Annotated in this window: 49 protein-coding genes and 1 pseudogene; 20 read left to right on the top strand and 30 right to left on the bottom strand. The window is 62.6% G+C overall.

The window, feature by feature from the left end; all coding sequences use genetic code 11:
- Positions 1-203: 203 nt before the first annotated feature.
- A complete protein-coding gene (locus P0D68_RS30610) occupies positions 204-1,082 on the bottom strand; it encodes a lipid A biosynthesis lauroyl acyltransferase (RefSeq protein ID WP_408298229.1) in 879 nt (292 codons plus the stop codon).
- Positions 1,083-1,487: 405 nt separating this feature from the next.
- Positions 1,488-3,989, bottom strand: coding sequence for a penicillin-binding protein 1A (locus P0D68_RS30605; RefSeq protein ID WP_408298231.1), 2,502 nt, complete (start codon positions 3,987-3,989; stop codon positions 1,488-1,490).
- 491 nt (positions 3,990-4,480) lie between these two features.
- Between P0D68_RS30605 and P0D68_RS30600 the strand changes: the two genes are divergently transcribed.
- The 3 genes from P0D68_RS30600 (at position 4,481) to P0D68_RS30590 (ending at position 7,500) form a co-directional block, all read left to right on the top strand.
- The gene (locus P0D68_RS30600) at positions 4,481-5,107 is read left to right on the top strand and encodes a hypothetical protein (protein ID WP_408298233.1); all 627 of its coding nucleotides are present in this window, start codon (positions 4,481-4,483) and stop codon (positions 5,105-5,107) included.
- Between the two features lie 433 nt (positions 5,108-5,540).
- On the top strand, positions 5,541-6,221 hold the full coding sequence (locus P0D68_RS30595; RefSeq protein ID WP_011488613.1) for a PspA/IM30 family protein: 681 nt from the start codon (positions 5,541-5,543) through the stop codon (positions 6,219-6,221).
- An 88-nt stretch (positions 6,222-6,309) separates the two neighbouring features.
- Positions 6,310-7,500, top strand: coding sequence for a tetratricopeptide repeat protein (locus P0D68_RS30590; RefSeq protein WP_408298235.1), 1,191 nt, complete (start codon positions 6,310-6,312; stop codon positions 7,498-7,500).
- A 129-nt stretch (positions 7,501-7,629) separates the two neighbouring features.
- Here the strand turns inward: P0D68_RS30590 and P0D68_RS30585 are convergent, their stop codons facing one another.
- On the bottom strand, positions 7,630-8,319 hold the full coding sequence (locus P0D68_RS30585) for a TetR family transcriptional regulator (protein WP_408187579.1): 690 nt from the start codon (positions 8,317-8,319) through the stop codon (positions 7,630-7,632).
- A gap of 145 nt (positions 8,320-8,464) precedes the next feature.
- Here P0D68_RS30585 and P0D68_RS30580 point away from each other — a divergent pair, with 145 nt between their 5' ends.
- The 3 genes from P0D68_RS30580 to P0D68_RS30570 all read left to right on the top strand — a co-directional run bounded on the left by P0D68_RS30580 (position 8,465) and on the right by P0D68_RS30570 (position 12,886).
- Positions 8,465-9,967: a flavin-containing monooxygenase gene (locus tag P0D68_RS30580; RefSeq protein WP_408298237.1), complete on the top strand. Its 1,503-nt coding sequence runs from the start codon at positions 8,465-8,467 to the stop codon at positions 9,965-9,967.
- 92 nt (positions 9,968-10,059) lie between these two features.
- Positions 10,060-11,046, top strand: a complete 987-nt coding sequence (locus P0D68_RS30575; RefSeq protein WP_408298239.1) for an alpha/beta fold hydrolase — start codon at positions 10,060-10,062, stop codon at positions 11,044-11,046.
- 436 nt (positions 11,047-11,482) lie between these two features.
- Entirely contained in the window at positions 11,483-12,886 is a 1,404-nt protein-coding gene (locus P0D68_RS30570; RefSeq protein ID WP_408298241.1) for a methyl-accepting chemotaxis protein, read from the top strand.
- Positions 12,887-12,944: 58 nt separating this feature from the next.
- On the opposite strand, the gene P0D68_RS30565 is transcribed toward P0D68_RS30570, so the two are convergent.
- From P0D68_RS30565 to P0D68_RS30550, 4 genes are all read right to left on the bottom strand, one after another.
- Positions 12,945-13,763 (bottom strand): ABC transporter permease subunit, encoded by an 819-nt coding sequence (locus P0D68_RS30565; protein ID WP_408187587.1) that lies wholly within the window; start codon positions 13,761-13,763, stop codon positions 12,945-12,947.
- Entirely contained in the window at positions 13,763-14,692 is a 930-nt protein-coding gene (locus P0D68_RS30560; RefSeq protein ID WP_091793673.1) for an ABC transporter permease subunit, read from the bottom strand. Before P0D68_RS30560 ends, P0D68_RS30565 begins: the two co-directional genes overlap by 1 nt.
- Entirely contained in the window at positions 14,689-15,855 is a 1,167-nt protein-coding gene (locus P0D68_RS30555) for an ABC transporter ATP-binding protein (RefSeq protein ID WP_177204972.1), read from the bottom strand. The genes P0D68_RS30560 and P0D68_RS30555 overlap by 4 nt, the downstream gene beginning before the upstream one ends.
- A 92-nt stretch (positions 15,856-15,947) precedes the next feature.
- Entirely contained in the window at positions 15,948-17,048 is a 1,101-nt protein-coding gene (locus P0D68_RS30550; protein ID WP_408298244.1) for a polyamine ABC transporter substrate-binding protein, read from the bottom strand.
- 509 nt (positions 17,049-17,557) lie between these two features.
- On the opposite strand from P0D68_RS30550, the gene P0D68_RS30545 reads away from it, so the two are divergent.
- The 3 genes from P0D68_RS30545 (at position 17,558) to P0D68_RS30535 (ending at position 20,828) form a co-directional block, all read left to right on the top strand.
- Positions 17,558-18,862, top strand: coding sequence for an Nramp family divalent metal transporter (locus P0D68_RS30545; RefSeq protein WP_408298246.1), 1,305 nt, complete (start codon positions 17,558-17,560; stop codon positions 18,860-18,862).
- Positions 18,863-19,138: 276 nt separating this feature from the next.
- On the top strand, positions 19,139-20,467 hold the full coding sequence (locus P0D68_RS30540; RefSeq protein ID WP_408298248.1) for a phospholipase A: 1,329 nt from the start codon (positions 19,139-19,141) through the stop codon (positions 20,465-20,467).
- 157 nt (positions 20,468-20,624) lie between these two features.
- Positions 20,625-20,828 (top strand): DUF1289 domain-containing protein, encoded by a 204-nt coding sequence (locus P0D68_RS30535; protein WP_091793664.1) that lies wholly within the window; start codon positions 20,625-20,627, stop codon positions 20,826-20,828.
- Positions 20,829-20,967: 139 nt separating this feature from the next.
- On the opposite strand, the gene P0D68_RS30530 is transcribed toward P0D68_RS30535, so the two are convergent.
- The 3 genes from P0D68_RS30530 to P0D68_RS30520 form a co-directional block, all read right to left on the bottom strand.
- Positions 20,968-21,624 (bottom strand): OmpW/AlkL family protein, encoded by a 657-nt coding sequence (locus P0D68_RS30530; RefSeq protein ID WP_091793662.1) that lies wholly within the window; start codon positions 21,622-21,624, stop codon positions 20,968-20,970.
- A gap of 70 nt (positions 21,625-21,694) precedes the next feature.
- Positions 21,695-22,885 carry an NAD(P)H-dependent flavin oxidoreductase gene (locus tag P0D68_RS30525; RefSeq protein WP_408298250.1) on the bottom strand — a complete coding sequence of 397 codons (1,191 nt, stop codon included), beginning with the start codon at positions 22,883-22,885 and terminating at the stop codon, positions 21,695-21,697.
- A 134-nt stretch (positions 22,886-23,019) separates the two neighbouring features.
- Entirely contained in the window at positions 23,020-24,444 is a 1,425-nt protein-coding gene (locus P0D68_RS30520; RefSeq protein WP_408298252.1) for an aldehyde dehydrogenase family protein, read from the bottom strand.
- A 174-nt stretch (positions 24,445-24,618) separates the two neighbouring features.
- Here P0D68_RS30520 and P0D68_RS30515 point away from each other — a divergent pair, with 174 nt between their 5' ends.
- Entirely contained in the window at positions 24,619-25,815 is a 1,197-nt protein-coding gene (locus P0D68_RS30515; RefSeq protein ID WP_408298254.1) for an acyltransferase family protein, read from the top strand.
- Between the two features lie 476 nt (positions 25,816-26,291).
- Here P0D68_RS30515 and P0D68_RS30510 read toward each other — a convergent pair whose 3' ends face one another.
- Both P0D68_RS30510 and P0D68_RS30505 read right to left on the bottom strand, forming a co-directional pair.
- On the bottom strand, positions 26,292-27,884 hold the full coding sequence (locus tag P0D68_RS30510; protein ID WP_091793656.1) for an ABC-F family ATPase: 1,593 nt from the start codon (positions 27,882-27,884) through the stop codon (positions 26,292-26,294).
- 83 nt (positions 27,885-27,967) lie between these two features.
- Complete coding sequence (locus tag P0D68_RS30505) at positions 27,968-29,035, bottom strand: NAD(P)-dependent oxidoreductase (protein WP_408298256.1); 1,068 nt, start codon at positions 29,033-29,035, stop codon at positions 27,968-27,970.
- A 173-nt stretch (positions 29,036-29,208) separates the two neighbouring features.
- Between P0D68_RS30505 and P0D68_RS30500 the strand changes: the two genes are divergently transcribed.
- Positions 29,209-29,415 (top strand): dodecin, encoded by a 207-nt coding sequence (locus P0D68_RS30500; protein WP_091793652.1) that lies wholly within the window; start codon positions 29,209-29,211, stop codon positions 29,413-29,415.
- A 159-nt stretch (positions 29,416-29,574) separates the two neighbouring features.
- Here the strand turns inward: P0D68_RS30500 and P0D68_RS30495 are convergent, their stop codons facing one another.
- The 4 genes from P0D68_RS30495 to P0D68_RS30480 all read right to left on the bottom strand — a co-directional run bounded on the left by P0D68_RS30495 (position 29,575) and on the right by P0D68_RS30480 (position 34,497).
- On the bottom strand, positions 29,575-30,669 hold the full coding sequence (locus tag P0D68_RS30495; protein ID WP_408298258.1) for a BMP family ABC transporter substrate-binding protein: 1,095 nt from the start codon (positions 30,667-30,669) through the stop codon (positions 29,575-29,577).
- 53 nt (positions 30,670-30,722) lie between these two features.
- Positions 30,723-31,652, bottom strand: a complete 930-nt coding sequence (locus P0D68_RS30490) for an ABC transporter permease (RefSeq protein ID WP_091793648.1) — start codon at positions 31,650-31,652, stop codon at positions 30,723-30,725.
- Between the two features lie 51 nt (positions 31,653-31,703).
- The gene (locus P0D68_RS30485) at positions 31,704-32,810 is read right to left on the bottom strand and encodes an ABC transporter permease (protein WP_091793646.1); all 1,107 of its coding nucleotides are present in this window, start codon (positions 32,808-32,810) and stop codon (positions 31,704-31,706) included.
- Positions 32,811-32,895: 85 nt separating this feature from the next.
- Positions 32,896-34,497 carry an ABC transporter ATP-binding protein gene (locus tag P0D68_RS30480; protein WP_408298260.1) on the bottom strand — a complete coding sequence of 534 codons (1,602 nt, stop codon included), beginning with the start codon at positions 34,495-34,497 and terminating at the stop codon, positions 32,896-32,898.
- A gap of 251 nt (positions 34,498-34,748) precedes the next feature.
- On the opposite strand from P0D68_RS30480, the gene P0D68_RS30475 reads away from it, so the two are divergent.
- Complete coding sequence (locus tag P0D68_RS30475; RefSeq protein ID WP_074764203.1) at positions 34,749-35,681, top strand: LysR substrate-binding domain-containing protein; 933 nt, start codon at positions 34,749-34,751, stop codon at positions 35,679-35,681.
- Between the two features lie 74 nt (positions 35,682-35,755).
- On the opposite strand, the gene P0D68_RS30470 is transcribed toward P0D68_RS30475, so the two are convergent.
- On the bottom strand, positions 35,756-37,153 hold the full coding sequence (locus P0D68_RS30470; RefSeq protein ID WP_408298262.1) for an 8-oxoguanine deaminase: 1,398 nt from the start codon (positions 37,151-37,153) through the stop codon (positions 35,756-35,758).
- Positions 37,154-37,690: 537 nt separating this feature from the next.
- Between P0D68_RS30470 and uraH the strand changes: the two genes are divergently transcribed.
- Entirely contained in the window at positions 37,691-38,044 is a 354-nt protein-coding gene (uraH, locus tag P0D68_RS30465; RefSeq protein ID WP_408298264.1) for a hydroxyisourate hydrolase, read from the top strand.
- A 356-nt stretch (positions 38,045-38,400) separates the two neighbouring features.
- A complete protein-coding gene (locus P0D68_RS30460; RefSeq protein ID WP_408298266.1) occupies positions 38,401-39,594 on the top strand; it encodes a urate hydroxylase PuuD in 1,194 nt (397 codons plus the stop codon).
- Positions 39,595-40,195: 601 nt separating this feature from the next.
- Here the strand turns inward: P0D68_RS30460 and P0D68_RS30455 are convergent.
- The 12 genes from P0D68_RS30455 to P0D68_RS30400 all read right to left on the bottom strand — a co-directional run bounded on the left by P0D68_RS30455 (position 40,196) and on the right by P0D68_RS30400 (position 51,295).
- Positions 40,196-40,708, bottom strand: coding sequence for an ureidoglycolate lyase (locus tag P0D68_RS30455; protein WP_408298268.1), 513 nt, complete (start codon positions 40,706-40,708; stop codon positions 40,196-40,198).
- Positions 40,705-41,718, bottom strand: coding sequence for an allantoicase (alc, locus tag P0D68_RS30450; protein ID WP_408298270.1), 1,014 nt, complete (start codon positions 41,716-41,718; stop codon positions 40,705-40,707). Before alc ends, P0D68_RS30455 begins: the two co-directional genes overlap by 4 nt.
- 72 nt (positions 41,719-41,790) lie before the next feature.
- A complete protein-coding gene (uraD, locus tag P0D68_RS30445; protein ID WP_091793633.1) occupies positions 41,791-42,312 on the bottom strand; it encodes a 2-oxo-4-hydroxy-4-carboxy-5-ureidoimidazoline decarboxylase in 522 nt (173 codons plus the stop codon).
- Positions 42,309-43,259, bottom strand: a complete 951-nt coding sequence (gene puuE, locus P0D68_RS30440) for an allantoinase PuuE (RefSeq protein WP_091793631.1) — start codon at positions 43,257-43,259, stop codon at positions 42,309-42,311. The genes uraD and puuE overlap by 4 nt, the downstream gene beginning before the upstream one ends.
- Positions 43,260-43,457: 198 nt before the next feature.
- Positions 43,458-44,324, bottom strand: coding sequence for an aspartate/glutamate racemase family protein (locus P0D68_RS30435; protein WP_408298273.1), 867 nt, complete (start codon positions 44,322-44,324; stop codon positions 43,458-43,460).
- A gap of 38 nt (positions 44,325-44,362) precedes the next feature.
- Positions 44,363-45,844 carry an NCS1 family nucleobase:cation symporter-1 gene (locus tag P0D68_RS30430; protein WP_408298275.1) on the bottom strand — a complete coding sequence of 494 codons (1,482 nt, stop codon included), beginning with the start codon at positions 45,842-45,844 and terminating at the stop codon, positions 44,363-44,365.
- A gap of 365 nt (positions 45,845-46,209) precedes the next feature.
- Positions 46,210-46,923, bottom strand: coding sequence for a GntR family transcriptional regulator (locus P0D68_RS30425; protein WP_408298277.1), 714 nt, complete (start codon positions 46,921-46,923; stop codon positions 46,210-46,212).
- A gap of 315 nt (positions 46,924-47,238) precedes the next feature.
- Complete coding sequence (gene ldcA / locus P0D68_RS30420) at positions 47,239-48,165, bottom strand: muramoyltetrapeptide carboxypeptidase (protein WP_091793621.1); 927 nt, start codon at positions 48,163-48,165, stop codon at positions 47,239-47,241.
- Positions 48,166-48,193: 28 nt separating this feature from the next.
- The gene (gene tadA, locus P0D68_RS30415; protein WP_408298279.1) at positions 48,194-48,895 is read right to left on the bottom strand and encodes a tRNA adenosine(34) deaminase TadA; all 702 of its coding nucleotides are present in this window, start codon (positions 48,893-48,895) and stop codon (positions 48,194-48,196) included.
- 68 nt (positions 48,896-48,963) lie between these two features.
- On the bottom strand, positions 48,964-49,365 hold the full coding sequence (locus P0D68_RS30410) for a DnaJ family domain-containing protein (protein WP_091793619.1): 402 nt from the start codon (positions 49,363-49,365) through the stop codon (positions 48,964-48,966).
- Between the two features lie 541 nt (positions 49,366-49,906).
- Positions 49,907-50,512, bottom strand: coding sequence for a 2'-5' RNA ligase family protein (locus P0D68_RS30405; protein ID WP_408298281.1), 606 nt, complete (start codon positions 50,510-50,512; stop codon positions 49,907-49,909).
- 411 nt (positions 50,513-50,923) lie between these two features.
- Positions 50,924-51,295: a nickel-dependent hydrogenase large subunit gene (locus P0D68_RS30400; RefSeq protein WP_408298283.1), complete on the bottom strand. Its 372-nt coding sequence runs from the start codon at positions 51,293-51,295 to the stop codon at positions 50,924-50,926.
- Between the two features lie 298 nt (positions 51,296-51,593).
- Between P0D68_RS30400 and P0D68_RS30395 the strand changes: the two genes are divergently transcribed.
- From P0D68_RS30395 to P0D68_RS30375, 5 genes are read left to right on the top strand one after another with little or no spacing between them, the layout of a single operon-like run.
- A complete protein-coding gene (locus tag P0D68_RS30395) occupies positions 51,594-52,583 on the top strand; it encodes an HlyD family secretion protein (protein ID WP_408298285.1) in 990 nt (329 codons plus the stop codon).
- Entirely contained in the window at positions 52,580-53,524 is a 945-nt protein-coding gene (locus P0D68_RS30390) for an ABC transporter ATP-binding protein (protein ID WP_408187223.1), read from the top strand. Before P0D68_RS30395 ends, P0D68_RS30390 begins: the two co-directional genes overlap by 4 nt.
- Positions 53,521-54,471 (top strand): ABC transporter ATP-binding protein, encoded by a 951-nt coding sequence (locus tag P0D68_RS30385; protein WP_091793611.1) that lies wholly within the window; start codon positions 53,521-53,523, stop codon positions 54,469-54,471. The genes P0D68_RS30390 and P0D68_RS30385 overlap by 4 nt, the downstream gene beginning before the upstream one ends.
- Positions 54,468-55,604 (top strand): ABC transporter permease, encoded by a 1,137-nt coding sequence (locus P0D68_RS30380; RefSeq protein ID WP_408187221.1) that lies wholly within the window; start codon positions 54,468-54,470, stop codon positions 55,602-55,604. The genes P0D68_RS30385 and P0D68_RS30380 overlap by 4 nt, the downstream gene beginning before the upstream one ends.
- A gap of 6 nt (positions 55,605-55,610) precedes the next feature.
- On the top strand, positions 55,611-56,741 hold the full coding sequence (locus P0D68_RS30375) for an ABC transporter permease (protein WP_408187220.1): 1,131 nt from the start codon (positions 55,611-55,613) through the stop codon (positions 56,739-56,741).
- Between the two features lie 91 nt (positions 56,742-56,832).
- On the opposite strand, the gene P0D68_RS30370 is transcribed toward P0D68_RS30375, so the two are convergent.
- Positions 56,833-57,045 (bottom strand): hypothetical protein, encoded by a 213-nt coding sequence (locus P0D68_RS30370; RefSeq protein ID WP_091793604.1) that lies wholly within the window; start codon positions 57,043-57,045, stop codon positions 56,833-56,835.
- A 479-nt stretch (positions 57,046-57,524) separates the two neighbouring features.
- Between P0D68_RS30370 and P0D68_RS35655 the strand changes: the two are divergent.
- Positions 57,525-57,671, top strand: a pseudogene (locus P0D68_RS35655) (cytochrome oxidase putative small subunit CydP); the annotation flags it as partial.

Genomic DNA, 57,671 nt, shown 5'->3' with positions numbered 1-57,671 from the left:
CGGCCATGATCGAAGACCTTGTGCATCGCACGACACTTTATCCACAGTTTGTGTTGACAGACCTGTTGATAACATCCGGAGATACCAGCTAAGTCCTTGGCCGCGCACCACATTCTGCCGCCGACGCGTTTAGCGACGCCGCGCGCTCACCCAAGGGTGAGCGCAGCGACGCGCGCATTGCCGCAGCCCGTCACCGAACAGCATCAATAAACACTCGCCTCACCCGCCGGCCGGTTCTTGAAGCGCTTGTGCACCCAATAATATTGATCAGGAATCCGTCTAACCTGCGTCTCGAGAAACGCGGTGAGACGCCGCGCGTCGACCGCTACGTCGTCGGACGGAAAATCGCTCAGCGCTTCGAAGATATTCAGCTTATATCCGCGGTAGTCCGGCAACACCTCCGTGACGAACGGCACTACCCGCGCATTCGCCGCACGCGCCATCCGCGAGACGGAGGTCAGCGTGCAGGCCGGCACGCCGAAGAACGGCACGAACACCGAATCGCGCAAGCCGAAATCCATATCGGCGGCCAGCATTACGGGCTTGCCTTCGCGCAACGTGCGCAACGCGCGCCGCACGCTGTCGCTGCGCGGAATCATCTCGGTGCCGAAACGACCGCGCTGGCGCTTGGCCATCGCGTCGAAAAGAAGGTTCGACATCGGCGTATAGAGCGAGGCGACCGGATGCCGCGTCGAATACATCATGCAGCCCGCCTCGATGCCGACGAAATGGAAGCCGACGAAAATCGTCGGCTGACCCGTCATATCCGAGAGATCGATTGCGCTCTCCACCTCGACAAGGCGTGCGAGCGCCTGCGCATTACCGAACCACTGCGGCCCACGCTCGACATAGCTGCGGATAACGTGACAAAAGTGCGCACGCGCCAGACGTTCGCGCGCCTCGTCGCTCATATCTGGAAAACACAGCTTCAGGTTGGTATGTACGACGCGCCGGCGCGTGCTCGGAATGCGGTAGAGCAACGCGCCGATACCCGTGCCGATTCGTGCGACCACGCTATACGGCAGAAACGCAAACGCGCGCAGCAGACCTGTCATCAGACAGATCAGAATTCGATTTTTCACGAGGCGGGACCCGGTGGATGCTGGATGGCAAACACGCCGCCCGCCGCAACCTCAACATTGCCAACGGACGAAGTGACAGGCGCGCGCGTCATACCGGGTCTCGCGCGGCGCGGAGTTCGAGAATGGACGTCCCGCTCGCGGCGAGACGCAGTGGTGCTGGAGGCCGAAACCGTCTAGGGAATAGGCGTCCTTTAGGACCCTTGATAAATGCACCGCAGGCGTGATTAAAACACACTGCGCCTGCCGCGCACACAATCCGCCGGGTGGGCCACGCGGCAATCCGAGCGAAAGCCGCGCCAGGCGCCGCTTCGCTTCACTTTCAGAATCTTGCGTGCGCGGACTCCGCCGTGCTCATGCGGCCCGCACACGCCTGCTGCGCCCTACTGAACGTCCCCTTGCGGGACATCAGGGCTTGTTGGACTCGAACAAATCCATGATCTGCTTCTTCTCGTTCGACGAAACGCTAGGCGGAGGCACGACCGGCGGTGTCATGCCCGCGGGTCCCACGCCGCCGACCGCGTCGCTCACGCCCGCAGTCGGATTCGCCGAATCGAGACCGATGCTGGCCACGAAGCCATTGCCCGGCGTCATGTCCGTATAGAACAGCTCGCCGTCGACCGAAGTCACGCCGTCCGGCTGCGCCGGCTCGCTCTGCGGCACGCCACGCAACGCGCGCTGCATGTACTCCACCCAGATCGGCAAGGCCAGTTGCGCACCGAATTCACGGCTGCCGAGCGTCTTCGGCTGGTCATAACCCATCCACGCTACCGCCACGAGCGATTGCTGATAGCCGGCGAACCAGCCGTCTTTCGCGTCGTTGGTCGTACCGGTCTTGCCCTGCAAGTCCGAACGATGCAGCGCGTTGGTGCCGGCGCCCGTGCCGGCCGTCGCCACCGAATGCAGCAGGCTGTTCATGATGTACGCGTTACGCGGCTCGAGCGTACGCGGCGCATCGCGACCGGCTGTGAGCGGTTGCGCTTTGGAGAGCGGCTCGCCGCGCGCGTCCGTCACCTCGTTGATCAGATACGGATTGATCCGGTAGCCACCGTTCGCGAACACCGAATACGCACCCGCCGACTGCAACGGCGTGACGAGTCCCGCACCGAGCGCCATTGGCAGATACGGCGGGGTCTTGTCGGCGTCGAAGCCGAACCGCTGCGTGACGAAGTCTTGCGCGTACTTGGTGCCGATGAACGACAGAATGCGGATCGACACCAGGTTCTTCGACTTCTGCAACGCGAGACGCATCGGCATCGGACCGTCAGGCTGGTCGTCGTCCTTCGGCTCCCACGCGTCGCCGCCCGGCGTGCTCGACGGGAAATAGAGCGGCGCGTCGTTGATGATCGTGGCCGGTCCGAGACCCTTGTCGAGTGCCGCCGAATAGATGAACGGCTTGAAGCTCGAACCCGGCTGACGCCACGCCTGCGTGACGTGGTTGAACTTGTTCTTGTTGAAGTCGAAGCCGCCCACCAGCGCGCGAATCGCGCCGTCCTGCGGCGTGAGCGACACCAGCGCGCCCTCCACTTGCGGCAGTTGCGTGATCTGCCAGTTGCCCTTGTCGTCGGCGAGCACGCGCACGATCGAGCCGACCTTGATCTTCGTGGCGGCCGTGGCGCGCGCGCTCAACGCGCCGGCGACGAAACGCAGACCGTCGCCGCTGATCGCCAGCTGCGTGCCGTCCACCAGTTGCGCCTTGACCTGCTTCGGATTCACGTCCGTCACGACGGCGGCGATGATCTCGCCGTTATCGGGGTGATCGGTGAGCGCGTCGTCGATCGTCTGATCGCGGTCGTCACCCGGCGCGGGCAGTTGCACGAAGCCTTCCGGCCCGCGATAGCCATGGCGCCGCTCGTAATCCATCACGCCCTTGCGCACCGCGCGATAGGCGGCGTCCTGGTCGGCGGAGTCGATCGTGGTGGTGACGTTCAGGCCGCGCGTATAGGTTTCGTCCTTGTACTGCGCGTACATCATCTGCCGGACCATTTCGGCGATGTACTCGGCATGCACGCTATATTCGTTACCCGGATTCTTGGTGTGGATCTCTTCCTTCACCGCCTGGTCGTATTGCTCCTGGCTGATGTATTTCAGCTCGAGCATGCGCCGCAGAATGTACTCCTGACGGATCTTCGCGCGCTTCGGATTGACCACCGGGTTATACGCGGACGGCGCCTTCGGCAAACCGGCCAGCATCGCCGATTCCGCCAGCGTGATGTCTTTCAGGTCCTTACCGAAGTACACGCGCGCGGCAGCGGCAAAACCGTATGCGCGCTCGCCCAGATAAATCTGGTTCATGTACAGCTCGAGTATCTGATCCTTGGTCAGCGCGCGTTCGATCTTGTACGCGAGCAGCATTTCGTAGATCTTGCGCGTGTAGGTCTTCTCGCTGGAGAGGAAGAAGTTGCGCGCCACCTGCATGGTGATCGTGCTCGCGCCCTGTGAGGCGCCGCCGTGCGAAAGGTCGGACACACCCGCCCGCAGAATGCCGATGAAGTCGACGCCGCCGTGTTCGTAGAAGCGGTAGTCTTCGATCGCGAGCACCGCTTTCTTCATCTGATCGGGAATGTCCTGGAAGCGCACGAGACTGCGCCGCTCCTCGCCGAATTCGCCGATCAGCACATGGTCCGCGGTGTAGACGCGCAGCGGCACCTTCGGCCGATAGTCGGTCAGCGCGTCGAGCGACGGCAGTTGCGGCCCCATCACCACCAGCGCATAGCCGATGATCAGCGCGCCCACCACCGCGATAGTCGCGATCAGGCCGGCGAACCAGATGGCGAGGGTTGCGCCGATTGAACGGCGGCCGGCCTCGGCGTCGCGCGAAGCGGCATTGCGACCTGGCGTGCGTTGGTAGGAATCCCGGTCTTCACCAGACGGAGAATTGGATGAATGCGGTCGTTTGATGATTGGCATGACTGGAATAGTGGGCGCATGACTGAACGCCTTTCTGCACGCGCTCATGGCGCGCACATGGTTCGTGATCGAGCAGCGTAGCCTGAGGCGCAAACCACCGCGCGGCCCTTTGCCCCCGGCCGGCCGCACGGCATGCCCGGACCCTGTCCGGCGCAACGTAACAGCGCATTTTAAAAGAAATCGCGCGCGCTCCAAGTTAGTTTTTTTGTAAGAATTCCCTTCGCGCGAAAGGAGTCTGTAGTTCCGGGCAGTGACATGAGCGCTTTTGCGCCCCGCTGGAGTTATTCACAGAAAATGTTGAAAGGCCTGTGGACAAGCCGCCCGCAAACGCTACAACTCGTTGATGTCACGGGATTTTCACGTCGCGCCCGTTCCGCATCGGAGCAACTCGTCATATGATGGACTCCGCGCGCGCTAACACGTGCGCGCGCCGCGGCGTCCGCCAAATGCCCGCTTTGAACCGCCCATGCCAACAAGTATGCGAGCCGACCATGAACAAGCCCAGCGAACGCATCGTCGTATTCGTCACCACCGCGCAGAAACGCGCGATCACCTCCACCGCGGAGAATCTGGGCATCAGCGTCAGCGAGCTGATGCGGCGCGCGGTGCTGAGCTTCGGCGCGACTAGTGAACAGGTGAAGGCGGCGAGCATCGTCGACCGGCTGCGCGCGCCACGCGCGCCAGACGCGCTCGACGCCGCGCTGCAACGGGTCGCGCGCGGCACGCGGCATGCACGCGCCGCGCTGCCGCCGGCCCTGCAAACGCGCGTCGATGGCGCGACCGGCGGGTCCGCGCATAGCGAGGCAGGTTCCGCTTCGTCAAGGCCGGTCGCGAGTGAGTTGCCGCCCGCGTCAGTCGAAGGCGAACCCGTGCCTTTGCTCCCGGCGGGCGTCGCCGCCGCCCTCGCCGCAGAAATCGACGAGGAAGCCGCAGCAACCGCGGAAGCAGTCGCGCGCGTGGCAGCGGCCAAGGCGGCTTCGGTGCAAGGCTCCGCGCCTGAACCGTCCGACTCGGAAGCGCAACTGCGCAGCGTTCTCAAACGCCCTCGCCTCGACAGCGCGCACGAAGACGACGATCCGCTCGGTGATCCGAGCACGAAGGGCGGCCGCTTCGCCTGACCATCTGGTGCGATGCCTGTCGCGCCATGCCAGTCGGCACGTAACCGTTGCATATCGTTACATGTCCGTTCATTCGAATGCGCGAGCTTTCGGCAAATCCTTTCAGCAAGCCCTTTCGGCAATACACATGTGCCAAGGTTGGCGAATCTGTCATCGCTCCCTTTAAGGCGGTTTTAAGAGAGCACGTGGTGTAATATCCGCGAGCGTCGGATTGACGCGCCGCGCGATTTAACGATTGAACAGCTCGCCGCTGGATATTCGAATCGGACAAACGAATGGGACAATTTACGCCGCCGCTATTGCAATCGGTGCGTGCGCCCCGAACTCCGGTCCGAACGTTGCGCAGCTTCGCGCGCGGCGGCGTAAAGTAGCAGTTGAATGCAGTTGGGCGCGCGGGGTTATTCAGCGCCGTTTACATTCTTTGGAGGTTTTCATGTCGCTTTTTGACAGCATTTCGCGCACGCTCAAAGGTCTCCTGAACGACGCAGCCGATTCCGTGCAGGATCCGTCGCGCGACTCGCGCCAGATCGTGCGCGAACTCGACGAGAGCATCGCCAAAGCCGAGAACTCGCTGATCGAGATTCAGGCACAAGTGGCCACGCAGCAAAGTAAGCGCGATGTTGCCGCGGACAAGGCGAAGAAGTACGAAGACGGCGCCAAACGCGCGCTGCAATCCGGCGACGAAGCGCTCGCGCGTGAAGCCCTCGGCGCGCAAGCCACGGCCGAAGCCGAACGCGATGCGCTGGCGAAGGAGTTGACCACACTGGAGCCGTCGGTGGCACAACTGAAGAGTCAGATCGAAGACATGCGTACCCGTCGCAACGACCTGAACGCACGCTCGAACATTCTGCAAGCCAAGCAGCAGATCGCTCAGGCGAAAGATGTCGCGGCTACGGCGTTGGGCGGCATCGGCGGCAAGAATCTGTCCGAGGACTTCCAGAAGCTGGAAGACAAGGTTGCGCTGTCGAATGCGCGTTCGGACGCGCGCCTGAATTCGGCCGACGTGAAGAGCGGCAAGGCCCTCGACGACAAGCTCGCGGATCTGAACCGCGGTCCGTCCGTCGAAGATCGTCTCGAAGCGTTGAAGAAGCAGATCAACACGCCGGCCCAGTAATTGCGTCGGCAGCAGTACATACCGGCGGCCCTTGTGTGAGCCGCCGGAAACGACTGAAGGAGACGGGCGCAGCGCGCCCGGTCCGTAAATGAAAAAATTCCTCGCAACCGCGTTTGCCTCACTGCTGTTCGTGTCGGCTGCGGCGTTCGCCGTGCCGACGGTTCAGCAGATCGAATCGGCCATGTCGCAAGGCAACTGGCAGCAAGCCGACGCCGGCCTGAGCGAAGTGCTGCAGGCGCATCCGAACAATGCGCGCGCGCATTATCTGTACGCCCAGGTGCTCGACCGTGAAGGCCGTTCCGCCGACGCCCTCGCGCAGGTGCAACAGGCCAAGACCCTCGACCCGCAAATCCGCTTCACCGACCCGACCCGTTTCGCGCAAACCGAAGCACGCATTCGCAAGGATGCGGAACGCGCGGGCGCGGCGGCCGGCAACACCACGAGCCACGCGGCCAACCCGTTCGTGCAGCAGACCGCGCCCGCCGTGCAGCAGCAGTCGGCCATGATGTCGCAAGCGCCGCAACGGCATGGTCCAGGCATGGGCATGTGGATCGGCATTCTTGTCCTCGTCGGCGTGATCGCGCTCGTGCTGCGCTGGACCTTGCGTCGCGCCCGTACGCAGGGCGATACGCGCGCCGACGACGATCGTCGCGTGCAACTCAAGCGCGCCACTGAAATGCTCAACACCGTGCGTTCGCTCAAGCTCGACGTGAAGCTCTCCACGGTGCAAGGGCATGAGGCGCTGGAGAAGGAAGTCGAAGCGACCGAAGACCAGTTGCGCGGCCTCGTCGAATCCCTGTCGAACAGCAAGAGTCCAGTGCCGCCGTATCAGCTCGACGAACTCGAACAACGCCTCGGCAGTCTGCGCGCACGGGTGGATGGCAAGCCCGATCCGTATGCCGCGCCGGCCACCGGCACGCAACAGTCGCCGTATGCGCAGGAAGCCGAACGTTTCGGCAATCCGCCGCAAGCGCCCTATCCGCAGCAAGGACCGTATCAGCAACAACCGCAGGTCATCGTGCAGCAAGGCGGCAGCGGTTTTGGCGGCGGCATGGGCGGCCTGCTGACTGGCGTGCTGCTCGGTGAAGCGCTGAATTCCGGGCGTGAGCGCGTGGTGGAGCGTGACGTTATCGTCGACGACGAAGCGCGCCGCCGTGGCAATGACGGCGGCAATGGCGGTGGCCTCGACTTTGGCCAGGGCTCGAACGACTGGAGCGACAACAGCGGCGGCGTCGATATGGGCAGCAACGACGACTCCGGCGGCTGGAACGACACCTGAGCCCAGTCGCGGCTGAGATTCAATCAGTCGCGCAGGCATGCGTGGATGAAAACAGGCTCCTTCATGGAGCCTGTTTTCGTTATGGCGCTACGGTTCAGATTTCAGGCTTCGGGCTTCAAACCTCCGCCTTCATGCGCGCATCGAAAAAGGCGCCCTGCCCGCCTCATGTTGCGCCAGCAACACCGAACCCGCGAACAACCTCACGATAAAGCGCTCCGCATACGCGACCAGCGCATCGCGGCGTGCGCTGTCCGCATGAATGTACTCCGCCGACAAGTGGAACAGTTGCAGCACGGTCTGCGTGCAGACCTCGTCGACGGTTTCGCGCGAGAGTGTCGGCATCAGGTCCAGTTGCACGACGTCGTCGGCCATTTCCGCCGACACCTCGTGCAGGTTCGCACGCACGGCCTCGCGCAACGCCCTCGACGTGCCATGATATTCGGCCAGCGCACTTAGAAACGCCTCGCGGTTCTCCAGCGCGAACGCAAAGAACGCGACGCAGGCACGGCGCGGCACGCTATGCGGTTCGTCGTGCGCAGCGAGCCAGCGCTCGCGACGCAGCATCGGCCGCAAACGGCGGCTCACCGATTCGACGGCTTCGCGCGCCAGATCGTCGAGCGTGTTGAAATGGCGATAGAACGTGTTGGGGTTGAGCCCGGCCTCGCGCGCCAGTTCGCGCAAACCCAGGCTCGCAAAACCGCGGCCGCCCGCGGTCAGGCGCAATGCGGCTTCGATCAGTTTGCGCTTGCCTGGCGGCAATTCCTGCCCCGCGGCAATGCCATGCTCGGCGGTGGACGCCGCTTCGGGTACGGATGTCATGTGGATTCAATCGAGGCGCGTCACGCGCGTTTAATGGCAACACTCTAAACGATCTTGACGCGAGGTGCACAGTTGTCTACCCTGCGCGATAAGCTGCAGTAGACATCTGTATACGCTCGCAATTCGCCCCATGCCGGAGACCGCCGTGACGCCTGCCTCATCCGCCCCGCCTGCCGCCCCACCTGCCGCGCCACGCATCGCGATTGTCGGAAGCGGCTTTGCCGGCATCGGCATGGCGATTCGCCTGCAACGCATGGGCATCACCTCGTTCACGATTTACGAGGCTGCCGGCGATATCGGTGGTACGTGGCGCGACAACACCTATCCCGGCGCGGCCTGCGACGTGCCCTCGCATCTCTATTCGTTTTCGTTCGAGCCGAATCCGGCGTGGTCGCGTGCGTTCGGCGGCCAGGCCGAGATCTTCGCTTATCTGAAGCATTGCGCCCGCAAATACGGTGTGGACCGCTACGTGCGCTACAACGCGCGCGTGAGCGCGGCGCGTTTCGACGAAGCGCGCCAGGTCTGGTGCGTCGAGCTCGATGTGAATGGCGTGCGTGAAAGCATCGAAGCCGACGTCGTGATCGCCGCGAGCGGCCCGCTGTCGCGCCCGGCCATGCCGCGAATCGCGGGGCTCGAACGCTTCGAAGGCAAGCTGTTTCATTCGGCGCGCTGGGACCACGCGTATCCGCTCGACGGCAAACGCGTCGCGGTAATCGGCACCGGCGCAAGCGCGATCCAGTTCGTGCCGCAAATCCAGCCGCGCGTCGCGCACCTCGATCTGTTCCAGCGCACCGCGCCATGGGTCATGCCCAAACCCGACAAGCCGATCGACGCGCGCGCCCAGTGGCTGTTCCGGCATCTGCCGTTCACGCAGCGCTTCGTGCGCAGCGCGATCTACTGGCAACTCGAATCGCGCGCTATCGCGTTCGTGGTCAATCCGAAACTGATGAAAGTGCCGATGAAGTTCGGCCTGAGCTATCTCGAACGGCGCGTCAAGGACCCCGCACTGCGCGCCAAGGTCACGCCGAACTACCGCCTCGGCTGCAAGCGCGTGCTGCTTTCGAGCGACTACTATCCCGCGCTCAGCCAGCCGAACGTGGACGTAGTGACAAGCGGCATTCGCGAGATCGTCGCCGACGGTATCGTGACCGAAGATGGCGCGCATCATCGCGCCGACGCGCTCATCTGCGGCACGGGCTTTCAGGTCAACGACGTCGGCGCGCCCTTCGACGTGACCGGCCTCGACGGTGCGGATCTCGGCGCCCTGTGGCTGCGCGACGGACCGGAGGCCTACCTCGGCGTCAGCATTGCGAACTTCCCGAACTTCTTCATGATCGTCGGCCCGAATACCGGGCTCGGCCACAACTCGATGATCTACATGATCGAGTCGCAAGTGCAGTACATCGCCGATTGCCTGCGCGTACTGCGGCGCCGCAAAGCACGCACGATGACTCTGCGGCCCGACGTGCAGCGCGAGTTCAACGCGCGTTTGCAAAAGGACATGCAGCACTCCGTATGGGTGAGCGGCTGTCACAGCTGGTATCAGACCCGAAGCGGCAAGGTCACTGCGTTGTGGCCCGGCTTCACTTTCAGCTTTCGCAAACGCACGCGGCGCGTGCGTCCGCACGACTATCGCTTCGCGCCCTGACGACATGAGCGGTGGCTGATGGACTGGGAGAGTGAGACGCCGCCGATGCAATCCGATTCGAAGCCAATCGAACCAAAAGGGAGACAACAACCATGGCAAGCATCGACTCCAGCACGTCCGCCTCCAACCCGTTGCCGTCGCGCTCGCTCGCCGCGCGCCTCGGCATCACCAGCGTGCCGCGCGAAGAACTGCGGCGGCGCTACACGCAAAGCGGCTCCAGATTCGTGAAGATAATGGGCGCCGACGTGCATTACGTCGACGAAGGCAGCGGCGACATCATCGTGATGATCCACGGCTTCGCGTCTTCGCTGCATACATGGAATCGGGTCGCCGACGAACTCAAGCGCGAGTATCGCGTGATCCGCCTCGATCTGCCGCCGTTCGGCGTGACAGGACCGTTGCGCTCCAGCAGCGGCGCAATCGAAACGATGAATCTGCCGACCTATCGTCGTTTCATCGACACGTTCCTGCAGGCACTCGGCGTCTCGCGCGCGACCTTCATTGGCAATTCACTCGGCGGGCTGATCTCGTGGGACTACGCGGTTCGACATCGCGAAGCCGCTGAACGGCTCGTGCTGATCGACTCGGCCGGCTTCCCGATGAAGCTGCCGATTTACATCGGCCTGTTCAATAGCGCGCTGGTGCGGGTCAGTTCGCCGTGGTGGCTGCCCGAGGCCATCATCAAAAGCGCGGTGCGCAATGTCTATGGCGATCCGCGCAAGATCGACGCGGTGACACTGCGCCGCTACGTCGAGTTCTTCCACGGCGAAGGCACGCGCGAAGCAATCGGCAAGATGGTGCCCACGCTCGACTTCAAGGAAGTCGACACGGACGTGCTAAAGACCCTGGACGTGCCGGCGCTGGTGCTATGGGGTGCGAAGGATCGCTGGATTCCGACGGCGCACGCGGCGGAATTCGCGAGCCGCATTCCGCGCGCGAAATCGGTCATGTATGCGGGGCTCGGCCACATTCCCATGGAAGAAGCGCCGGAGCGCGTCATGGCCGATCTGCGCGCGTTTCTCGGCACGCCTCGCGCGGGTCTTCCGGTTGACGAAGGCACGTATCGCGCGCCGGTATGATCCGACGCTTTTTCAGTTCCGCAGTTTTCCCCGCTGACTCCTTCAATCGATGATTCGCGCGCGGCCGTAGCGCGCGAATCTCGCACGCCCTTTTCGCACGCCCTTCCCTTGCACCGCGCCGGCGCGCTCAGCCACCGCCGAGCAGAAGCAGCAGCCCCCACAGAAACTTGCAGAGCATGACGATCAGCTCCCACAGATGAGAGAGCTGTTGCCAGCCCGAAACGCGCGCGAAGGAGTCGATCATGGTTGCTGGTAAGAGAAAGAAAGGTCTGCGGTGAAGCTGCGGATCGCGATTTGACCGCACATGATAGCGACTGCGGGATACCCCGTATCAAGTCGACTGAAAGTCTGCCGTAGATGCATCAGGAAGACGCTGCATCCGTATTGGATGATTGTGTCGATTGAATGCGCCAAGCACACCATCCAGGAGACGACCATGACGCGTTTCAGCTTTCGCCGACCGACCCGTTCGCAGACGGTTGTCGGCGATATTGCCGCGCAAGCCGGCAAGCTGGGCATCGAGATCTGCGACGTATCGGGCCACGTCGACGAAGTGGCCGCGCGCGTGCAGCGCCAGGCGCACGTATGCCGCGCGCTGCGCGAATCGGCAGCGCAGACGCTCGCGGGCAATCACCGCATTGCCGAGGCCGCGCGGAAAATGAGCCATGTATCCGCGGAAGCCGCGACCGGCGTGCAGGACTCGCAGCAGACGCTCGAAGCGTCGCTGGCCGACATCCATGGACTCGTGGAAGGCGTAACGGTGATCGAAAGCCAGATCGGCGCGTTGCGCAGCGCGCTGGCGCATGTGAGCCGCGTATCCGAGGAGATTTCGCTGATCGCCCGCCAGACGCATCTGCTCGCGCTGAATGCCGCGATCGAAGCCGCGCGCGCCGGCGATTCCGGCAAGAGCTTCGCCGTGGTGGCGGCCGAGGTGAAGAACCTCTCGGCGAAAACCGCGCAGGCCACGGGACAGATCGAGACGACGCTCGCCCAACTCACGCAGCAGACCGAGCAGTTGATCACGGAGGGTTCCGCCAACACCGAGCGAGCACACCGCGTGCGGGAAGGCACGCGGAAGATCGGCGACGTCGTGCATGCAACCGGCGACGCAATCGCGCATCTGAACAACGAGGCGGGACAGATCGCCGTGTTGACCGGCGAGATTGAAACGCAATGCGACGGGCTCGAGGCGCAGGTGTTGGAAATCGCGAGCGGCGTGGAGGATTCGAGCGAAAACTTCGTGCAGGCGAAGGACCGTTTGGGGAATCTGCTCGGCGTATCCGAGACCTTGATCGAACTGACTGCCGCGACGGGTGTGGAAACGGCGGATACGCGGTTTATCGAAGCCGTGCAGAAGGCGGCGGCCGCCGTGAGCAAGGCATTCGAAACAGCCGTGGCGCGCGGTGAAGTGTCGATCGAAGATCTGTTCGATCAGCGCTATGTGCCGGTGGCCGGGAGCAATCCGCCGCAGTTTTTAACGCGGTTTACCGCATTCACCGACCGCGTGCTGCCGGCTATTCAGGAGCCTTTGCTCGATCTCGATCCGCGAGCGGCGTTTTGTGCGGCGATCGATTTGCGCGGTTATCTGCCAACGCACAATCTCAAGTTCTCTTTGCCGCAGCGTGATGACGTGGTCTGGAATATGGCGAATTGCCGTAACCGGCGCATGTTCGATGATCGAACCGGGATCGCCGCCGCCTCACATACGAAGCCGTTCTTGCTGCAAACCTATCGGCGCGATATGGGCGGCGGGGAGTTCGTGCTGATGAAGGACGCCTCCGCGCCGGTTTTTGTCGGAGGCCGGCATTGGGGCGGGGTTCGGATCGGCTATAAGGTTTGAGGTTACCGGTTGGGTGGCCGGTCCGTTGCGGACACACACCCAACCACCACCCTAAGCTCTAAACCGCCATGACTGCCCGCTTCCTCTCGGCCCGCTGCATGAAATAGTTGGCGAGCACCACCCCAACTGTCACCACCGCAATAAACAGCGTAGCCAACGCATTCATCTCCGGATTCAGCCCCAACCGGACGCGCGAGAAAACGACCAGGGGCAAGGTCGTCGAACCAGGCCCGGACAGGAACGCCGACAGCACCAGATCGTCGATCGACAAAGTGAACGACAACAACCAACCGGACACAAGCGCCTGGGAAATTAACGGCAGCGTGATGAAGAAAAACACCCGCAACGGTGTAGCCCCAAGGTCTAACGCCGCCTCTTCCAGCGAAGGATGCAACTCCTTCACCCTCGACTGCACGATGATCGCCACATAGGAAATACACAGCATGACATGCCCGATCCAGATCGTGAAAATGCCACGTCCGGCCGGCCATCCCAACCACTTGGCCATTTCGATAAAGAGGAGCAGCAACGAAATCCCCTGAATCACCTCGGGAATCACCAACGGCGCGTTGATCATGCCCGTATACAGCGTGAAGCCGCGAAAGCGCCCCATGCGCGCAAGCACGAACCCCGCCCACGTACCGATGATCACCGAAGCAAACGCCGTCAACAACGCCACCCGCAGCGACAGCCACGCGGCCGCGATCAGTTCGTCATCCTGCAGCAACGCCGCATACCAGCGCGTCGAAAACCGCGTCCATACCGTGACCAGTTGCGATTCATTGAACGAATACACAATCAGACTGACGATCGGTATGTAAAGAAACAGAAACCCAATCCCCAGGGCAATGAACTGCAAAATCCGGTTCGGCTTCATCAGCGCCTTTCCTCCATCGCCTTCGCCTGCGCGTACTGGAAAAACGCCATCGGCACCAACAACAACAACACCATCGCGCACGTCACGGCTGACGCCATCGGCCAATCGGCATTGTCGAAGAACTCATTCCACATCACGCGGCCGATCATCAGCGTATTCGCGCCGCCCAGCAATTCGGGAATCACGTACTCACCCACCGCCGGAATGAACACCAGCAAACAACCGGCGATAATGCCGTTCTTCGAAAGCGGCAAGGTGATCTGCCAGAACGCCTTCCACGGCCTCGCGCCGAGATCGTAGGCGGCCTCCAGCAGCGTCATGTCCATCTTCACCAGATGCGCATACAGCGGCATGACGAGAAACGGCAGATACGAATAGACCATGCCGATATAAACGGCAGTGTTCGTGTGATACAGCTCGATCGGCGAATGAATCAACCCGACCGACATCAGGAAGTTGTTCAGCAAGCCGTTGTTCTTCAGGATGCCGATCCACGCATACACGCGAATCAGGAAGGAAGTCCAGAACGGCAGCATCACGGCCATCATCAGCAGATTGCGGCTGGCCGGATTCGAACGCGCGATGTAATACGCCATCGGATAGCCGATCAGCAGACACAGCAGCGTCGAGATCGCGGCCACCACCACGGAATTCACGTAGGTCGCGAAATAGAGGCTGTCGGTCAGCAAAAACGCGTAATGCGACAGGTCGAGCGTGATATGAACCGCGCCGTCCGCGAATTTGGTCAACTCCGTATACGGCGGAATGCCGAGCTGCAAATCGGCGAAGCTGATCTTGACGACCAGCAGGAACGGCACGAGGAAAAACAGCAGCAGCCAGATGAACGGCCCGGCCACCACCGCCGTGCGGCCGGTCAGGTTGAAGCGCCGCACCGGCCAGGTTGCGAAGGAATTGAACGAGCGCTTCATGACGTCAACACCACACCGGCCGAGGCGCTCCAGCGCACGTACACTTCGTCGCCCCAGGTGGGCGGATCGATCTCGGTCAGCGCGAGGCTCGTCACATTCGCGATTACCGTTTTGCCGGCGTCGAGCTTCACGTGATAGAGCGAATAGCCCCCCATGTAAGCGATATTCGTGACGACGCCCTTGCCCCAGTTGTACGCACCCTCCGGCGGTTTGCGCGTGAGCGCGATGCGCTCGGGGCGCACCGAAATCGTCACCGGCATGCCGAGCGGACCGGTGATGCCGTGGCTCACATACAGGCGGCACGGCAGATCGGGCGTTTCGATGAACACGTGATCGGGCTCGTCTTCGACCGTATGGCCTTCGAACAGATTCGTCGAGCCGATGAATTCGGCCGAAAAGCGGCTATTCGGATACTCGTAGACTTCGTGCGGCGTGCCGAGCTGAATGATCTCGCCTTCGCTCATCACCGCGAGGCGGCCCGCCATGGTCATCGCCTCTTCCTGATCGTGCGTCACCATCACGCAGGTCACGCCGACCTTGTCGAGAATGTTCACCAGCTCGATCTGGGTGCGCTGACGGATCTGCTTGTCGAGCGCGGACATCGGCTCGTCGAGCAGCAACAGCTTGGGCCGCTTGACCAGCGAACGCGCCAGCGCCACGCGCTGCTGCTGGCCGCCGGAAAGCTGATTTGGCTTGCGCTTCGCGAAGCGGCCCATCTGCACGAGTTCGAGCGCGGTTTGCACGCGGTCCTTCAGTTCGGCCTTGGGCACGCCTTCCTGCTTCAGACCGAAGGCGACGTTGCCCTCTACCGTCATGTGAGGAAACAGCGCGTACGACTGAAACATCATGTTGACCGGCCGGCGGTACGGCGGCAATTGCGCGAGGTCTTCACCGTCGATCAGGATCTTGCCCGAGGTCACGCTTTCGAGCCCGGCCATCATGCGCAACAAGGTCGACTTGCCGCAGCCGGAACTGCCGAGCAGCGCGAACAGTTCGCCCTTCTTTACCGACAGGTTGACGCCCTTGACCGCCACGGTCTCACCGAACTTCTTCACCACGTCGACGATCTGGACGAAGTTGTCCGTGGCGTCACCCGTAACGGCGTTCAGGCTCGGGGACGGCGCGGCGGCCCCTGCCAGCGCGCCCGACTGGTCACTACTCATCACAATGCTTTACTCCGGCGTTTGACGAACAAAGCCCCCGGTGAACACCGAGGGCTTCATGATGATGCTTACCCGTTCACACCGGCCGCGGGTCAGCGGCCGGACTTGAATTCAGTCCACAGCCGCGTTTGCAGCCGCTGGATTTCCGGCGGCAACGGCTTGAGCAGGAACAGAGTCTTGATGACTTCAGGCGAAGGATAGACGGCCGGGTCGTTCGCCACGTCCTTGTCCACGTACTTGCGCGCTTCGAGGTTGGCGCTCGGATAGTAGACGGCGTTGGTAATCGCGGCGTGAACCTGCGGCGTTTCGATGTAGTTGATCCACTCGAGCGCGGCGTCCTTGTTCTTGGCGTCTTTCGGAATCGCCATCACGTCGAACCACACCGGGGCGCCGCCCTTCGGAATGTAATACTCGACCTTATAGGGCTTCTTCGCCTCGACCGCGCGATGCTTGGCGATCACGACGTCGCCCGACCAGCCGTACGCAAAGCACACATCGCCACCCACCAGGTCGTTGATGTAGCCCGACGAGTTGAACTGCGTGATATACGGGCGGATCTTCTTCATCATGTCGAGCGCGGCGCGATAGTCGGCCGGGTTCGTGCTCATCGGATCCTTGCCGATATAGTGCAGCGCGGCCGCGAACATCTGGTCCGGCGCGTCGAGCACGGACACGCCACAGGCCTTCAGCTTCGAAATGTTTTCCGGCTTGAAGAGCACGTCCCAGCTGTCGAGCGGAACGCTCTTGCCGAGGATCTGCTGCGCTTTGGTGACGTTGTAGCCGAGGCCGGTCGTGCCGTAAGCCCAGGGCACGGTGAATTTATTGCCGGGATCGGCGCCGGCGACGAGCGCCATCAGCGACGGATCGAGGTACTTCAGGTTCGGCAGTTTGGATTTGTCGAGCGGTGCGAAGATGCCGGCGGCGATCTGCTTGCCGGCGTAATTGCTGGTCGGCACGACGATGTCGTAGCCGGAATTGCCGGTGAGGAGCTTGGCTTGCAGCGTGTCGTCGCTGTCGTAGTTGTCGTATTTGACCTGGACGCCGGACTGCTTGGTGAAGTTGGGAACGGTGTCCTTGGCGATGTAATCGGACCAGTTATACACGTTTAGCTGCGTGTCTTTCGCAGCGGCCGTCAACCAGGGCGTCGCGCACAAGACCAGCGCCGCCACCTGCCCCACTACCCGTCTTTTCATCCCGTTCTCCGATCCTGACCGGCCGAGCCGACCGTCTTCACCTACGCCGCGGCACAGCGCGCGGCTCCCCTGAAAAACCCGAAAAGTACCATCAATTATTGCGCGCTTCAAAAAAAATACCGGGCTGTCGCGCAAACGGTACAGCGTAAGCCGCACCGCTCTAAAATTGGCCGCAATTTTAGCGGGTTATGAGCGCGTGTCTACCCGAAAAAAACACCTGTATCGGCTGCGCTCTGATCGCGTTGCCATTCCGCTGTCATCCCGCTGTCGATTCGCCGCCGTGAAGGCGCGCCGCGCCCGCGCAACGGGGCGCGGCCCATGGCGGCCTGGCGTGGCCCGGATACGCGTCGCCCAGGCTGCGGCAAGCGCGAGCCGACTGGCGTCCGACGGAGCACAATAGTCCTCAATGGCCGGTGACAGCGCGCCGCCAATCGCGCGGCGATGTCACCATCCCACGCCCGCCGGGCACGCGGCTTGCAAGAAGATGCAGTCTTGAACCTCAGGCATCGATGAACACCAATCCGTCCGCATTGCGACCCCACCGCCGCCGGCGTCTGCCGGGCAGTGGACCTGCACGTCCGGCGCACTGGTTTTCATTCGTCGGCGCGGGGGCGCTCATCGCGGTCGGCTATATCGATCCGGGCAACTGGGCGACCGCGCTCGGCGCCGGCGCGGGCTACGGCTACCGCCTGCTCGGCATCGTGCTGCTGGCAAGCCTGATGGCAATGTTGCTGCAATGGCTGTCGTCGCGCCTTGGCGTGGTGACGGGGCGCGACCTTGCGCAGATCTGCCGCGAACGCACGGGCCGCTGCGGCACCCTCTTCCTGTGGCTGACGAGCGAGGTCGCGATCATCGCGTGCGACGTCGCCGAGGTGGTCGGCAGCGCCGTCGCATTGCAATTGCTACTCGGCGTGTCGCTCACGGTAGGCGTGTTGATGTCGGCGGTGTGCACCTTCGCGCTGCTCGCGCTCCAGCACAAAGGCGGGCGCAGGCTCGAAGCGGTGATCGCCGCGCTGATCGGCTTTGTCGGCCTATGCTTCGTGGTCCAGCTGGCGCTGGCGCGGCCGGACTGGCACGCGGCGCTCGCCGGCACCGTGCCGAGCGTCGAATTGTTGCGCAATGCGGGCATGGTGTGGCTCGCGGCGGGCATCGTGGGCGCGACGGTCATGCCGCACAACCTCTATCTGCACTCGGCGCTCGTCAAGCACCACGCGCCGGACGGCAGCGACGCGCAGATCAAGGCCGCGCTGCACGTCGTCAATCTCGACACCTTCGGCTCGCTTGCGTTTGCGTTCGTGATCAACGCGGCCCTGCTGATCGTGGCCGCGGCGGTGTTCTATGTGAGCGGCCATCGTGACGTGACCGATCTCGCGGACGCCCACCGGCTGATCGCGCCGCTCGTCGGCACGCACTGGGCCGGCATTCTGTTCGCGGCAGCGCTGCTCGCCTGCGGACTGAGTGCGACTGTGACCGGCACACTGGCCGGCCAGGCGGTCATGGAAGGCTTTCTGCGCATCCGCCTGCCGCGCTGGCAGCGTGCCCTGCTGACCCGCGCACTGGCGATCGGCCCCGCGCTCTTCGCGGTCGCGCTGTTCGGGCAGCACGGTTCCAATCAATTGCTGGTGGCAAGTCAGGTGGTGCTGAGCCTGCAGTTGCCGCTCGCCGTCGTGCCGTTGATCCGCTACACGTCGGACGCCGGGCTGATGCGCGGCTGGCGCGTGCGCGGCCTGCCGCTCGCACTCGCGTGGCTGTCCGCCGCGTTCATTGTCCTGCTCAACGGCGCGTTGCTGTGGCAACTGGCGTTCGGGAGCTGAAGAACGTTTTTTCGACCAGGCGGGAGATGAAGTGATTTTGTAAGCATTTTTCTGAGCATCTCAACATGACCGGCAACGCTGCCCATTAGTACGGCGCGCCGGCCGTGCGGCCCGTTTCACCTCGGCTGCCGGGTTTCTTGCGGCGGCCGTTTTTTTGCCCATTTTTTGCGCCGCTTTGGCGCTTCCGCGCGATCGACCGGATGCGCGTTGCATGTGTCGCAGTCTGACGCCTGCCGCATCCGCTTCGCTCGCCGCCCTGCTCCTGGACGACAGCCTATGCGCTTTAACGCTTCAATCGACCGCGTTGCCCGCAATGCCGTCTCTCACGCGCGCCAACCCATCGCGCGCCTTTCCCGCACGGCGCTAGTCGCTGCCTTCCTCACCGGCGCTGTCGTGTCCGGCGAAGCCCGCGCGACGGTCGCGATGCTGCAGCCGCCTCGCGTGGCCGCGGCCAACGAGCCGCTGCAGATCACGATGCTCTACTCCGCCGACGACGCCAAGTCCTTGACCCTCACCGTCCCGCCGACCATTCGCGTGAGTTTGAGTGCAGGCGAGCAGTCGCCGCAGCCACTTGATTTACAGCGTGAGCCGGGCGTGTCCAACACGCTGCATCTGCGGCCGGGCCAGTTCCGCAAGGTGCGTTTCTCGGCGCCCTGGCCGGAGTCGGCGCGCGGCGAGGTACGCATCGACCCGGTGGGATTCGACGCCTCGCCCGCGCTCGTCGTGATCAATCGCGGGCCGCAGCAGGACGCGATTGCGCAGGCGGAACGCGCGGAAAGCCAGGCGACCACGCCTGCTCAGGCCGCGGCGACGGCGGCCGTGGTCGGCGGCCCGACCGGCGACGCCATCTCGCCGCCCGGCGACTCGCTCGCGACGACGGGGCGCGGCGTGTTCTCTCACCTCTCCTTTTACGAACCGATGTACATCGGCGCCGGCCACAACGGCGACACGAACGCCCGCCTGCAGTTGAGCTTCAAATACCGCATCCGGATACCGGACGATCTGCGTTCGAAGGCTTTTCTCGACAACCTGTACTTCGCGTATACGCAGACCTCCATCTGGGATCTGTCCGCCGATTCGCGCCCGTTCCGCGACACGACCTACTCGCCGCAACTGTTCTACTACGTACCGGACACCGGCTGGACGAGCCCATTTTTCACCCGCATGGGTTTTGCGGCGGGCATCGCGCACGAATCGAACGGCAGAGCCGGCGACGCGTCGCGCAGCATCAACATGCCGTTTATCCGGCCGACCTGGGAGTTCGGCGATCTGACGGCTAACCATCTGACCGTGTCGCCGAAAATCTATTACTACGTCGGCACGAGCAGCAACCCCGATATCGCAGACTATCGCGGCTACGTCGATCTGCTGGTCAAATACGGCAGCCCGGACGGCTGGCAACTGGCGACCACGCTGCGCAAAGGCACCAAGCACTGGTACGGCAGCGTGGATACGCAATTCACCTACCCGCTCGCCAAAGTGCTGGGCAGCGCGTGGGGCGGCTATATCTGGGTGGGCTACTTCAACGGCTATGGCGAGGACCTGCTCGACTACAACAACCGTCAACACTGGATGGCGCGGATCGGCTACAGCATCGCGCGCTGACACGAGCGAGCCGTATCGCTGCGGAACATGCAACGAAACATGCCGCGCAAGCGGCCAACCGTGCGGGAATGGCGGCCACGCCGTTCGCGCACGGCGCGGCCTAGGTCGCGCATCGGTTAACATAGCGGAACTCCGCTTCTTCGCCCCAAGGTTTCCGATGGCTTCGAATCTCCACGATCTTCCCGACAGCCCGTGCATCGGCGTCTGTTCCACGCTGTTCGACGAGGTATGCAAAGGCTGCGGCCGCACCGCCACCGAAGTGTCGAACTGGGTTTTCCTGAGCGACGAGGAAAAGCGCGCCGTGTGGGTCCGCATCGAGCAGGAAGGCACGGCCATGCGGTTCGCGAACGACAAGCTATAGGCTGGTCGAACGCTTCCCGCCGCTAGCCTGCGGCAAAGTCGCGCCCAGCTCGAAGCCACAATGAAAACGCCGGGATATCCCGGCGTTTTTTTGCATGGCGCTTGCGCTCGACGCTTCGCGGACGGGCCGCGAGCGCGCGTCAGAACCGCATCCCGACACCCAGCCCGACCACCACCGGATCGATGCTCAAGCGGCCGAGCGCCTGACCGCCGAGCGTCGCATCCGTGTGCATCCAGATCTTCTTGATGTCCGCGTTGACGAACAGCGACTTGGTCACCTGGACGTCGACGCCGGCTTGCAACGCCGGGCCCCAACTGTGGTTGGTGACGCCGATCGACTGACCGCCCGCGTTCAGGCCGTTGTTATAGAACAGCGTGTAGTTCACACCCGCGCCGACATACGGACGAATGCGTCCCGCGTGATTGAAGTGATACTGCAGCAGCAGCGTGGGCGGCAACACGTTCACGCCGCCGAGATTGCCGAGACTCGAGGTCAGTTGATGCCGCGACGTGGCAAGAATCAGTTCGACGCCGAGGTAATCGCGAATCATGTACGTGAAATCCAGCTCGGGCACGATGGCGTTGTTCACACCCACGTTGAGCGCCGACAGCGTTCCGGTCGTGCTCGAGTTCGGCATGATGCTGATGGCGCGCAGACGCACCAGTACGTCGCCGGCGTGAATGCCGCTCATCGTGTCGTCGCCCGCGGCATGCACCTGCGGCGCGAAAGCGCTTGCACATAGCAGGCTCGAAGCGATCGCGGCGGCCTTGAGTCGGTTCCTCAACGAGTAGTTCATGTGTTTCCCCAAGTAGTTGTTTGCGTGTGGGGATTGTCGAAGCTCTCGGCGCGCGACATGTTGACTCGTATCAAGCCAGCGAGAATGCCAATCGCCCTGCGACAGCCGGTCGCGCCGCGCCCGTGAGCAGCAGTTCGAGCAGATCGTGCACGCTGCGAATGGCCGTGCCGAACGGCAATGCTTCGCGGCCGCGGAAGAACAGACCGTTCGCCACGTCCCCGCGCAAAGCCGCCGCGAGCCGCGTATCGATGCAGAAGTGGCCGAACTTCTCGATACCGTCGCGCCAGCCGCACGCGCTGAGACATTCGAGCGCGGTTGGGCAAGCGTGTTTGAGCGCGCCGACTTTCTCGCGGATTTTCGTTTCGTGGCGCAGATAGCGCGCCAGCCACGGCGTCTTTACGGCACGCGCCGGCAATCCCGTCACGCTGACGAATTCGACGATTTCCTCGGGCGTCGCTTCGGCCAGCACGCGCTTGAAGTTCGGATGCGCGTCGCCTTCTTCGGTGACGGCGAACGGCGTACCGAGTTGCACGCCGCTTGCGCCCGCGTTCAGCAGCGCGCGCACCGCTTCGTGACTATTGATGCCACCCGCGACAATCAGCGGTACATCCTGGCGGTTCAGGCCGAGCGAAGTGAAGACCGTGTCGAGTTCTTCGAGAATGCGGAAGAAATCGAAGCGTTGATCATGTTGATCGGCCAGGTTGTTGACACCGAGATGCCCCCCAGCATGCGCCGGATGTTCGATCACGACGGCGTCGGGCAGCCGGCCTTTTTTCATCCACTTTTTCAACACGAGCGCGACGCCGCGGCTGTCCGACAGAATCGGAATCAGCGCGATGTCGTGACCTTGGGTCATGTCCGGCAAATCGAGCGGCAGCCCTGCGCCCATGACGATCGCATCGGCACCGTTCTCGCATGCGACGCGCACGTAGTCGGCTTGCGCGCTGACCGCTTTCATCACGTTCACGGCAATCATGCCGCGGCCGTCGCTCAATGCCCTCGCTGAATGGATCTCGCGGGCCAGCGCGGTGAGGTTGGCCTGTTCGAGCGTGGCGCGCTCGGGCGACTCGCGGCAGCGTTCGACCAGGTCGTGATGATGATGCCGCAGGTCGATGCTGGCGATCGTGCCCACTGCGCCTTCGCGGGCGACGCTGCCGGCCAGCCGGTGCGCCGAGATGCCGACGCCCATGCCGCCTTGCACGATCGGCAGTAACGAGCGGCCGCGGATGACGAGCGGCGGGAAAGAATGAGAGTTGAGCATGACTGGCCCAATGACGGATTATCGAAGCGGTGATAATCGTCGGTCGGGCGCAGCCTGCGTTGTTTCAGGTCAATGAGTCGGCACAAGACTGAATCGTATGTGCCGCTCAGTTGATGCCGGTCATCTGAATCGAATCACGCCTTGAATTGCATGGACTTGAGTTCGAGATACTCTTCGAGTCCATAGACCCCGTTTTCGCGCCCGAATCCCGATTGCTTGAAACCGCCGAACGGCGCGGCCATATTCCATGTTCCGCCATTGATATCCACCTGGCCGGTTCGAATCCGCCGCGCAATGCCCGCGGCACGCTCGTCGCTGCCGGCCCAGACCGCGCCGCCGAGACCGTATGGCGAATCGTTGGCAATCCGAACGGCTTCTTCTTCGTCCTTGTAGATCAGAATCGACAGGACCGGGCCGAAGATCTCCTCCTGAGCGATCGTCGCCTTGGGGTGCACGCGGCCAAACACGGTAGGCTTGACGAAGAAGCCCTTCGACACCCCGTCAGGCAAGCCCGCACCGCCTGTCACCAGCTCGGCGCCCTCCTCGATCCCCTTCGCGATGTACTGCTGCACGCGTGCCTGCTGCGCCGCCGACGCCAGCGGGCCCAGGCGGGTCGTCTCGTTGCGCGGATCACCGGCGACATACTTCTCGGCGGCCTGCTTCGCCAGCGTGCGCGCTTCATCGTAGCGGGCCTCGGGCACCAGCATGCGCGTGTGCGCGGAGCATGTTTGTCCGGAATTCAGAAAGCACGCGCTGACCGTGCCCTTGACCGCCGCGGCGAAATCCGCGTCGTCGAGAATGACCGAGGCCGACTTGCCGCCGAGTTCGAGCGCCACGCGCTTGACCGTCGCCGAGGCCAGCTCGGACACCCGCTTGCCGGCGCGGGTCGAGCCGGTAAACGACACCATGTCGACCGACGGATGGCTCGCCAGCACCTCGCCCACCACCGGCCCATAACCGCTCACCAGGTTGAACACGCCGGCCGGCAGCCCGGCCTCGTGAATCGCCTCGGCAAGCACGAACGCGTTCAGCGGCGCGATCTCCGAGGGCTTCAGCACGACTGTGCAACCGGCGGCGAGCGCGGCCGCGACCTTCAGCGTGACCTGATTGAGTGGATAGTTCCACGGCGTGATCGCGGCCACCACGCCGACCGGCTCGCGCACCACGAGCGAATTGCCGACACGCTCTTCATATTGGAACTCGCTCGCGAGCTTCGCATACGCGCCCCAGTTGTAGACGGGGCCGCCCACCTGAATCGCGCGAGCCAGCTTTAGCGGCATGCCGACTTCGCCGGCGATCAGTCCGGCCAGTTCGTCGGTGCGCGCTTTCAGGTTCGCCGCGATCTTGTACAGATACTCGCCGCGCTCGGCGGCAGGCGTCGCGGCCCAGGCGTCGAAGGCCACGCGCGCGGCGGCGATCGCGCTTTCGGCATCGGCCTCGATGCCTTCGGGGATACGGCCCATGATCTCTTCCGTCCCCGAGTCGATCACGTCGATCGTGCCGGTGCCGCACGGCGCGATCCACTTGCCGCCGATATAGAGTTGGTTGTAGGTCTTCATGGTGGTCGGTCCCTGTCTTTGTCTCCGGAATGGTCTTCTATTCTAACTAGCAGGGCTGGGGAAGGCTGATGCGCGGCGCGTTCGCGAGGAAATAACCGAGACCGGATGTAGTACGATTCGGCATTGACAATGCGAAGTGTCCGCTCGGAAGCCCCATCCAGGGGAACAATTATTATGAATATACTTTCGATATGGCCGACCTTGGTCATTCTCGGCATCACCATCCTCGTCCTGTCGGCGAAACGGGTTTTTTCGTGTCTCGATACCGCTCCTGTTGCACATCAACATCGACTGGATTCAATTGACGGATTGCGTGGCATCCTTGCTTCAGCGGTTGTATTCCATCATTTTGTAATGACCGCCTACAACTTGAAGAATGGGACATCCGGGTTGCCGCCATCGCCCTTTTATTCGTTTATCGGGCCAGGCGCGGTGGCCGTATTCTTCATGATCACGGGATATTTATTTTGGGGTCGCCTGATCGATCGGCAGGGCGATATCAAATGGCTTGAGTTGTATGTCAACCGCGTATTCCGGATTTACCCGCTCTACCTGTTTCTGATCATCGCGTACTTCATATTTGTCATTCGTCATGTCGGCCTTCCGGCAGCTCAGACGATGGGTCAAACGGTCGCGCAACTGTCGCAATGGCTTTTTTTCGGAATCGTCAACCAGCCCACGCCGTTCCTGAATCGTCCCGAGTATCTCGGGCTGGTCGGGCAAACCTGGAGCCTTCATTATGAGTGGCTCTTCTACATGGCGCTTCCGCTGCTAGCCAGCTTCGCGCGCGAGAAGGCTACGGTTGCGATCACGGGTTCAGCCTTGATGTTTATGCTGTTCGCTAACAGCGTGATCACCGATCTGGCTGTGGTCTTCATTGAACACTTCCTGATCGGCATGCTCACGGCGAGCCTGCTTCGGTCATACCCCAAACTGAAGGGGAATGGCGTCATTCGTTCGTGTATTGCGATTGTTGCGGGTGCATTGGCGATCCAGGTATCGGGAGGTCCCTATACGAATCAGGCAACCGTTCTTCTCGGCATATCTTTCTTTTGCGTGGCTTCAGGCGCTTCGGCTTTTGGCATATTGACCGCGGCAGGCGCGAAACGGCTCGGCAATATCAGCTACAGCATCTACCTGTTGCACGGGCTGATTATCAATCTCCTGATGCAATTCCCCCGCTACAACGCCAATCTCGTCTTCACCACTCAAAGATTCTGGCTCGTCACATTGCTGACATACGCTTGCATCATTGCCGTCTCGATTGCGACTTATTATGTGATCGAGCGAGGTGGCATTAACCTCGGGCGCCGGGTCATTCAAAATCTTCCAGCTAACGCCACGAGATCGAGTAGCGCGCTGGCGGAATAGAAGCGGTTCCGCCCGGCTATCAGGCTACTTAGTCTACTCTCGCGTCGCTTCTTGAGCGTAAGCGCGCTTAGTCTGATAGCCCCGCTCCGGTTGATGATTTACACTGAATCCTCACTACGATCTACCGGTCTACGAACGATAACGGGGAGAACGATGACGCCAGCAGAGAGGCACGACCTTTATCAGAGCACGCTTGAGAATTTGGTGCGCGCCAACGCGGCTACGGCGGCGATTCTTCGAGAGGAGACGGAGCGGCGATACGCTGAAACAGAACGCAGGCGCAACGCAGGCCCACTTAGGCGGCTGACCTGGAATCCATTTGCCCAAGCCGCAGCGTTTATCGCGCTCCCGATCCTGGCGGCCCGGTTCCTATCGTTGTGGTAATAGGTGATCTTTAGAACTTGCGACCGGTCATACCCACCGGGAAAACCGATGGGTATGGCCGAGTACATCAGCAATGGCCACAAAGACAGCGCTTACTGCACGCCCTGGCTCAACAAAAAGTCTTCGTAATTACCGCCAAAGTCGTTCAGCGTGCCATCCGTCTTCACCTCGATGATCCGGTTCGCGAGGCCGCTCACGAACTCACGGTCGTGCGAGACGAAAATCAGCGTGCCTTCGAACTTGTCGAGCGCGATCTGCAGCGACTCGATCGACTCCATGTCCATGTGATTGGTCGGCTCGTCCATCAGCAGCACGTTGTGGCGGCCCAACATGAGCTTGCCCCAGATCATGCGGCCCTTCTCACCGCCGGAGAGCACCTTGACCGACTTGCGGATGTCGTCGGCATTGAACAACAGCCGGCCGAGCGTGCCGCGCACCATCTGTTCGTCGTCGCCTTCCTGGCGATAGCCGTCGATCCACTCCATCAACGTGATGTCGTCCGGAAATTCTTCGTACGTGTCCTGCGGCATGTAGCCGATGTTCGCATTCTCCGCCCACTTCACCGTGCCGTGATCGAGTTGCAGCTTGCCGAGCAGCGAACGCAGCAGCGTGGTCTTGCCCGCGCCGTTCTCGCCGATGATCGCGATGCGCTCGCCCGGCTGCACGCTGATGCTGAAGTCGTTGAAGATGGTGCGCTCGTACTTCTTCGAGATCTTCTCGGCCACCACCGCGATGTTATGCAGCTTCTTCTCGTACTCGAAGCGAATGAACGGATTCTGCCGCGACGACGGCTTGAATTCCTCGATCTTGATCTTGTCGATCATCTTCAAACGGCTGGTGGCCTGACGTGCCTTCGACTTGTTCGCCGAGAAGCGGCGCACGAAGTCCTGCAGGTCGGCAACACGTTCCTTCGCCTTCGCGTTGGCGTTCTGCTGACGCTCGCGCGCCTGCGTGCTCGCCAGCATGTAGTCGTCGTAATTGCCCGGATAAACCTTCAGCGTGCCGAAGTCCATGTCGGCCATGTGCGTGCAGACCTGGTTCAGGAAGTGTCGATCGTGCGAGATGATGATCATCGTCGAGTTGTACTGGTTGAGCACGTCTTCCAGCCAACGGATCGAGTTGATGTCCAGGTTGTTGGTCGGCTCGTCGAGCAGCAGCACGTCCGGCTTCGAGAACAGCGCCTGCGCGAGCAGCACGCGCAGCTTCCAGCCCGGTGCGACGTTGCTCATCGGGCCGTTGTGGTCCTCGATCGCGATGCCGATGCCAAGCAGCAGTTCGCCCGCGCGCGCTTCGGCCGTGTAGCCGTCGTACTCGGCGAACTTCGCTTCGAGTTCGGCGGCGTGCATGTAGTCGTCGTCCGTCGCGTCGGGGTTCGCGTAGATCGCGTCACGCTCGGTCATGGCGGCCCACATTTCGGCGTGACCCATCATCACGACGTCGAGCACGCGCACGTCTTCGTACGCGAACTGATCCTGGCGCAGCTTACCGAGGCGGATGTTCGGCTCGAGCATGACGTTGCCCGAACTCGGCTCCAGGTCGCTGCCCAGAATCTTCATGAAGGTGGACTTACCGCAGCCGTTCGCACCGATCAGGCCATAGCGATTCCCTCCCCCGAACTTGACCGAGATATTCTCGAAGAGGGGCTTTGGCCCGAATTGCATGGTGATATTGGCGGTAGACAGCACGGCGCGTCCCTTTGAATGTGATATCGGCGAAAAACCCAATATTTTAGCAGGTTATCGCGATTTCAACCCGCGCGCGCGTCGCGCTACGGGTTTTGGATACCGCGCGGCGTCTGCAAAACGTCGATGAAGGCCGACAGGTCGGCCTCGCCGAGACCCATCGCCGCCCCCAGCCGCAGCAATTGCTGGACCGTCGACGAGACCGGCATCGGCGTGCCGGTCTCGTACGCGGTCGCCGCCACCGTGTCGATGTCCTTTTGAAAGGTCCGGAACGCGCCGATCGGTGCGAGGCCACTTTGCGTCATGCGCGGCACGAAAATCTGCAGCAGCACCGAATCGGCCCAGCCGCCGGCGAGACCTTCGGTCAGCCGGGAGGCGTCGAGCCCGCTGCGCTGCGCGAGGCTGACCGCCTCGGCGATCGCTGCCAGCGTCGCCGTGACAATGGTCTGATTGCACAGTTTGGCGGTCTGGCCGGCGCCGACTTCGCCCATATGCGTGACGCGCGCCGCGTAGGCGCCGAGCAGCGGTTTGAGGGCCTCGATGTCCGCCGCGGCGCCGCCTGCCATGATGGCCAGCGTGCCGGCGGTGGCGCCGGCCACGCCGCCTGAAACCGGCGCGTCGATCCAGCCGATGCTGCCGGCCGCCGCACTTTCGACCGCGTTCGGGTTCGCGCCGGCGCCGGCGTTCTCGCGAGCGCCTGTGCGTGGGTCTGCACCTGCACGTGCGCCTGTACCGGCGTCCCTTGCTCCACGTGCGCCGTCGCCCATACCTGCGCCCCCGTCCACACTTCCGGCCGTGCGAACCGCCGTCAGCGCCGCCGCACGCTGCGCGAGAGCGCGCGTCGCGGCCGGCGGAATGCTGGAGTGATCGACGATCCAGCGCAAACGGCCCGCTACCGGCGCATCCCCGCTCAAAAGGCCCGACGCGCCGAAAACGGTTTCTTCGACCGCGGCCGCGTCAGCGACGCACAGCAGCACCGCCTCACACCGCGCCGCGAGTTCGCGCGGCGTGTCGACCACCTGAGCGCCGTCCGCCAGCAGCGCTTCAGCCTTGGCACGCGTGCGATTCCAGACATGCACGGTATGCCCCGCGCGCAGCAGATGCCGGATCATCGGCGCGCCCATCAAACCGGGACCGCAAAAACCAATTTCCACTTTCGAACCTCGTCGGATTTCAGATTGAGTTGCGCGGACATGATAACGGCCGCGTCTGGCCTCGGTATAGCGGGCACGGCATGTGCGGAATGACTTGCTCGAGCGAGGGCCGTTCGCGGCGCTGGCGTTGCCTATACTTTTTGAACACCAACGAAGATCAAAGGAGGAAGTTCATGTCAGAACACGTCTACAAACAGATCGAGCTGACCGGCTCGTCGACCAAATCGATCGACGACGCCATCAGCACAGCCATTGCCAAAGCGTCGAAAACGCTGCGCAATCTGCACTGGTTCGAAGTGACGGAGACTCGGGGCCAGATCGAAAACGACAAGGTGGCTTACTGGCAGGTGACGATCAAGGTCGGCTTGCGCATCGACTGAGGTAGGGCCGGCGAGAGCCGGCGATGTCCGGCGGGAAAATACGAAGTAAAAAAAAGCTGCGTCCGAACCGGACGCAGCGCTCTAGAGCAGCGGTTGCTGAGACCGCCGCCTGGTCGACCTTCTGGCGCCGTTTCCTGACGCGGCACGCCCCGGACGCAGTTACTTCGGCAGCGCCCCGTCCACGCCTTCCACGTACCAGTTCAGGCGTTGCAGTTCCGGATCGCTCAGCGTCTTGCCGGCCGGCACCTTCACCGCGCCGGACTGGTCCTTGATCGGGCCGGTGAACACGTCCCACTTGCCGCCCGCCAGTTCGTCGCGCTTGGCCGAAACCTGCTTCTGCGCGTCAGCCGGAATCGCGGACGTGTTCAGATCTTCGAGGTTGACGGCCTTCTGCGGAATGCCCCACCACACTGGATCGTTCTTCCACTTGCCGTCCAGCACCTGCTGGATCGCCGCGTTGTAGTACACGCCCCAGTGCGCGACCACCGAACCGAGGTGCGCGTCGGGACCGAACTTCTTCATATCCGAATCCCAGCCGAACGCGTGCACGTGCTTGGCCGACGCCGTGGCGAGCGTGGCGCTCGAATCGGTGTTTTGCAGCAGCACGTCGGCACCCTGGCCGATCAGCGTTTCAGCCGCCTGCTTTTCCTTGCCCGGATCGAACCAGCTGTTGATCCAGATGACCTTGGTATGCACCTTCGGGTTCACCGAACGCGCGCCGAGCGTGTACGCGTTGATGTTGCGGATCACTTCCGGAATCGGCACCGAAGCCACGAAGCCGAGCGTGTTGGTCTTCGTCACGTAACCCGCGGCGACGCCCGCGAGGTAAGCGCCCTGGTACATGCGCACGTCATAGGTGCCGAAGTTCGGCGCCTTCTTGTAGCCGGTGGCGTGCAGAAAAACGGTGTCCGGAAAATCCTTCGCGACCTTCAGTTCAAAGTCCTGATAGCCGAAGCTCGAACCGATGATGATCTTGTTGCCCTTATTCGCCAGATCGCGGAACACGCGCTCGGAGTCGGCCGACTCAGGCACGTTTTCAATGCGCGTGATCTTGACCTTGCTGCCGAACTTCGCTTCCGCTTCCTTCGAGCCCTGGTCGTGCGCGAAGGTCCAGCCGGCATCGCCCGGATTGCCGAGGTAGACGAACGCGACGCCCGGCGCATCGGCGGCCTGCGCGCTTTGCGCGAGCGGCGCGGCGAGCGCGAGCGAGGCCGCGCCCCATGCGAAAGCGGTCAGCAGATTTCTTCTCTTCATGTTTTCTCCTGTCGTGTTTGTCGAATGATGTGAAACGTCGGGTCGATGGTCGGTCAGCCCGCCGAGAAAAACGGCTTGCCCAGCGATGCGGGCGCATTCAGACGAATCGTGTTCGGATTGCGCGAGATCAGCACCAGCACGACGACCGTCGCGACGTAAGGCAGCATCGCGAGGAATTGCGTCGGCACCGGCACGCCGATCGCCTGGGCGTAGAACTGCAGGCCGGTCACGGCGCCGAACAGCAGCGCACCGATCAGCAGGCGCCCCGGGCGCCACGTCGCGAACACGACCAGTGCGAGCGCGATCCAGCCGCGGCCCGAAGTGAGCTGCTCCTGCCACAGGTGCAGATTGACGATCGAATAATAGCCGCCCGCGAGCCCGGCCATGCCGCCGCCGAAAGCCACCGCGCCGTAGCGCACGCCGACTACTGGAAAGCCCACCGAGTGCGCGACTTGCGGCGACTCGCCGACCGAGCGCAGCACGAGACCCGCGCGGGTACGGTACAGGAACCAGCCGATCACCGCGAACATCAGGAACGCGAGGTAATCGAGCGGCGTGAGGCTGAAGAACGCGGGTCCGAGCACCGGAATCTTCGAGAGGCCGGGGATGGTCCACGTGTCGATGGTCGCGCGCACCGCGGCCGACGTGTAGGGCTTACCGACATACGCCGAAAGACCAATGCCGAAGATGGTCAGCGAAAGGCCGGTGGCGACCTGGTTGGCGAGCATGGTGAGCGTGAGAAAGGCGAACAGCAGCGACATGGCGAGACCTGCGCCGATTGCGGCGAGCACGCCGAGCCACGGGTTGCCGGTGATCGCGGTGACCGCGTAGCCGGTCACCGCGCCCATCAGCATCATGCCTTCGACGCCGAGGTTGAGGACGCCCGATTTTTCGGTGACGAGTTCGCCCGCGCCCGCGAACATCAGCGGAATCGCGGCGGTGACGGCGCTCGAAGTGAGCGAGCTGGCTTGTTGAATGTCCATGGAGATCCGGCGCAAAAATCAGTGAGCAATGAGCGAATATTGGCGAACCGGTCAGTGAACCTGGGCGGCCAGGGAGCGGCGGCGCACACGGTAGTTCACGAACAGGTCGGCACCCAGCAGGCAGAACAGCAACAGCCCCTGGAACACGCCGGAAAGCGCCTGCGGCAGTTGCATCGAGGTCTGCACCGCTTCGCCGCCGAGATACAGCAACGCCATCAGCAGGCTCGCGAGCACGATGCCGAGCGGATGCAACCGTCCCACGAACACGACGATAATCGCCGTGAAGCCGTAACCCGGCGACCACGTGGCCTGCAATTGTCCGATCGGACCGGCGATCTCCCCCATGCCGGCGAGCCCCGCGAGGCCGCCGCTGATCAGCAGCGAGGTCCAGATGGTTTTCTTGTCGGAGAAGCCGGCGTAGCGCGCGGCGAGCGGCGCGAGACCGCCGACGTTCATGCGGTAGCCCGCGAAGCTCTTGCGCATGAAGACCCACACGAGCGGAATTGCGATCAGCGTGACGAATACCGAGGCGTTCAGGCGCGTGCCGCGCAGCCATTTGATGTGCCAGTCGCCGGAGAAAGTCGGATAGAGCGCGTCGCCGCTGAACATTTCCGAGAGCGGGAAGTTCATGCCTTGCGGGTCGCGCCACGGGCCACTCACCAGATAGATCAGCAGTTGCGTGGCCACATACGTGAGCATCAGGCTGACGAGAATCTCGTTGGTGTTGAAGCGGCTCTTGAGCAGCGCCGGAATCGCCGCCCACGCCATGCCGCCGAGCACGCCGGCGATCATCATGGTCGGCAAAATCCACCAGCCGGTGGCCTGATCGAAATAGATTGCAACGCCGCTTGCGGCGATGCCGCCGAGCAGCATCTGCCCTTCGGCGCCGATGTTCCACACATTGGCGCGATAGCCGATGGCAAGCCCGAGGCCGATCAGGCACAGCGGCGACGCCTTCAGCAGCAGCTCGGACCAGCCGTTCACGCTGGAGAGCGGCTCGATGAAAAACGCGTGCATGGCCTGCAACGGATCACGGCCGACGAGGCTGAAGATCAGAAAGCCGATCGCGAGCGTGAGCAACGCGGCGATCAGCGGCACGGCGAGCTGCATGGTGCGCGAGGGCGTCGTGCGTGCTTCGAGTCGATACGGAAGGATCATGGGTAGCGTGTGCTTATCTGGGTTCTGCTTATGGTTCTGGTTCTCATGCCAGGCGACCTGCCGCGCGTGCGCGGCAGACGTCGGATCAGGCGTGCGCCGGCTGTTCCGCGGATGGCGCCGCGCCTTCGCGGTCGCCGAACAGGCCCGCCATCCAGCGGCCGATTTCCTCGGCATTGGTCGCCCCCGTGGCGCGCACCGGCGAGAGTCTGCCGCCGGCGAGCACCGCAATGCGATCGCAGATGTCGAACAACTCTTCCAACTCCTCCGAGATCACCAGGATCGCCACGCCGCGCGCCGACAGGTCGAGCAGTTGCTGGCGAATGAACGCCGCCGCGCCGACGTCGACGCCCCACGTAGGCTGCGCGACCACCAGCACCTTGGGCGCCTGCAGAATCTCGCGGCCCATGATGTACTTCTGCAGGTTGCCGCCAGAAAGACTTTGCGCGAGCGCTTCGGAGCCGCCGCAGCGCACGTCGAACGCCTCGATGCAGCGTTTCGCAAACGCCCGCATCGCGCCCGCCTTGATCCAGCCCGAGCTCACCATCTGCTGACGATGCGCGGTGAGCAGCGCGTTTTCCGACAGCGTCATGGCCGGCACCGCGCCGCGGCCGAGGCGCTCTTCCGGCACGAAGCCGAAGCCGAGCGCGCGCCGCCCGCCCGCGCCGAGGCGCCCTGCCGCCTTGCCGCAAATCGTGACGGCGTCGGCGCGCACGCCCCGCTTTTCGCCCGACAGGGCCGACAGCAATTCCGCCTGTCCGTTGCCCGAGACGCCGGCGATACCGAAGATCTCGCCCGCATGCACGCTGAACGACACCTCACGCAGCGAGGTGCCGAACGGGTCGTCGCTTTCCACCGAGAGCTGCTTCACGTCGAGCAGCACCGCGCCCGGGTTGTGCTCTCGACGCGTGTAATCCGGCAGTGAATGACCGACCATCAATTGCGCGAGCGACGCGTGGGTTTCGCCCTTCGGCTTCACATGACCGGTCACGCGGCCGCCGCGCATCACCGTCGCGGTGTCGCACAGTTCCTGGATTTCGTCGAGCTTGTGGCTGATGTACAGGATGCTGCAGCCTTCGGCGGCGAGGCGTCGCAGCGTCTCGAACAGCTTGCGGACCGCTTGCGGTGTCAGCACCGAAGTCGGTTCGTCCATGATCAGCAGACGCGGGTTCTGCAGCAGGCAGCGCACGATCTCGACGCGTTGCCGCTCGCCCACGGTCAGGCTATGCACGTGACGCTGCGGGTCGATATCGAGGCCGTAGTCGGCGGAGACTTCGCGGATACGCTTCGAGAGCGTCTTCAGATCGAAGGGTTCGTCGAGTGCGAGCGCGATGTTTTCGCCGACCGTGAGCGTCTCGAACAGCGAAAAGTGCTGGAACACCATGCCGACACCCAGCTTGCGCGCCGCTGCCGGACTGCCAATCTCGACCACCTCGCCTTCCCAGCGAATCTCGCCGGCGTCGGGCCGCACCGCGCCGTAGATGATTTTCATCAGCGTGCTTTTGCCGGCGCCATTCTCGCCGAGCACGGCATGGATTTCGCCCGGCGCGACGATCAACGTGACGTCGTCGTTGGCTCGCACGGCCGGATATTGTTTGGTGATGCCCTGGAGCACCAACCGGGGCGCCGTCTGTTCCGGCCTGTGTGCCGGCTGCGCGGCGGCGCCGTCGCTATAAGAAGAGTCGCTCATGTGATTCCGTAGTACGCCAGTGACTGCCGGTTTCAGCGCGTCCGCCCACCTTGCCGGCAGACGATCCGTCACCACAACCGGATGACAATACCTAATTCGACCCAGTCAGTCGAGCCATCAAAATTCCCCGCAAACCCGCGTCGCAGCGTGCTCTGCGGGTATCCCGCTCTTGACGCGGCTTTGTGTTCATATTAAAAGTCATATACACCCACGCCCGTTCGATCAGCCAGAACATATATTTCGGAGAAGTCATGAGTCAGCAACGCGAGGCGATCGATACATATCTATTACGCGTCTTGCATACCCTGTTGATGGAACGCAGCGTCACGCGCGCGGCCGTCAAACTGAATCAATCGCAACCCGCCATCAGCGCGGCGCTGCGCCGTTTGCGCGACATCACCGGCGACCCGCTGCTGGTACGCGGCAAATCCGGCATGGTGCCGACGGAATACGGTCTGCGCCTGCTCGAACCGGTGCAGAACGCGCTGCGCGAGATCGAACGCATCAAGTTCCAGCAGCACAACTTCGATCCGGCCACTTCCATCCGCTGCTACCGGATCGGCTGCCCGGACTACCTGAACGTGCTGTTCGTGCCGACGGTGGTCGAACGCTTTCGCCAGGCCGCGCCGAACGCGACGCTCGAGTTTCATTCGCTCGGGCCGGCCTTCGACTACGAACTCGCGCTCGAAGACGGCAAGCTCGACATCGTGGTCGGCAACTGGCCGGAGCCGCCGGAGCAGTTGCACCTGTCGAACCTGTTCGTCGATCAGATCGTCTGCCTGATGAGCAACACGCATCCGTTCGCCAAACGCGGCGGGCTCACGCTCGACCAGTACCTGAACGCTCCGCATCTCGCGCCTACTCCTTATTCGGTGGGCCAGCGCGGCGCGATCGACGTGCACCTCGCGCGCGAGCGGTTAAAGCGTCATGTGGTTGTGACCTTGCCGTACTTCAATCTGGCGCCGTACGTGCTGATCAAGTCCGACCTGATCTTTACGACGACGCGCCTCTTTGCCGATTACTACGCCAAGTTCCTGCCGCTCACCGTCGTGCCCGCACCGCTCGATTTCCCGCCGATGCAGTACTACCAGCTGTGGCACGAGCGCGTGCATTACTCCGACGAAGTGCGCTGGCTGCGCAGTCTGGTCGCCGAAGCGACCAAGACGTTGATCGACAAGCCTTAAGCCTTTGCCTGGCAGGTTATTGGCGAGCGCGCGTCGCGCCGCCGATAACTCTGCCCTCCTCGCATCTTCTTCTGTTACGCCGCCGCTTCGTAAAGCGTCTTCGCCAACCGGTTGTGCTGCTCGATGACCGGTGCGAGTTCCAGCGTCGTCAACTGCCCTTCCTTCACGACCACCTTGCCGCCGATCACGCTGTAGCTCACCTGCGAAGGCGCGCAGAACACCAGCGCCGCGACCGGGTCATGCAACGCGCCCGCAAAAAGCGGCTGGCGCAGGTCGAACGATACAAAGTCCGCCGCCATGCCTGGCGCCAGCGCGCCGATATCGTCGCGGTTGAGCACCTTCGCGCCGCCGAGCGTCGCAATCTCCAACGCTTCGCGCGCGGTCATCGCATCGGGACCGAAGCCGACCCGCTGGAGCAACAGCGCCTGACGCACTTCGGCGACCATCTGCGCGCCGTCGTTCGACGCTGAACCGTCGACACCCAGGCCCACCGGCACGCCCGCCAAACGCATGCGCTTGACCGGCGCGATGCCCGACGCGAGCCGCATGTTCGAACACGGACAATGCGCGACGCCAGTGCCGGTGCGCGCGAACAGTTCGATGCCCGCGTCGTCGAGTTGCACGCAGTGCGCGTGCCACACATCGTGACCGACCCAGCCGAGGTCTTCCGCATACTCCGCCGGCGTCATACCGAACTTCTCGCGGCTATACGCGATGTCATTGACGTTCTCCGCCAGGTGCGTATGCATCGACACGCCGTACTGCCGCGCCATGACTGCCGATTCGCGCATCAGATCGCGGCTCACCGAGAACGGCGAGCACGGCGCAACCACCACGCGCAACATCGCGTAACGCCCTTCGTCGTGGTACGTCTCGATCAGACGCTGCGTATCCTTCAGAATGTCCGCTTCACGTTCCACCACCGAATCCGGCGGCAGTCCGCCGTCTTTCTGCCCCACGCTCATGCTGCCGCGCGCCGCGTGAAAACGCATGCCGATCCGGCGCGCTGCGGCGATGCTGTCGTCGAGCCGGCTGCCGTTCGGATAGATATACAAATGGTCGCTCGAAGTCGTGCAACCGGACAGCAAAAGCTCGGCCATGGCTGTGAGCGTCGAGACTTCGATCATCTCCGGCGTGAGGTTTGCCCACACCTTGTAGAGGTTGGTCAGCCAGCCGAACAACTCGGCGTTCTGCGCGGCAGGAATCGCGCGCGTCAGGCTCTGATACATGTGGTGGTGCGTGTTCACGAGACCCGGAATCACCAGATGCCCGCGCATATCCAGCACTTCGTCGGCGGCTTGCGGCAGTTCCGCCGTCGGGCCGACCGCGACGATGCGGTTGTCTTCGATATACAGGCCGCCGTCGCGCAGTTCGCGCCGGTCGCCGTCCATCGTAACCAGCACGTCTGCGTGCTTGACCAGCATCGTTTTCTTCGGCTTATTCGTTTGATTGGCCGTCTGTTCCATCGTCATTCGTTTCTCCGCTTCATTGCTTCCGTGCAAAGCCGTTCGAACGCGATGTGACGGCACGCCACCGTGCCGCCGCGTCCCGTCGAACGCCGTTGGCCCGGTTACCCAGCGTGTTTCCGCCGTCTTCGGGGTGCGTTGCGGCTGGTTCGTCATCGATTCCGGTTTGCTGCAACGCACAGACGTAACCTTCGACGGCCAAAATAATGCTGACAACTCGCGCCAATGCGATACCCAACCTCACGCTGCCGATATAGTGGGCCTTTTTTGGCGCCGGTACGATCCGCCGGTAAGACAAACGCAGCGTAAAGGTCGGGAAAACCCGCTCGTTATGGCTTTCAGCAGGCTGTCTGTCATGCGCCAGCTATTATCTTTCCTATCTCGCGCGCGCTGAACGGAACAACCTTTTTACAATGGCTGCCACGGCGCTCGCTTCAATTCGCCGACGGGTATGTAGCCACTGACGTGGAGCCTCGATCCGCCGCAAACGTATCTGGATCGGGCTGCCGCCGAAACCTCGCATTCACATAAGGAAAATTGCGAATGGGAAAGCTCACTACCCATGTGCTCGACACCGCGAACGGCCGTCCCGGCGCGGGCATCAAGGTCGAACTCTTCGCGCTCTCAGGCGATACGCGCCGCGCGCTCAAAACCACCATCACCAATGACGACGGTCGTTGCGACCAGCCGCTGCTCGAAGGCGACGCGCTAGTCGCAGGCGAATACGAACTCGTGTTCGGCGCCGGCGACTACTTCGCGTCGATCGGCACGAAGGTGCCGGAGCCGCGTTTCGTCGATCGTGTCGTGCTGCGCTTCGGCGTGGCCGATGCCGAAGCGCACTATCACGTGCCGTTGCTGGTGTCGCCGTGGTCGTACAGCACCTATCGCGGCAGCTAAGGAGATATCTGCCATGAGGTGTTGGGAAATCGAGGTCGAGTTCGCGCCACCTGCCGATCGCGCTCGATTGCATTGCGCAGATGCTCACGCAGACTCTCGCGAGTACCCGCGAAACGCAATCGAACACATGCGGTTCCAGCGAACCCGATCCGACCCGACGAGCCAATAAAAAACGGCGCGTGCGAACTGAGCGCACCGCGTCTTTCGTCCTCAGGGGCCTGGCACCGAAAGATGGCCCCTTGTTGGCACCCCGCAGTCTGCGCAGCGACGTTTTGTCTGCCGACAACCCGCTCGCCGGGTTCAGAAAGGCACCCAACGTCGTTGCGTGTACAACGAATCAGAAGTGGAGGAGTTTCATGGAAGGCTTTATCACAGACTGGTTGAATCTGGCGATTCGCTGGTTCCACGTCATCGCCGCGATTGCATGGATCGGCGAATCGTTCTATTTCGTCGCGCTCGACAACAGCCTGAAACCGCCAACGGACCCGAACCAGCGCAAGCGCGGCGTGTTCGGCGAGTTGTGGCACGTGCACGGCGGCGGCTTCTACAACATGCAGAAGTACACCGTCGCGCCGCCGGAAATGCCGGAAGATCTGCACTGGTCGAAGTGGCCCTCGTACACCACGTGGCTGTCGGGCTTTGGTCTTTTCACCGTGCTGTATCTGTTCTCGCCGAGCACTTACCTGATCGACAAGAACGTGCTGGATATGGGGCCGGTGGTCGCTGTGGCCGCGGCGCTCGGCTTCCTCGCCGCTGGCTGGATCGTGTACGACTCGCTGTGCCGCATCCTCGGTAACAAGGACAAGGTGCTGGGCATCTGCGTCGGCGTGTATGTGCTGATCGCGGCGTGGCTCGCGTGCCATATTTTCGCGGGCCGCGCGGCTTACCTGATCATGGGCGCGATGCTGGCAACCATCATGTCGGCGAACGTGTTCTTCGTGATCATTCCGGGCCAGCGCAAGATGGTCGACGCCATGCTCAAGGGCGACACGCCGAACCCGATCTACGGCAAGCGCGGCAAGCAGCGCTCGGTGCACAACACGTATTTCACGTTGCCGGTGGTGTTCGCGATGCTGTCGAACCACTACGCGATGACCTACACGCATCCGTACAACTGGGCTGTGCTGCTGGTCATCATGCTGGCTGGCGCGCTGATTCGTCAGTTCTTCGTGATGCGCCACCGTGGCCAGGTGCTGTGGTATCTGCCGCTGGTGGGTATCGCGTTGATGTTCGGCGCGCTCTTCTGGACCATGCCGAAGCCGATCGTGCCGCAAGCGCAAGCCGCGAACGCGCCGACGGTGAAGGTGGCCGATATCGCACCGGTTCTGCAACAGCGCTGCGTGGCTTGCCACTCCGCGCATCCGACGATGATGGGGAGCGCTCCGGCCGGCGTGCTGCTGGATACGCCGGATGAGATCTCGCAGAACGCGCAGCGAATCTATCAGCAAGCCGTGACGTTGAAGGCCATGCCGCTTGGCAACGTGACGCATATGACCGACGACGAGCGGATGAAGATCGCCGCGTGGTTTGAAGGTGGTGCGGTGAAGTAACCACTGGCCGGGCATGCTGCCCGGCGTCACGAAGAATCGAGCGACCTTGAAGCGGGCTTTTCGCGTGAGCGGAAAGCCCGCTTTTCATTGGCCGGCTGGTGTCGGTTTATCCGTGACGAGCCGCATCGTCACGGGCTCGGACGACAACACGACGGTTCCCGGCTTCAACGAGTTCTATTCCATGCGCGTGCTGGAGCGGCTCGGCGTCGCGCATCGAACGCTTCGACATCGACGCACTGGGAGTCCCGGCGTACGGCGTCGAGGATATATGTTGTTTATTGGGTTGTAATGGCACGCCGCCGGGAAGCAGAAGCTTCACGCCTGAGTCGATGGCATGGCGTCTTTGCGCTCGCCGAAGAAGAGCCCGCAATTCGAGGGGCTTAAACCGGCTATAGGCGCCGCAGAATTTTGCGCGCCTGCCCCGGCGCAATGCGTGCGCCAAGTAATCGGGTATTCGCCGCTTCTCGCCAAACGTAGCTAAACGCGCAACGACGGCGTCGCGCTAGTTTTGTGGTTCGCCACCAAAACAAAAAACCCACAGCACTGGTAATGCTGTGGGTTCTTTCAAATCAACCTGCTCGCTACGCCGTAGCGATAAAACTCAAACCGCCACCGCGCTCAACGCATCTTCCGTGAGCCACAACGACTCCGCGAGGTGCTGCTCATTGAGATTGAGTCCATCCCCGCCGCGATCGACGACGATAAAGTCGCTCACCTCACCCAACGCAATCAGCGGATGATGCCACACGCCCTTCGCATAGTTCACGCCCTGCCAGCCGCTCGTCACGAAAGCACGAATCTTCGACACGTCCAGCTCACCCGCCGGCGCCACGACCACCAGATACGCTTTGTCGTTCAGCGGGACGAACGCCTGGCTGCCGAGCGGGTGCCGCTCGAGCATCTTCACTTCGAACGGCAGCGTGCGCGGTTGCCCGCGAAACAGGTTCACGAGCGTACGGCCGTTCTCGTCGGCGACATCCACTTTCGCGAGATCGTGATAGCGGATCGTCGTGCCGAGGTTGATCGGGATCTGCTTCGCGCCTTCGAGTTCGATCACGTCGCCGAATGCGGCGAACGCTTCTTTCGTCAACGGTTCGATCGCGAGCGTTTTCATGATGCGAGCGTGCCCCACAGGCGCAGGCGCGACACGCCACCGTCCGGAATGATATTGAAGCGCACGTGCGTCACCGGACCCAGTGCCGCGATCTCGCTTTCGAAATAGTGCTGGTTGTCCATCTTCAGTTTCTGTTCGCCGAGCAGCACCGGCCAGAACATGGCTTGCGTGATGAGCGAGCTGTCCGTGCCGCCCGTCACATACGCGGCCTGGATCGAGCAGCGGTCCGGATAGTTACCCTTGAAGTGCGCCGTATCGACTTCGATTTTCCTGATCACGCCCGGTTGCGCCAGCGCGACGATCGCCCAGTCGTTGCCCGGCTCACGACGACGGCGCGTTTCCCAGCCGTCACCCATGTTCACGCCACGGCCCGGCATCAGTATCGTCGACGCTGCGCCGAAGTGCTGGTTGTTCGCCGCGACCAGATAAGCGCCGTTCTCCATCGCTGCCAGATCGAACTGCTCCGTGCGGCTCGCGCCGGCCCAGTCGACTTGCGGCTGACCATACACACGCAGACGCGCAATGCCGCCGTCCGGATAGATGTTCACGCGCAGGTGGGTGTAAGCGTTCGTGTCGCTGACTTCGTGATAGTGATGGCTATTGCCTTGCAACGTGGTCGACGGCACGATTTCGGTCCATTGCGTCGACTGGTTCGGCGCGCCGTCCACCACGCGCGCGGCTTCCACCGACGCCGCCGGCGGGAAATTACCCGTGAAGTGGCTGGTGTCGAGATCCAGCCCCTTGATCACGCCCGGACGAGCCAGCTTCACGACGCACCAGTCATAGCCGTTGGCGCGCTTGCGGCGGGTTTCCCAGCCGTCCATCCACTTGCCGTTGTCGTCGTATTTGCCCGGAATGAAAACGGCCGGCTCCGGATTCAGCATGCGCTCCTTCGGTGCGAAGAAATCGTCGCTGGCCTCGAGCGCCTGCGCGCCCAGACGCGGGTCCGCCAGGTTCACATAGCGGCGCGTGAATTCCGGTGCGTTGGGGTCGAGAATCGGGAGTGCCATTTTTGTCTTCCTTGATATTTGCCAGTGCTGAAAAAACGTTTCGGTTCGAGGTCCGCGACGCGTGGTTAAGCCTTATGCGTCGATCAGGTCGTCGAGCCTGAAACGTGCGATGCGGTAGATCTGATCGAGGCTCGCGCGCAGTTCTTCGGCGCGGCTATTGTTCACGCGCGCTTCGAAGTTCGCGATGATGCCGTGACGGTCATAACCGCGCACGGCGAGGATGAATGGAAAACCGAACTTCTCGCGATAAGCGGCGTTCAGCGCGAGCAGCTTGTCGAACTCTTCCTGCGTGCATTGCGCGAGGCCGGCGCCGCTCTGCTCGCGCGTGGATTCGGCGGTCAGTTCGCCGCGCACCGCGGCCTTGCCGGCGAGTTCCGGGTGGGCATTGATCAGCGCCAGTTGCTTCTCTTCACCGGCCGTTTCGACGATGTTCGACATCTTGCGATGCAACTCGTCGATACTGGCGAAAGGCCGTTGCTGCGCGGCGATTTCCGCGACCCACGGCGAGTGCTCGAAAATACCCGACAGCGTTGCCACGAACGCTTCGGTCGAGATGCTGTTGAGTTGGTCCAGAGTGTATTGCATCGCCTTCATGCCGCTGCCCCGCGGTTGTCTTGTTGGTAAGGGTGATGTTCGCGCCAGTGGCGCGCAATATCGACGCGCCGCGTCACCCACACGCGATCGTGCTGTTCGATATGGTCGAGAAAACGTTGCAGCGCGCGAAAACGCCCAGGGCGCCCGAGCAGACGGCAATGCATGCCGATGGAAAGCATCTTCGGCGCTTCGTCGCCCTCTTCGTAGAGCACGTCGAATGCATCGCGCAGGTACGTGAAGAAGTGGTCTGCGGTGTTGAAGCCTTGCGGGCTTGCAAAGCGCATGTCGTTGGTGTCGAGCGTGTACGGCACGATCAATTGCGGCACTGTCGTGCCACCGGTAACGTCCACGTCCATCCAGAACGGCAGGTCGTCGCCATAGTAATCGGAGTCGTACAGGAATCCGCCGTATTCGGCGACCAGACGATGCGTATTGGGACTGTCACGGCCGGTGTACCAGCCAAGCGGACGCTCGCCCGTCACGCGTTCGATCGCTTCCATGCCGAGACGCATGTGCTCCGCTTCTTTCTCCGGCGACACGTCCTGATAGTGAATCCAGCGATAGCCGTGGCAGGCAATCTCATGACCGAGTTCCACGAACGCGCGCGCCAGTTCCGGATGCCGTTCGATCGCCATGCCAACGCCGAACACCGTGAGCGGCAGGCCGCGCTTTTCGAATTCGCGCAGAATGCGCCAGACGCCCGCGCGCGAGCCGTATTCGTAGATCGACTCCATGCTCATGTGGCGAGCCGGATAAGCCGCGGCGCCGACGATTTCCGACAGGAACTGCTCCGAGCCAGGATCGCCGTGCAGCACGCAGTTTTCACCGCCCTCTTCGTAATTCAGAACGAATTGCACCGCGACACGCGCTCGCCCCGGCCAGTTGGCCTGCACCGGGTGGCGGCCGTAGCCGATCAGATCGCGTGGGTAGTTCGGGTCGAGTGGCATGGTTTGACGAATGCGTGGTGACGTTACGTAAAATTCGCGTGGAACTCACGTGTATGCACGTGGGGTGGGTGCGGCCGAATAAACACCGGAAACAGCGCCTGAAGTAACACAAAAAACCTTTCAGGCACCCCGCGCCGAGTTGGACCAGTGTAGCGAAAACGCCCCGGTGCGCCCATACACCGGGGCAGATAGTGCGTGTCACACTGAATGTATGTGGCGGCCCGCTTCCGTAGTGTTTACCCGCACCACATCGGACGTTCCTGCATTTTCCGGCGCATTTGCGGAGGAAACTTCAGTAGATCCGCGCGGCGCACGCGGATTCGGATCGGCGTCGACCGGACTGAACGATGCCAGCGCGCCGTTGTAGCGCTTGGCCAACGGCCGCGCATAGTCGCCGCGTTTGGCGGTCGAAAGACGCAGCGAGACCAGCGCCTCGGTCCATTTCACCGCCGCGGTCACGCCTTCGATCACCGGCGCACCGAGCGCGTCCTCGATCTCCGCGCACAGTTCGGCCATACCCGCGCAGCCGAGCACGATCGCCTCCGAGCCGTCCTCGGCAAGCGCGCGCCGGCATTCGTCGAGGATGATGCGGCGCGCCGCCGAGCCGGGCTTGTCGAGGTCGAGGACGGCGACGTCGGTGGCGCGAACGTTGCGGCAAAACCGCTTCATGCCGTAGCGCTCGGCGAGGTGCCACGCCATGCCGCAGGTGCGCGCCAGCGTGGTCACCACGGAGAAGCCAGGCGCCAGCACGCTGGCCGCGTGCATTGCCGCCTCGGCGATGCCGATCACCGGACCCCGCGCCAACTCGCGTGCCGCGTAGAGACCCGGATCGCCGAAGCAGGCAATCACGTAACCGTCGCAGCCTTCGCGCTCGCCGGCCGCAACCTCGGCCAACAAGCCTGGCGTCGCCAGCGCTTCGTCGTAATAGCCTTCGATCGACGGCGGCCCCATGGTCGGATTCACCGCGATGACTTCAGTGCCCGGCGCGGCGACTTCGCGCGCGCAGCGGCCCATTGCTTCCGTCATGCGCTGGGTCGTATTCGGGTTGATCAGTTTGATGCGCATATCCACTCCTGTTGCATCTGCACAATTCAGCGTGCGATTCAGCGTGCCATCACGCGATAGAACAGCGCGGCGAGGCCGGCGCCAATGAACCACGAGAAATTCGCCATGCCGTCGAGCGCGGGCACCATCACACAGATCACGGCGATCACGGCAGCCGGCAGCAACGCGGCGACTGCCCGATAGTTCACGCCGTTGCGGTACCAGTACGAACCCGTGGGCGCAACCGTGTACAGATCGTCGAGCACGATTTTCTGACGCTTCACGAGATAGTAATCGACGATCAGGACACCGTACAAAGGCCCGATGAAGCTGCCGAGAACATCGAGGGTGTAGTGGATCACGGCGGGGTTGTTGAACAGATTCCACGGCGTAATGAAAATCGACGCCACCGCCGCGAGCATGCCGCCCGCGCGCCAGCTGATCAGGCGCGGCGCGACGTTCGAGAAGTCGAATGCGGGCGAGACGAAATTGGCGACGATGTTGATGCCGATCGTCGCGATCGTGAAGGTCAGCGCGCCGAGAATCACCGCGGTCGGGTAATCGATACGGCCCACGGTTTCAACCGGGTCCGTGATCAGCTGGCCGAAGACCGGCAGCGTGGCAGCGGTCGTGATCACCGTCACCAGCGAGAAGGCCAGAAAGTTGACCGGCAGCCCCCAGAAGTTGCCACGCTGCACGCTGCGAAAGCTCTTGCCGTAGCGCGAAAAGTCGCCGAAGTTGAGCATCGGTCCGGAGAAGTACGACACCACCAGCGAAGTCGCCGTGATCATCACCGGCACGACTTCCATGCCGTGATATTTGACGCCGCCCAGGTTGATGCCGATGTTGCGCCATCCCGCGCGATACACCATGTAGCCCGCGAGAATGAACATCACCACGTAGACGGCCGGGCCGGCGAAGTCGATGAACTTCTTGATGGTCTCCATGCCGTGCCAGAACACGAGTGCCTGCAGGACCCACAGCAGCATGAAACCGGCCCAGCCGAGCGTCGACAGACCCATGAAGCCGTGATGATGGACATCGGCATACGGCAGCAGTTGGGGAACGAACTTCAACACCACGATCACCAGCGCGCTCGACGCCAGATAAGTCTGAATGCCGTACCATGCGACCGCGATCAGGCCGCGAATCACCGCGGGAATATTCGCGCCGAGCACGCCGAAGGTCGCACGGCACGCGACCGGATAAGGCACCCCGTTCGCCTGGCTCGGCTTGGCGATCAGGTTGCACAACAGGTTGACGATCGTAATGCCGACCAGCAGCGCGATCAGCACCTGCCAGCTCGTCAGCCCGAGCGCGAACAGGCTGCCCGCGAACACATAGCCGCCGACGCTGTGCACGTCGGACATCCAGAACGCAAAGATGTTGTATGCGCCCCAGGTTTGGTGGCGCAACGGCGCGAGGTCTTCGTTATAGAGCCGTTCGCTGTAGCCTGCGGGCATTGACGGATCGCCAGTTGCGCCGCCGTCTGCGTAAGTGGGAATTGCGGGATTGCCGGGCGCTGCACTGAACTGAGCCATGATTCCTCCTTGGGATAGGGACCATCGATAGCGAATCGAAGGACGATGCATCGGCCATGCCAGTCGCGCGCGCTTTGCCCGTTTGGGACAGAGCACAGGCGAGCCGCCTGGTTTGCCGTGCCGCGGATATCTCCGTACTGAAGTACTTGTGGTTATCGCACCGTCAGCAGCCGCGGAGCGCCGGCGTTGCGTTGCTGCTACTCGATGTCCGTCGCCCGGCGACGGACACGCGTGCGCAAGCCGGCAGCGCTCACGTCGAGCCGCCTTGCAACACGTGATTCGTTCAGTTCAATTCAGTGCGGCGCGCACCAGTCAGGCGCGCACGCCGGCCGCCTGCCTCAGCATGGCGCGGACATTGTCGTGGGTCATTCTCTAGGCGCACCGTTGAGGGCGCCGAACACTTCCCCCAGATCGGCCGCACCACGCGCCGGGCGGTCTAGCATCTTCAGCTCGACGCTTTGCAAATGGCGCGACATGAGTGCCGCCGCCTCTTTTGCATCGCCGGCGTCGAGCGCGGCGAGTATGGCTTCGTGGTCCTCGAACGAGCATGGGCTGCGTCCGAGCGACTCGTACAGCGCGGAAATCAGCGTGGAGCGCGCCACCAGCCCGTTCAGGCAATCGCACAACACCGTGTTGCCGGTCAGTCCCGCCAATTCGGTGTGAAACTCGCCCGACAGGCGAATCCACGCCGGAAAATCACGTGTTTCGAACGCTTTGCGTTCCCGGCCGATCATGCTGCCAATGCTCTTCAAGCGCCGCATGCCGTGACCGCTGCAAATCTTTTCCACCACCGCCAGTTCGATGATGCGGCGCATCTCGAACACCTCATGCACTTCCTGTAGCGAGGGGCTCGCCACGAACGCGCCGCGATTCGGTTCGAGATCGACGAGGTGGTCCGTCGCGAGTTGCGTCAGCGCCTGCCGGATCGGGCCGCGCTTCACGCCGAATACTTCGCACAACTGCGCTTCGGTCAGCTTGGCGCCCGGCGCAAGCCGATGCTCGAGGATCGCGGCGCGGATGCGCTCGGCGATCACTTCGGGTTTCGAACTATTGGCGGCGGTAGGGTCTGCGTCGGACATGATGTGCGTCTCGGTATGTTGGTCATCTTAGGATGGACATAAAGATTGTCAACAATTTTTGATTTTAATTTTGACAATTTTCACGGCAAGGGAAGGCTGACGGGCTTATAGATCAGTCCCGAAGCCTTGATACAGGCTATGTATAAGTTTAATTAGACTGAAAGGACGCCGTCTGTTGAGGGCGGGTTTTGTCAACAAAACCGATGGACCTTCACGGGTCGTTCTGCTCGTGGTCGATTCCAAAGCACAGGCCGTTAGTTGCGTTACTGGAGTAGAAATAAAGCGGGCAATGGCCCGCTTCGCTCGCACGTCCGCTCACGCGAGATACGGATAGCCCGACAAGCTCAGTTCGAATCCCTGTGCGTTGGCAACGAGATGCGCGTCCGCGCCCACCGGCAGCGTCAGCATGTTGCGAACATGACCGAATTGCAGCCCTGTCACGATCGGAATGCCGATCACCGACCTCGCCTGCTCGATCACCGAGTGCAAGTCGTAACCATTGTCGTAGTCGTAGGATTTGGCGCCGGAGAAATCGCCCAGCACGAGTGCCTGCTGCTGCGCGAGGATGCCGGACAGGTGCAGCTGATAAATCATCCGCTCGACCCGGAACGGTTGTTCGTTGACGTCTTCGATAAACAGGATTCCGCCACTCACCGGCGGCATGTACGGCGTGCCGATCAGCGACACGAGCACCGCCAGGTTGCCGCCCCACAACATGCCCGAGACATCTACTGGCTGTGCCTGCGGCGTGTTGCTCGAGACCGTCATGGTCGGTTTCGTCAACGCGGACCAGAAGTGCTGCATGGTGAACTCGCTGAGTTCCTCCGCCCCGAAATCACTCATCACCATCGGACCGCCGAAGGTTTTCACTCCTGCACGCGCCAGCAACGCAAGCTGGATCGCGGTGAAATCGCTATGCCCCACGAGGGCAACCGGCTGATCGGTCAGCCGCCGTTGCAGCCCTTCGTAGTCGAGTCCGTGCAGAATGCGCACCGCGCCGTAGCCGCCGCGCACGGCCAGCACGATATCCGGCAACTCACGCGACGGGTCGGCGAGCCGGTTCAGATCGGCAGCGCGCTGGCCGTCGGTGCCAGCGAAGCGCAGGTAGCGACGCCGCGCCGCTTCCGCGCCCTCGATGCGATGGCCCTGGGCATGAAAACGCTGCAGCGCGCGATGCAGCACCTCCGGATCATGCGGATACCCGGACGGCGCGATCAGTTCGATGGTGCGATGGACGCTCATGAGCAAGACCTTGTTTGACGTTGTAGTTTCAGAGCGCCTCGGCCGGGCCCGCTTCGTTGCCCGCTTCGTTGCCCGCTTCGTGGCCCGATGGTTTGCCCGATTTGCTGTCCGATTCATTGCCCGCATCGCCACGTGCCGAAGCGCGCGCTTCGCGGCTGGCGCGCCGCCGCTCGGCAAAGAACGATTTGAGCGCGGCGCCGCATTCGCTTTCGAGCACGCCGCCGGTCACCGTGGTGTGATGATTCAACTGCGGATTAGCGAAAGCATCCACGACACTGCCGCACGCGCCGGTTTTCGGATCGCGCGCGCCAAAGACGACACGAGCGATGCGCGCGTGCATGATCGCGCCGGCGCACATCAGGCAAGGTTCGAGCGTCACGTAAAGCTCGCAACCCGGCAGACGGTAGTTTTCGACGGCCTGCGCCGCCGCACGCAGCGCGGCCATTTCCGCATGCGCCGACGGGTCGTGCGCACCGATTGGGTGATTGAAACCTTTGGCGATGACTTCGTCGCCTCGCACGAGCACTGCGCCGACGGGCACTTCACCGGCAGCACGCGCCTCTTCGGCGGCAGCCTGGGCAAGCGCCATGAAGCGGCGATCGCGCTCGGAGACAACGGGAGTTGCGGGTGAATCGCCGGGCGAGAGCTCAGCATCCGGCAATACGGCGGCAGAGCCAGAATCCGTCGCGGCCGATCCGGCGACACCACCCGCCAAGGCTTGAGAACTCATCGTATTCGGCACTTCGTGAGAATGGAAAGAATCCGCATCCGGCACGATGGAGTGAGCTAGCGGCTCGCTCACGGCGAACCCGCATCTGCCGCATTCAGGCTGCCGACGCGTTCGGACAGCCGTTCGGCAATACGCCGGCAGTATTCGCGCGGCAAAACCAGCGGGCCGCCGCGCAGCGATTCAAGCGCCATGTCGAGCGCAAGCATGCGCGCCTGCAGACGGCAGCGGGTAGCCTGGTCGCTCACGGCATTCAACTCCGCTTGCAGGTCGCGCAACGCGCGCAACTGTTCGACAGCGGGCGGCACAAAGCCCGCATTCTTCAAAATCCGGTTGGCGACGCGTACCTCTTCGGGAACCAGAGCGTCGTCGCCCAAGGATAGCGGCGCACCCGCGCCGGGTAACTCGTCGAACTCCCCGCGCGCGGCGGCGGCGGCAATACGCTGTTCGACTAATGCATCAAGCAATCTCATCTGCGATCCACTACGTTGCGGCCCAAGCATTCTATCAGGCAGCGCACGCTCGTTCCGGCTCCGCAACCGACGAAACCCCCTACGTTTTCAGATTTTTCGTCATTCGAGAGCACACGGCCGGACGCTAGGCTCAAGGGTTCGCCGCCACGCCGCGTGCCGCCCGCTCCCGCGCTAAAACCTGACAGAAAACTTTCAACGGACCGCGCAGTTCGCGCCTTTGCTCGTGGCCTCTCAAAACCACCGCCGATATGCAATCCGGAATGACTCACCCAAGCCGAAACCACGCCGCCATCACGTTCGAGACTGCCATAGCCGCACACCCTCTCCACCTGTGCAAACGCATATCCCGGGCACCCCTGCGCGCAGCGCTGGCCGCCGTGATGATCTCGCTCGTGCTATCCGGCTGCGGCGTGTTCTGCGGTGGCGCAGGCGGCAGCGGTGGCGCAGGCGGCAGCGGCGGCTTCGCCGGTGGCTGCGCGACCGGCATGCGTTTCTGAGCCGTCGCGCCTGGACACGTCGGCATCAACTGCGGCGCCGTGCGTTATGGGCCTGCATCCGCCAATGGCCATCGAGCCAGCATGACGTGCCGCGTACGCCCGAGCAAACTGTGCATCAACGCGAATTCGCGCACGTTCCAGCACAGCGGTTCAACCGGACGCGCAGCGGCCCAAGGCATGCCATACGCCAGTGTGACGTGCGGCGTATAGTCCACCGCGGCTGACATGGCATGCTCCCCGCACCCTGCGTCTTGCAACGCGCAGCATAAAGCGTCGTGCAGCCGATGCAGACCGTTCACGCCCTCGCCCCCGCCCAACACTAACGGCCCCGGTCGTGGCTTGGATGCAAAGCTCACCACCGTATCGAATTCGACGCTGAACGGCTCCATCCTGACCAACGAGGCAGCTTTCATGGCCGCCTCGACCCGCGCCTGAGGCAAACCGCCCGCGAAATTTCCGAGGTGCTGCAAGGTAACGTGCAGACGGGCCGCCGCGAGCGGTTTGCTGCGCGCGCGGCTCTCCCCGCAAAGCTGTTGTGCGAGCTTCGAAATACTCGCCGCCGTATTGGCGTCAGGAAAGACAGCGAAAAACAGGCCGTCTGTCGGTGTTGGCGGCGCCTCGAGGCCAGGCAGCCAGAGTTGTTCAGGCATGGGATTTCTGACCAGATAAAGCCGGCATGTAGATGAATCTCCGTTCATTGTGCGGGCTTGCCTGAGCGCCTGATCGACTCAGACCACTCGACTATGCGAGGTCGCACGATCGCCTTGCTAAGGCAAGCCCCGGAACTCGCAAGGTATGGCTGGGCCGCAGGCGAAAGCGTCGCCACCCGGCGCGCACGCCATTGCCGTTGAAGCGCTTTCGCTTCCCACTCAAGAATTGCTCGCCGTGACGGGCCCACGCACAAGACTGTACATCCATACAGTATGAACGGCAACGGGGGACTGGACAAAAAGTGGCAAGTATTCGCCAGCGCGGCGGAGGGTGAAACGGCGTGCGTCGGCGTATGCGGGGCTCGCCCAAACGCAACTCGAGCGGCATCGTCGAATGATTCAGCCTCACTTTCAAGCAGATGAACGGCGCTGCGCCGCCGTTGGGCGCAAGGTCAGCGCGGGATGTATATCGCGCCAGCCAAGCACTTGCACCAACTCGTTGCCGGCCTTCTTCAAAGCCAGCCCCTGACGCACCATTTCACCATGCTCACGCGCCATCTGGATCACGTCCGGGAAATCGAGGAAGACGAGTGCGTGCAGCATCACGACATGCAGCGCATGACTGCCGATCCATTCGCCGCGGTAGACGAGGCGGCGCAGTGCGCGAAGCTGCCCGCCGACCTCGATCCCAAAGGCATTTTCAATCGTATGCACCGAACGCATCTGGTAGGCAATCGGGCAGATGCCGCAGATGCGAGTCACGTTATCGGGCAACCCGGCCACATGCCGGCCACGCGCGACGCTCCAGACGGTAGCGCCCGCATGACGACTACAACACTAGACCAGATTTGAACGTATCGGATGCCGCGCCGACAGCACATGACGCGACCGGCGCAATGCATCAACCATGCCGTGGAGCGGCAAACCAGCCGCGACCTGGCCCCTACCGGGTTCCAACTTGACTTGAGTCAATTGGCCGGAGCGATAGCGGCTCTATCTTCAGCAGACGCACCATAGACAGGCTGGCGATCTCCGGTTTTGCATCTCTTCATCCGGAAGCGTTTGAACCGAACCAAAAACCATGGCCATATCGAAACACCGGATGCAGGCCCTGCTCGCGCTAGTCGCTCTTGCCGCGGCCGGCGTAGTGGTGTGGCGTTGGCCGGTGCTGTTCGGCTCCCATCATGATACGACCCATATCATCGTGTCCGGCAACATCGAGGCTCACGAGAGTGTCCTGAGCTTCACGCAGGTCCAGGCGCCGATTGTCTACCTGCCATTCGACGAAGGCGCTTACGTCAAGCGCGGCACCGTGCTCGCGCGCGTGGACGATCGCCTGTATCGACGGCAGACGGAAATCGACCAGACCAACCTGCAAGTTGCCACGGCGCAGATCAGCGCCAATGAGAGCACCTTGGCGGCGGCACGTCACAACGTCGTCAGCGATCAATTCGATCTCAGCGAAAAACAGCTCGACTTGGGGCGAGCGGAAATCCTGGTGAAAGGCAACGCGATTCCGCGTCAGGCACGTGACCTCGCCTTCACCGCCGAACGGCAATCCGCCGCGGCCCTCGCGCACGACAAGGCGCTGGTGGAAGTGGCAAGCAACAACATCACGCTCGCGCGCGCCAATCAGGCCGCCGCCGCGGCGAAGCTCAAGCTCGACGAAGTGATGCTCTCCTACACCGAGCTGAGCGCGCCGTTCGACGGCGTCATCGCAGTACGCGAAGCGGAACTCGGGCAGCTCGCGGGATCGGGCGTCGCGATCGTTACGCTCGATGAACTCGATCACGTCTGGCTGCGCGCGTATGTGAACGAGCCCGATATCGGCAAAGTTCGCCTCAACGAAGCCGCCACCGTGACGACCGACACCTACCCCGGCAAGCATTACCAAGGGCGCATCAGTTTCATTTCCCCGCAGGCCGAGTTCACGCCCAAAACCGTCGAGACGCACGCCGAGCGCGTGACGCTCGTCTACCGGATCCGTATCGACATCGACAACCCGACGCACGAACTGCTGCCGGGCATGCCGGCCGATGCGTCCATCGCTTTGCTGGCAGCGGGCAAATGAGCACCGACCCGGCAGCGGCGGCCATTCGCGCGCACGACCTGGTGCGCAGTTTCGGCGCCGTGCAGGCGGTGCGGGGTGTCAGCTTCGACATCGAACGCGGGGAAATCTTCGGCCTGGTCGGGCCGGACGGTGCGGGCAAAACGACCATCATGCGCATGCTGGCTGGCGTGCTGCGGCCTGACGCCGGCCAGATCTCGCTGGAAAATATCGACGTGATAGCGGCGCCGGAACGCGCAAAGGCTGCCCTCAGCTATATGCCCCAGCGTTTCGGCCTGTACGAAGACCTGACCGTCGCCGAGAACATTTTCTTCTACGGCGAACTCTTCGGTGTATCGCGCAAAGCCAATCGGACCCGCAGCGGCGAACTTCTCGAGGCCGCCGGCCTCCTGCCATTCCGCGATCGTCTCGCCGGTCAACTGTCGGGCGGCATGAAGCAGAAACTCGGGCTGGTGTGCGCGTTGATTCACACGCCCCGCGTGCTGCTGCTGGATGAGCCGACCACGGGCGTAGACCCGGTGTCGCGGCGCGATTTCTGGGCGATCCTGTACAACCTGCGCGAAAGCGGTGTCACGATCGTGCTGTCCACCGCGTATATGGACGAAGCCGAACGCTGCTCGCGGCTCGCGCTGCTGCATACCGGCCAGATCCGCCAGTGCGACACGCCGGCGCGGCTGAAGCAGGCCATGCCGGGTGCCCTGTTCGCCATCGCCGCGGCAGACCCGCGCGCGGTTCACGACGCCCTCGTGGATGCGCCAGGCGTGCTAAGCGCGTTGCTGATGGGCGACCGCGTGCACGTGCGCGTCGACGAGGCCGCGCGCCGTCTGCCGGAATTGCAGGAGCGGCTTGCCACACGCGCCATTGCAAACGCAACCATCACTTCCATCGAGCCGGGCATCGAAGACGTGTTCGTCGCGCTCGTCGGGTCGGGAAGCCCGACATGAGCGCCGCGGCTCCCGTCGTCGAGGCAATCGGCCTGACCAAGCGCTTTGGCAAGTTCACGGCGGTCGACCGGCTCGACCTGTCCATCGCCAGGGGCGAAGTCGTCGGCTTCATCGGGCCGAACGGCGCGGGCAAGTCGACCACCATCCGCATGCTGTGCGGGCTGCTTTCACCCAGTGCGGGGCGCGCTTCGGTGGCGGGCTACGACATTGGCACCCAGGCCGAGGCGCTGCGCTCGCACATTGGCTATATGTCGCAGAAGTTCTCGCTGTACGGCGACCTGACCTGCTACGAGAACCTGCGCTTTTTCTGTGGCATCTACCGGGTTCCGCGACACGACATCGCCGAGCGTATCCGGCTCGCCATTTCGACCGCGGGGCTCGAGGGGCGTGAAAATATTCTCGTGCGAACGCTCGCGGGCGGCTGGAAGCAGCGGCTCGCACTCGGCTGTGCGAATCTGCACCGTCCGCCCGTGCTGTTTCTCGACGAACCGACGTCCGGCGTCGAGCCCGAGGCGCGCCGCCGGTTCTGGGATCTGATTCACGGCCTCGCCGCGGGCGGCGTGACGGTGCTGGTCTCCACGCATTACATGGACGAGGCGGAATACTGCCACCGCATCGCGCTGATCGACGCGGGCCATCTCGTGGCGATTGGCAGCCCGAATGAGCTGCGCGAACACAATCTCGGCGGCAATCTGTTCGAGCTGGTGTGCGCGCCGCCAGGCGCGGCTCTCGCCGCGCTGCGCGAGGCGCCCGAAGTGATCGACGCCGCGATCTTTGGCGACCGGCTGCATGTGCTGATGCACCCGGGCGTGCCTGAAACCGTGCTTCAGCCGTTTCTTGCAGGACGGCATATCGAGTTTATCGCCGTACGCGCCATCCGGGCCAGCCTCGAAGATGTGTTCGTCCAACTCGTCACGCACGCGGATAAGGGAGTGCACTCACCATGAGCCTGCGGCGGCTGCTGGCGATGGCCTTCAAGGAAACGCTGCAGATCTGGCGCGATCCGCGCAGTCTCGCCATTGCGCTGCTGATGCCGCTGTTGCAGATGGTGCTGCTCGGCTACGGCGTCAGCCTCGATATCCGGCAGGTGCCGCTATGTATCAACGACGAGGAACACAGCCAGCTAAGCCGTGAACTGGTGCAGGACTTCGTGTCGTCGCACTGGTTCCTCGCGGTTCGGAACGTGACCAACGAGCGCGCATTGCGCGATGCGATGGATCGCGGCACGTGTGCCGGCGTCGTCACGATTCCCGTCGACTTCTCGCGCGTGTTCACCACGACGGGTACCGCCACGGTGCAAACCGTGTTCGATGCGACCGACGCCAATACGACCAACATTGCAATCGGCTACGCCCAGAACGTTATTGCGCGTATTACGGCCGAATTCCAGTTGCGCTGGCGGCAAAACCACGGCATACGGCCGCAAACCGTCGGCGTGGTCGATCTCGAACCGCGGGTCTGGTTCAACGAGACGCTCGATAGCCGCAACTTCATTATCCCGGGCGTCGTCGCGGTCATTCTTGCGTTGGTCGGCGCGCAGCTGACGTCGTTGACCATCTCGCGCGAGTGGGAGCGCGGCACGATGGAGCAACTCATCTCCACGCCGGTCACCGCGCTCGAAGTCATGCTCGGCAAACTGCTTCCGTACTTCGTGATCGGACTCGTCAATGCCGCATTCTGTCTGCTCAGCACGGTTTACTGGTTTCACGTGCCGTTGCGCGGGAGCGTCGGCACCCTGATCGTTACGACCGCACTGTTTACGCTGGTCGTGCTGGGCATCGGCTACCTGGTGTCGGTTCACATTCGCAGCCAGCTCGGCGCAAGCCAGGTTGCGCTGCTGCTGACGATGCTGCCGACCAGCATGCTGTCAGGCTACACCTTCGCCATCGACCAGATGCCCGCGCCCATTCGCCTTGCCACGCTGCTCGTCTACGCCCGCTATTACATCACCATCCTGCGGGCCGTATTCCTCAAAGGCAGCACCCTTTCCGATCTCGCCGTGCCGATTCTCGCTCTGGCCGTGTATGCGCTCGCCATCATCTGGATCGCCGCCCGGGCGTTCCGCAAACATCTGGACTAGCCCATCATGTTCGACCGTCTGCAGGTCATGTTGATGAAGGAGTTTCTCGAACTCAAGCGCGACCGGTGGGCGATGTTCCGGCTGGTCGTGCCGCTGTTGCTGCAGGTGATCATCTACGGCTACGCCGCGACTTTCACCGTCAATCATGTGAGCCTTGCCGTGCTCGACCTGGACCGCAGCCAGGCGAGCCGCAACCTCGTCTCGCACTTCGTCGCCAGCGGTAAATTCGACGTGGTCGATAACGCCGGCACGGACCGCGATATCACGCATGACATAGATAGCGACAAGGCGACGATGGCGCTCGTCATCCATGCCGGCTTCGCGCAGCATCTCGGCAACGGCCAGAGCGCGCCGCTGCAGGTCGTCGTGGACGGCACCAACTCCAACACCGCGCTCATTGCGCTCGGCTACGTCAGCCAGATCGTCACGCAGTTCCAGAACGATCAGATGAGCGAACCGTGGTCGAACTATACGGGCCCCGCCCGCACCGAGGTCGCCGTGACGCTGCGTGAGCGCCCCTGGTACAACGACACGATCGACGATCGCTGGTTCTTTATTCCAGGCGTGGTCGGCACGCTCACGCTGATGCAGGTGGTCAGCCTCACGGCGTTTGCCGTGGTTCGCGAACGCGAGATCGGCACGTTGGAGCAGATCATGGTCAGCCCGATCAGGCCGGTCGAGTTCATCCTCGGCAAAACCGTGCCGTTCTTTCTGATCGGTCTGGTCGACGTTGCCCTCGTGACGGCGGTAGGCATAGGATGGTTTCGGGTTCCGTTCGTCGGCAACCCGCTCGTCATGCTGGTCGGCGCATCGCTGTTTCTGTTCGCCGCATTGGGTCTCGGTTTGCTGCTGTCCACCTTTTCGCGCACGCAGCAACAGGCGTTCGCGCTCAATTTCTTTCTGATCAATCCGCTTTTCATTCTGTCGGGGTTTGCGTTTCCTATCGCCGCGATGCCCAAAGTCCTGCAATGGATTACGTTGATCAACCCGCTGCGTTACTTTCTCGTCGTGCTGCGCTCGGTTTTTCTGAAAGGCACTGGATTCGCCGTGCTATGGCCGCAGTTCGCGGCAATGGCAGCGCTAGGCGCAGTCATGCTGACGCTAAGCGTATTGCGCTTTCGCAAATCGCTCGATTGAATTGCGGTGTTTTCGGCTCGCGGGGTTGCTCATTTGGCGCATTGGTGAATTGGAGATTGGGCAATTCGGCCCCGGCGGATATCTGCTGCATTCAGTAAGCCAGCGCTTCTCCCAGCAAGCCGATACCCACGCCCGCACAAATAGCCGAGTAGCCGCGATTGCAGGTCAGAATTTCTTTTTCAAACTGCATGGCGAATCTGAATTCGGGACATCTCTCGTAAGCGATAAATACCGAGCAGACCAAGGCCGACAATACAACCATTGAAAAGGCAATCTTCTCCAGAATTCGATAATGATGCGACATAGCCATGCTCCCAAATCTTCATTCGCCCGGTCATCGCTTCGAAAGCGATGAAGGGATCATGCAGCGAGCCGCTGTCCGCGAGGCCCGACGGACTGCAATACCGGACATGTGCCTACTGCACTTGTCGCCCGAGGCCTCAAGGTCGGTGCGTTCTCCGTGTTGAGACTACGCACATTTTCCCCAGCCCACTTGACGTGTCACAACAAATCGCGAACGTTGAAAAACAGCCATGGCCGACGGACTCAATCAACGCAAGATCGGCGATCTATCCCCATCGCTGTGTTCTAGCGCTGAGTTTGTTGACTTCGCTCAAACGTGAGCAACCGTTCTTTCGTGAAGATGTGAGTTACCGCGACCGGTGACATGGGACCAGACCCGTCCATTCATCGGCTGTGCTGTCTGTGTCATGCGCTTGCCGATTTGCGCACGCGTTTTGAACAGACTGAATAAATTCAACCGAAGTCGTCCATCGACCGATCATGACCATCACGCTGAACGACAGGAATCCGCCTCGCCCCGTCCTGCGCGCGCGACTCGCCGGCTGGGTGTCGAGACCAACTTTCAGGCGGGACATCGTCATTGTGCTTGTCGTCAAACTGGCACTGCTGATGGCGCTCAAATACGCG

Source organism: Paraburkholderia sp. RL17-380-BIE-A, from assembly GCF_046028085.1.
Lineage (GTDB): Bacteria > Pseudomonadota > Gammaproteobacteria > Burkholderiales > Burkholderiaceae > Paraburkholderia.
This window is presented reverse-complemented; position numbering and strand designations above follow the sequence as displayed.

Bases quoted from the DNA above. Each gene is read 5' to 3' on its own strand.
- P0D68_RS30525 (WP_408298250.1), bottom strand. From the start codon at position 22,885: ATGCTCAACTCTCATTCTTTCCCGCCGCTCGTCATCCGCGGCCGCTCG.
- P0D68_RS30385 (WP_091793611.1), top strand. From the start codon at position 53,521: ATGAGCGCCGCGGCTCCCGTCGTCGAGGCAATCGGCCTGACCAAGCGC.
- P0D68_RS30585 (WP_408187579.1), bottom strand. From the start codon at position 8,319: ATGACATCCGTACCCGAAGCGGCGTCCACCGCCGAGCATGGCATTGCC.
- P0D68_RS30425 (WP_408298277.1), bottom strand. From the start codon at position 46,923: ATGTCCGACGCAGACCCTACCGCCGCCAATAGTTCGAAACCCGAAGTG.
- P0D68_RS30485 (WP_091793646.1), bottom strand. From the start codon at position 32,810: ATGATCCTTCCGTATCGACTCGAAGCACGCACGACGCCCTCGCGCACC.
- P0D68_RS30370 (WP_091793604.1), bottom strand. From the start codon at position 57,045: ATGTCGCATCATTATCGAATTCTGGAGAAGATTGCCTTTTCAATGGTT.
- P0D68_RS30605 (WP_408298231.1), bottom strand. From the start codon at position 3,989: ATGCCAATCATCAAACGACCGCATTCATCCAATTCTCCGTCTGGTGAA.
- P0D68_RS30555 (WP_177204972.1), bottom strand. From the start codon at position 15,855: ATGAGTAGTGACCAGTCGGGCGCGCTGGCAGGGGCCGCCGCGCCGTCC.
- P0D68_RS30410 (WP_091793619.1), bottom strand. From the start codon at position 49,365: ATGAGATTGCTTGATGCATTAGTCGAACAGCGTATTGCCGCCGCCGCC.
- P0D68_RS30540 (WP_408298248.1), top strand. From the start codon at position 19,139: ATGCGCTTTAACGCTTCAATCGACCGCGTTGCCCGCAATGCCGTCTCT.
- P0D68_RS30520 (WP_408298252.1), bottom strand. From the start codon at position 24,444: ATGAAGACCTACAACCAACTCTATATCGGCGGCAAGTGGATCGCGCCG.
- P0D68_RS30430 (WP_408298275.1), bottom strand. From the start codon at position 45,844: ATGGCTCAGTTCAGTGCAGCGCCCGGCAATCCCGCAATTCCCACTTAC.
- P0D68_RS30590 (WP_408298235.1), top strand. From the start codon at position 6,310: ATGAAAAAATTCCTCGCAACCGCGTTTGCCTCACTGCTGTTCGTGTCG.
- P0D68_RS30545 (WP_408298246.1), top strand. From the start codon at position 17,558: ATGAACACCAATCCGTCCGCATTGCGACCCCACCGCCGCCGGCGTCTG.
- P0D68_RS30470 (WP_408298262.1), bottom strand. From the start codon at position 37,153: ATGACGATGGAACAGACGGCCAATCAAACGAATAAGCCGAAGAAAACG.
- P0D68_RS30595 (WP_011488613.1), top strand. From the start codon at position 5,541: ATGTCGCTTTTTGACAGCATTTCGCGCACGCTCAAAGGTCTCCTGAAC.
- puuE (WP_091793631.1), bottom strand. From the start codon at position 43,259: ATGCCACTCGACCCGAACTACCCACGCGATCTGATCGGCTACGGCCGC.
- P0D68_RS30435 (WP_408298273.1), bottom strand. From the start codon at position 44,324: ATGCGCATCAAACTGATCAACCCGAATACGACCCAGCGCATGACGGAA.
- P0D68_RS30575 (WP_408298239.1), top strand. From the start codon at position 10,060: ATGGCAAGCATCGACTCCAGCACGTCCGCCTCCAACCCGTTGCCGTCG.
- P0D68_RS30455 (WP_408298268.1), bottom strand. From the start codon at position 40,708: ATGAAAACGCTCGCGATCGAACCGTTGACGAAAGAAGCGTTCGCCGCA.
- P0D68_RS30405 (WP_408298281.1), bottom strand. From the start codon at position 50,512: ATGCCTGAACAACTCTGGCTGCCTGGCCTCGAGGCGCCGCCAACACCG.
- P0D68_RS30535 (WP_091793664.1), top strand. From the start codon at position 20,625: ATGGCTTCGAATCTCCACGATCTTCCCGACAGCCCGTGCATCGGCGTC.
- P0D68_RS30375 (WP_408187220.1), top strand. From the start codon at position 55,611: ATGTTCGACCGTCTGCAGGTCATGTTGATGAAGGAGTTTCTCGAACTC.
- P0D68_RS30395 (WP_408298285.1), top strand. From the start codon at position 51,594: ATGGCCATATCGAAACACCGGATGCAGGCCCTGCTCGCGCTAGTCGCT.
- P0D68_RS30380 (WP_408187221.1), top strand. From the start codon at position 54,468: ATGAGCCTGCGGCGGCTGCTGGCGATGGCCTTCAAGGAAACGCTGCAG.
- P0D68_RS30600 (WP_408298233.1), top strand. From the start codon at position 4,481: ATGAACAAGCCCAGCGAACGCATCGTCGTATTCGTCACCACCGCGCAG.
- uraD (WP_091793633.1), bottom strand. From the start codon at position 42,312: ATGAAGGCGATGCAATACACTCTGGACCAACTCAACAGCATCTCGACC.
- ldcA (WP_091793621.1), bottom strand. From the start codon at position 48,165: ATGAGCGTCCATCGCACCATCGAACTGATCGCGCCGTCCGGGTATCCG.
- P0D68_RS30560 (WP_091793673.1), bottom strand. From the start codon at position 14,692: ATGAAGCGCTCGTTCAATTCCTTCGCAACCTGGCCGGTGCGGCGCTTC.
- P0D68_RS30480 (WP_408298260.1), bottom strand. From the start codon at position 34,497: ATGAGCGACTCTTCTTATAGCGACGGCGCCGCCGCGCAGCCGGCACAC.
- uraH (WP_408298264.1), top strand. From the start codon at position 37,691: ATGGGAAAGCTCACTACCCATGTGCTCGACACCGCGAACGGCCGTCCC.
- P0D68_RS30530 (WP_091793662.1), bottom strand. From the start codon at position 21,624: ATGAACTACTCGTTGAGGAACCGACTCAAGGCCGCCGCGATCGCTTCG.
- P0D68_RS30570 (WP_408298241.1), top strand. From the start codon at position 11,483: ATGACGCGTTTCAGCTTTCGCCGACCGACCCGTTCGCAGACGGTTGTC.
- tadA (WP_408298279.1), bottom strand. From the start codon at position 48,895: ATGAGTTCTCAAGCCTTGGCGGGTGGTGTCGCCGGATCGGCCGCGACG.
- alc (WP_408298270.1), bottom strand. From the start codon at position 41,718: ATGGCACTCCCGATTCTCGACCCCAACGCACCGGAATTCACGCGCCGC.
- P0D68_RS30500 (WP_091793652.1), top strand. From the start codon at position 29,209: ATGTCAGAACACGTCTACAAACAGATCGAGCTGACCGGCTCGTCGACC.
- P0D68_RS30475 (WP_074764203.1), top strand. From the start codon at position 34,749: ATGAGTCAGCAACGCGAGGCGATCGATACATATCTATTACGCGTCTTG.
- P0D68_RS30390 (WP_408187223.1), top strand. From the start codon at position 52,580: ATGAGCACCGACCCGGCAGCGGCGGCCATTCGCGCGCACGACCTGGTG.
- P0D68_RS30550 (WP_408298244.1), bottom strand. From the start codon at position 17,048: ATGAAAAGACGGGTAGTGGGGCAGGTGGCGGCGCTGGTCTTGTGCGCG.
- P0D68_RS30490 (WP_091793648.1), bottom strand. From the start codon at position 31,652: ATGGACATTCAACAAGCCAGCTCGCTCACTTCGAGCGCCGTCACCGCC.
- P0D68_RS30565 (WP_408187587.1), bottom strand. From the start codon at position 13,763: ATGAAGCCGAACCGGATTTTGCAGTTCATTGCCCTGGGGATTGGGTTT.
- P0D68_RS30495 (WP_408298258.1), bottom strand. From the start codon at position 30,669: ATGAAGAGAAGAAATCTGCTGACCGCTTTCGCATGGGGCGCGGCCTCG.
- P0D68_RS30515 (WP_408298254.1), top strand. From the start codon at position 24,619: ATGAATATACTTTCGATATGGCCGACCTTGGTCATTCTCGGCATCACC.
- P0D68_RS30460 (WP_408298266.1), top strand. From the start codon at position 38,401: ATGGAAGGCTTTATCACAGACTGGTTGAATCTGGCGATTCGCTGGTTC.